General features: G+C 41.2%; 60 protein-coding genes and 2 pseudogenes (1 of these 62 only partly in view). 40 read left to right on the top strand and 22 right to left on the bottom strand.

The window, feature by feature from the left end:
• The 12 genes and pseudogenes from HWQ36_RS31055 to HWQ36_RS31000 form a co-directional block, all read left to right on the top strand.
• On the top strand, positions 1-156 hold the end of the coding sequence (locus HWQ36_RS31055; protein ID WP_292709992.1) for a DUF4365 domain-containing protein. The gene continues 795 nt to the left of window position 1, outside the view; 156 of the gene's 951 nt are visible here — the last part of the coding sequence; its start codon lies beyond the left edge, outside the window; its stop codon occupies positions 154-156.
• A gap of 138 nt (positions 157-294) precedes the next feature.
• The gene (locus HWQ36_RS31050) at positions 295-540 is read left to right on the top strand and encodes a type II toxin-antitoxin system HicB family antitoxin (protein ID WP_094352872.1); all 246 of its coding nucleotides are present in this window, start codon (positions 295-297) and stop codon (positions 538-540) included.
• Positions 537-749 (top strand): type II toxin-antitoxin system HicA family toxin, encoded by a 213-nt coding sequence (locus HWQ36_RS31045; protein WP_292709988.1) that lies wholly within the window; start codon positions 537-539, stop codon positions 747-749. The genes HWQ36_RS31050 and HWQ36_RS31045 overlap by 4 nt, the downstream gene beginning before the upstream one ends.
• 97 nt (positions 750-846) lie before the next feature.
• Positions 847-993, top strand: coding sequence for a hypothetical protein (locus tag HWQ36_RS31040; RefSeq protein WP_292709986.1), 147 nt, complete (start codon positions 847-849; stop codon positions 991-993).
• Positions 994-1,079: 86 nt separating this feature from the next.
• A complete protein-coding gene (locus HWQ36_RS31035) occupies positions 1,080-1,493 on the top strand; it encodes an Mpo1-like protein (RefSeq protein WP_292709984.1) in 414 nt (137 codons plus the stop codon).
• A complete protein-coding gene (locus HWQ36_RS31030; RefSeq protein WP_292709982.1) occupies positions 1,477-2,481 on the top strand; it encodes an aromatic ring-hydroxylating dioxygenase subunit alpha in 1,005 nt (334 codons plus the stop codon). The genes HWQ36_RS31035 and HWQ36_RS31030 overlap by 17 nt, the downstream gene beginning before the upstream one ends.
• A gap of 374 nt (positions 2,482-2,855) precedes the next feature.
• On the top strand, positions 2,856-3,596 hold the full coding sequence (locus HWQ36_RS31025; RefSeq protein WP_292709980.1) for a hypothetical protein: 741 nt from the start codon (positions 2,856-2,858) through the stop codon (positions 3,594-3,596).
• Positions 3,597-3,601: 5 nt separating this feature from the next.
• Positions 3,602-4,654: an aromatic ring-hydroxylating dioxygenase subunit alpha gene (locus HWQ36_RS31020; RefSeq protein ID WP_292709978.1), complete on the top strand. Its 1,053-nt coding sequence runs from the start codon at positions 3,602-3,604 to the stop codon at positions 4,652-4,654.
• A gap of 129 nt (positions 4,655-4,783) precedes the next feature.
• On the top strand, positions 4,784-5,689 hold the full coding sequence (locus HWQ36_RS31015; RefSeq protein ID WP_292709976.1) for a ferritin-like domain-containing protein: 906 nt from the start codon (positions 4,784-4,786) through the stop codon (positions 5,687-5,689).
• A 40-nt stretch (positions 5,690-5,729) separates the two neighbouring features.
• Positions 5,730-6,935 carry a P-aminobenzoate N-oxygenase AurF gene (locus HWQ36_RS31010; RefSeq protein ID WP_292709974.1) on the top strand — a complete coding sequence of 402 codons (1,206 nt, stop codon included), beginning with the start codon at positions 5,730-5,732 and terminating at the stop codon, positions 6,933-6,935.
• Positions 6,936-6,953: 18 nt separating this feature from the next.
• Entirely contained in the window at positions 6,954-7,244 is a 291-nt protein-coding gene (locus HWQ36_RS31005; RefSeq protein ID WP_292709972.1) for a 2Fe-2S iron-sulfur cluster-binding protein, read from the top strand.
• 41 nt (positions 7,245-7,285) lie between these two features.
• A pseudogene (locus tag HWQ36_RS31000) lies at positions 7,286-7,408 on the top strand (type II toxin-antitoxin system prevent-host-death family antitoxin); the annotation flags it as partial.
• Positions 7,409-7,463: 55 nt separating this feature from the next.
• On the opposite strand, the gene HWQ36_RS30995 reads toward HWQ36_RS31000, so the two are convergent.
• A complete protein-coding gene (locus HWQ36_RS30995) occupies positions 7,464-7,670 on the bottom strand; it encodes a PIN domain-containing protein (RefSeq protein WP_292709970.1) in 207 nt (68 codons plus the stop codon).
• Entirely contained in the window at positions 7,670-7,888 is a 219-nt protein-coding gene (locus tag HWQ36_RS30990) for a hypothetical protein (RefSeq protein WP_292709969.1), read from the bottom strand. Before HWQ36_RS30990 ends, HWQ36_RS30995 begins: the two co-directional genes overlap by 1 nt.
• A 139-nt stretch (positions 7,889-8,027) precedes the next feature.
• On the opposite strand from HWQ36_RS30990, the gene HWQ36_RS30985 reads away from it, so the two are divergent.
• The 5 genes from HWQ36_RS30985 (at position 8,028) to HWQ36_RS30965 (ending at position 13,361) form a co-directional block, all read left to right on the top strand.
• Positions 8,028-9,050, top strand: coding sequence for an aromatic ring-hydroxylating dioxygenase subunit alpha (locus HWQ36_RS30985; protein WP_292875213.1), 1,023 nt, complete (start codon positions 8,028-8,030; stop codon positions 9,048-9,050).
• Positions 9,051-9,235: 185 nt separating this feature from the next.
• Positions 9,236-9,988: a sterol desaturase family protein gene (locus HWQ36_RS30980; protein WP_292709965.1), complete on the top strand. Its 753-nt coding sequence runs from the start codon at positions 9,236-9,238 to the stop codon at positions 9,986-9,988.
• Positions 9,985-10,593, top strand: coding sequence for a DapH/DapD/GlmU-related protein (locus tag HWQ36_RS30975; protein ID WP_292709963.1), 609 nt, complete (start codon positions 9,985-9,987; stop codon positions 10,591-10,593). Before HWQ36_RS30980 ends, HWQ36_RS30975 begins: the two co-directional genes overlap by 4 nt.
• The gene (locus tag HWQ36_RS30970) at positions 10,593-12,107 is read left to right on the top strand and encodes a GH3 auxin-responsive promoter family protein (protein ID WP_292709962.1); all 1,515 of its coding nucleotides are present in this window, start codon (positions 10,593-10,595) and stop codon (positions 12,105-12,107) included. The genes HWQ36_RS30975 and HWQ36_RS30970 overlap by 1 nt, the downstream gene beginning before the upstream one ends.
• Before the next feature lie 513 nt (positions 12,108-12,620).
• On the top strand, positions 12,621-13,361 hold the full coding sequence (locus HWQ36_RS30965) for a dienelactone hydrolase family protein (protein ID WP_292709961.1): 741 nt from the start codon (positions 12,621-12,623) through the stop codon (positions 13,359-13,361).
• Between the two features lie 6 nt (positions 13,362-13,367).
• On the opposite strand, the gene HWQ36_RS30960 is transcribed toward HWQ36_RS30965, so the two are convergent.
• From HWQ36_RS30960 to HWQ36_RS30950, 3 genes are read right to left on the bottom strand one after another with little or no spacing between them, the layout of a single operon-like run.
• Positions 13,368-14,327, bottom strand: coding sequence for a BadF/BadG/BcrA/BcrD ATPase family protein (locus HWQ36_RS30960; RefSeq protein ID WP_292709960.1), 960 nt, complete (start codon positions 14,325-14,327; stop codon positions 13,368-13,370).
• Positions 14,328-14,338: 11 nt separating this feature from the next.
• Positions 14,339-15,604, bottom strand: a complete 1,266-nt coding sequence (locus tag HWQ36_RS30955; protein ID WP_292709958.1) for an MFS transporter — start codon at positions 15,602-15,604, stop codon at positions 14,339-14,341.
• A gap of 47 nt (positions 15,605-15,651) precedes the next feature.
• Positions 15,652-16,074: a GxxExxY protein gene (locus HWQ36_RS30950; protein ID WP_292709957.1), complete on the bottom strand. Its 423-nt coding sequence runs from the start codon at positions 16,072-16,074 to the stop codon at positions 15,652-15,654.
• Positions 16,075-16,131: 57 nt separating this feature from the next.
• Here HWQ36_RS30950 and HWQ36_RS30945 point away from each other — a divergent pair, with 57 nt between their 5' ends.
• Positions 16,132-19,113, top strand: a complete 2,982-nt coding sequence (locus HWQ36_RS30945) for a valine--tRNA ligase (protein WP_292709956.1) — start codon at positions 16,132-16,134, stop codon at positions 19,111-19,113.
• A 206-nt stretch (positions 19,114-19,319) separates the two neighbouring features.
• Positions 19,320-19,754, top strand: coding sequence for a hypothetical protein (locus HWQ36_RS30940; protein WP_292710160.1), 435 nt, complete (start codon positions 19,320-19,322; stop codon positions 19,752-19,754).
• Positions 19,755-19,862: 108 nt separating this feature from the next.
• On the opposite strand, the gene HWQ36_RS30935 is transcribed toward HWQ36_RS30940, so the two are convergent.
• On the bottom strand, positions 19,863-24,296 hold the full coding sequence (locus HWQ36_RS30935) for a cadherin-like domain-containing protein (RefSeq protein WP_292709955.1): 4,434 nt from the start codon (positions 24,294-24,296) through the stop codon (positions 19,863-19,865).
• Between the two features lie 632 nt (positions 24,297-24,928).
• Between HWQ36_RS30935 and cysC the strand changes: the two genes are divergently transcribed.
• Positions 24,929-25,513, top strand: a complete 585-nt coding sequence (gene cysC / locus HWQ36_RS30930) for an adenylyl-sulfate kinase (RefSeq protein WP_292709953.1) — start codon at positions 24,929-24,931, stop codon at positions 25,511-25,513.
• A 31-nt stretch (positions 25,514-25,544) separates the two neighbouring features.
• On the opposite strand, the gene HWQ36_RS30925 is transcribed toward cysC, so the two are convergent.
• Positions 25,545-27,536: an AarF/ABC1/UbiB kinase family protein gene (locus HWQ36_RS30925; protein ID WP_292709951.1), complete on the bottom strand. Its 1,992-nt coding sequence runs from the start codon at positions 27,534-27,536 to the stop codon at positions 25,545-25,547.
• Between the two features lie 335 nt (positions 27,537-27,871).
• Between HWQ36_RS30925 and recN the strand changes: the two genes are divergently transcribed.
• Positions 27,872-29,620 carry a DNA repair protein RecN gene (recN, locus tag HWQ36_RS30920; protein WP_292710158.1) on the top strand — a complete coding sequence of 583 codons (1,749 nt, stop codon included), beginning with the start codon at positions 27,872-27,874 and terminating at the stop codon, positions 29,618-29,620.
• An 857-nt stretch (positions 29,621-30,477) separates the two neighbouring features.
• The gene (locus HWQ36_RS30915; protein ID WP_292709949.1) at positions 30,478-31,014 is read left to right on the top strand and encodes a hypothetical protein; all 537 of its coding nucleotides are present in this window, start codon (positions 30,478-30,480) and stop codon (positions 31,012-31,014) included.
• Positions 31,015-31,328: 314 nt separating this feature from the next.
• Here HWQ36_RS30915 and HWQ36_RS30910 read toward each other — a convergent pair whose 3' ends face one another.
• Genes HWQ36_RS30910 through HWQ36_RS30895 form a run of 4 tightly spaced genes read right to left on the bottom strand, consistent with a single transcriptional unit; the run spans position 31,329 to position 34,718 of the window.
• A complete protein-coding gene (locus HWQ36_RS30910) occupies positions 31,329-32,597 on the bottom strand; it encodes an MFS transporter (RefSeq protein ID WP_292709947.1) in 1,269 nt (422 codons plus the stop codon).
• Positions 32,563-33,036: a MarR family transcriptional regulator gene (locus HWQ36_RS30905; protein WP_292709945.1), complete on the bottom strand. Its 474-nt coding sequence runs from the start codon at positions 33,034-33,036 to the stop codon at positions 32,563-32,565. The genes HWQ36_RS30910 and HWQ36_RS30905 overlap by 35 nt, the downstream gene beginning before the upstream one ends.
• Before the next feature lie 19 nt (positions 33,037-33,055).
• The gene (locus HWQ36_RS30900; RefSeq protein ID WP_292709943.1) at positions 33,056-33,910 is read right to left on the bottom strand and encodes an ABC transporter permease; all 855 of its coding nucleotides are present in this window, start codon (positions 33,908-33,910) and stop codon (positions 33,056-33,058) included.
• A complete protein-coding gene (locus HWQ36_RS30895; RefSeq protein ID WP_292709941.1) occupies positions 33,867-34,718 on the bottom strand; it encodes an ATP-binding cassette domain-containing protein in 852 nt (283 codons plus the stop codon). Before HWQ36_RS30895 ends, HWQ36_RS30900 begins: the two co-directional genes overlap by 44 nt.
• Positions 34,719-34,927: 209 nt before the next feature.
• On the opposite strand from HWQ36_RS30895, the gene HWQ36_RS30890 reads away from it, so the two are divergent.
• Together HWQ36_RS30890 and HWQ36_RS30885 are read left to right on the top strand one after the other, a co-directional pair.
• Entirely contained in the window at positions 34,928-35,116 is a 189-nt protein-coding gene (locus HWQ36_RS30890; RefSeq protein WP_292709939.1) for a hypothetical protein, read from the top strand.
• Positions 35,103-35,357 (top strand): hypothetical protein, encoded by a 255-nt coding sequence (locus HWQ36_RS30885; protein ID WP_292709937.1) that lies wholly within the window; start codon positions 35,103-35,105, stop codon positions 35,355-35,357. Before HWQ36_RS30890 ends, HWQ36_RS30885 begins: the two co-directional genes overlap by 14 nt.
• Positions 35,358-35,396: 39 nt before the next feature.
• Here HWQ36_RS30885 and HWQ36_RS30880 read toward each other — a convergent pair whose 3' ends face one another.
• Both HWQ36_RS30880 and HWQ36_RS30875 read right to left on the bottom strand, forming a co-directional pair.
• On the bottom strand, positions 35,397-35,885 hold the full coding sequence (locus HWQ36_RS30880; RefSeq protein WP_292709935.1) for a DUF3368 domain-containing protein: 489 nt from the start codon (positions 35,883-35,885) through the stop codon (positions 35,397-35,399).
• Positions 35,882-36,127, bottom strand: a complete 246-nt coding sequence (locus HWQ36_RS30875) for a UPF0175 family protein (protein WP_094348425.1) — start codon at positions 36,125-36,127, stop codon at positions 35,882-35,884. The genes HWQ36_RS30880 and HWQ36_RS30875 overlap by 4 nt, the downstream gene beginning before the upstream one ends.
• A gap of 174 nt (positions 36,128-36,301) precedes the next feature.
• Here HWQ36_RS30875 and HWQ36_RS30870 point away from each other — a divergent pair, with 174 nt between their 5' ends.
• The 3 genes from HWQ36_RS30870 to HWQ36_RS30860 are packed head-to-tail and all read left to right on the top strand — an operon-like array spanning position 36,302 to position 37,273.
• Positions 36,302-36,778, top strand: a complete 477-nt coding sequence (locus HWQ36_RS30870) for a hypothetical protein (protein ID WP_292709931.1) — start codon at positions 36,302-36,304, stop codon at positions 36,776-36,778.
• Positions 36,775-36,984, top strand: a complete 210-nt coding sequence (locus tag HWQ36_RS30865) for a DUF6883 domain-containing protein (RefSeq protein ID WP_292709929.1) — start codon at positions 36,775-36,777, stop codon at positions 36,982-36,984. Before HWQ36_RS30870 ends, HWQ36_RS30865 begins: the two co-directional genes overlap by 4 nt.
• Positions 36,985-37,003: 19 nt before the next feature.
• Entirely contained in the window at positions 37,004-37,273 is a 270-nt protein-coding gene (locus HWQ36_RS30860; RefSeq protein WP_292709927.1) for a DUF4926 domain-containing protein, read from the top strand.
• A gap of 453 nt (positions 37,274-37,726) precedes the next feature.
• Here HWQ36_RS30860 and HWQ36_RS30855 read toward each other — a convergent pair whose 3' ends face one another.
• The 4 genes from HWQ36_RS30855 to HWQ36_RS30840 form a co-directional block, all read right to left on the bottom strand.
• A complete protein-coding gene (locus HWQ36_RS30855; protein WP_292709925.1) occupies positions 37,727-37,933 on the bottom strand; it encodes a hypothetical protein in 207 nt (68 codons plus the stop codon).
• 336 nt (positions 37,934-38,269) lie between these two features.
• Positions 38,270-38,419, bottom strand: a complete 150-nt coding sequence (locus HWQ36_RS30850) for a hypothetical protein (protein WP_292709923.1) — start codon at positions 38,417-38,419, stop codon at positions 38,270-38,272.
• Between the two features lie 118 nt (positions 38,420-38,537).
• Entirely contained in the window at positions 38,538-39,227 is a 690-nt protein-coding gene (locus HWQ36_RS30845; RefSeq protein WP_292709921.1) for an SAM-dependent methyltransferase, read from the bottom strand.
• Positions 39,228-39,273: 46 nt separating this feature from the next.
• Positions 39,274-39,819, bottom strand: a complete 546-nt coding sequence (locus HWQ36_RS30840) for a dual specificity protein phosphatase family protein (RefSeq protein ID WP_292710156.1) — start codon at positions 39,817-39,819, stop codon at positions 39,274-39,276.
• 378 nt (positions 39,820-40,197) lie between these two features.
• Between HWQ36_RS30840 and HWQ36_RS30835 the strand changes: the two genes are divergently transcribed.
• Both HWQ36_RS30835 and HWQ36_RS30830 read left to right on the top strand, forming a co-directional pair.
• Positions 40,198-40,920 (top strand): class I SAM-dependent methyltransferase, encoded by a 723-nt coding sequence (locus tag HWQ36_RS30835; protein ID WP_292709919.1) that lies wholly within the window; start codon positions 40,198-40,200, stop codon positions 40,918-40,920.
• A 386-nt stretch (positions 40,921-41,306) separates the two neighbouring features.
• Positions 41,307-41,666, top strand: coding sequence for a VOC family protein (locus HWQ36_RS30830; protein WP_292709917.1), 360 nt, complete (start codon positions 41,307-41,309; stop codon positions 41,664-41,666).
• Between the two features lie 160 nt (positions 41,667-41,826).
• Here the strand turns inward: HWQ36_RS30830 and HWQ36_RS30825 are convergent.
• Positions 41,827-42,018: pseudogene (locus tag HWQ36_RS30825) on the bottom strand (hypothetical protein); the annotation flags it as partial.
• A gap of 107 nt (positions 42,019-42,125) precedes the next feature.
• On the opposite strand from HWQ36_RS30825, the gene HWQ36_RS30820 reads away from it, so the two are divergent.
• From HWQ36_RS30820 to HWQ36_RS30785, 8 genes are all read left to right on the top strand, one after another.
• The gene (locus HWQ36_RS30820; protein ID WP_292709916.1) at positions 42,126-42,257 is read left to right on the top strand and encodes a hypothetical protein; all 132 of its coding nucleotides are present in this window, start codon (positions 42,126-42,128) and stop codon (positions 42,255-42,257) included.
• 97 nt (positions 42,258-42,354) lie between these two features.
• Positions 42,355-42,588, top strand: a complete 234-nt coding sequence (locus tag HWQ36_RS30815) for a hypothetical protein (protein ID WP_292709914.1) — start codon at positions 42,355-42,357, stop codon at positions 42,586-42,588.
• Between the two features lie 6 nt (positions 42,589-42,594).
• Positions 42,595-42,993, top strand: coding sequence for a PIN domain-containing protein (locus HWQ36_RS30810; protein WP_292709912.1), 399 nt, complete (start codon positions 42,595-42,597; stop codon positions 42,991-42,993).
• Positions 42,994-43,188: 195 nt separating this feature from the next.
• A complete protein-coding gene (locus tag HWQ36_RS30805) occupies positions 43,189-44,043 on the top strand; it encodes a hypothetical protein (RefSeq protein ID WP_292709910.1) in 855 nt (284 codons plus the stop codon).
• The gene (locus HWQ36_RS30800) at positions 44,027-45,793 is read left to right on the top strand and encodes a DnaJ domain-containing protein (RefSeq protein ID WP_292709908.1); all 1,767 of its coding nucleotides are present in this window, start codon (positions 44,027-44,029) and stop codon (positions 45,791-45,793) included. Before HWQ36_RS30805 ends, HWQ36_RS30800 begins: the two co-directional genes overlap by 17 nt.
• A gap of 628 nt (positions 45,794-46,421) precedes the next feature.
• Entirely contained in the window at positions 46,422-47,876 is a 1,455-nt protein-coding gene (locus HWQ36_RS30795; RefSeq protein ID WP_292710154.1) for a glycoside hydrolase 100 family protein, read from the top strand.
• An 81-nt stretch (positions 47,877-47,957) separates the two neighbouring features.
• Entirely contained in the window at positions 47,958-49,394 is a 1,437-nt protein-coding gene (locus HWQ36_RS30790; protein WP_292709906.1) for a 16S rRNA (cytosine(967)-C(5))-methyltransferase, read from the top strand.
• A gap of 57 nt (positions 49,395-49,451) precedes the next feature.
• On the top strand, positions 49,452-49,874 hold the full coding sequence (locus HWQ36_RS30785; protein WP_292709905.1) for a TerB family tellurite resistance protein: 423 nt from the start codon (positions 49,452-49,454) through the stop codon (positions 49,872-49,874).
• A 47-nt stretch (positions 49,875-49,921) separates the two neighbouring features.
• Here the strand turns inward: HWQ36_RS30785 and HWQ36_RS30780 are convergent, their stop codons facing one another.
• The 3 genes from HWQ36_RS30780 to HWQ36_RS30770 form a co-directional block, all read right to left on the bottom strand.
• A complete protein-coding gene (locus HWQ36_RS30780; RefSeq protein ID WP_292709903.1) occupies positions 49,922-50,149 on the bottom strand; it encodes a hypothetical protein in 228 nt (75 codons plus the stop codon).
• A gap of 258 nt (positions 50,150-50,407) precedes the next feature.
• Positions 50,408-52,639, bottom strand: coding sequence for a transglycosylase domain-containing protein (locus HWQ36_RS30775; protein ID WP_292709901.1), 2,232 nt, complete (start codon positions 52,637-52,639; stop codon positions 50,408-50,410).
• Positions 52,640-52,656: 17 nt separating this feature from the next.
• A complete protein-coding gene (locus HWQ36_RS30770; RefSeq protein WP_292709899.1) occupies positions 52,657-52,845 on the bottom strand; it encodes a hypothetical protein in 189 nt (62 codons plus the stop codon).
• A 208-nt stretch (positions 52,846-53,053) separates the two neighbouring features.
• On the opposite strand from HWQ36_RS30770, the gene folK reads away from it, so the two are divergent.
• From folK to HWQ36_RS30755, 3 genes are all read left to right on the top strand, one after another.
• Positions 53,054-53,569 (top strand): 2-amino-4-hydroxy-6-hydroxymethyldihydropteridine diphosphokinase, encoded by a 516-nt coding sequence (folK, locus tag HWQ36_RS30765; protein ID WP_292710152.1) that lies wholly within the window; start codon positions 53,054-53,056, stop codon positions 53,567-53,569.
• 68 nt (positions 53,570-53,637) lie between these two features.
• Entirely contained in the window at positions 53,638-54,186 is a 549-nt protein-coding gene (locus tag HWQ36_RS30760; RefSeq protein WP_292709897.1) for an NUDIX hydrolase, read from the top strand.
• A 793-nt stretch (positions 54,187-54,979) separates the two neighbouring features.
• Positions 54,980-55,783, top strand: coding sequence for a prohibitin family protein (locus tag HWQ36_RS30755; protein ID WP_292709895.1), 804 nt, complete (start codon positions 54,980-54,982; stop codon positions 55,781-55,783).
• 107 nt (positions 55,784-55,890) lie between these two features.
• Here HWQ36_RS30755 and HWQ36_RS30750 read toward each other — a convergent pair whose 3' ends face one another.
• Positions 55,891-56,352 carry a hypothetical protein gene (locus HWQ36_RS30750; protein ID WP_174713337.1) on the bottom strand — a complete coding sequence of 154 codons (462 nt, stop codon included), beginning with the start codon at positions 56,350-56,352 and terminating at the stop codon, positions 55,891-55,893.
• Between the last annotated feature and the right edge of the window lie 492 nt (positions 56,353-56,844).

The following is a 56,844-nucleotide window of genomic DNA, read 5'->3' as shown; positions in this document are numbered from 1 at the left end:
CTTAGTATTAATCCATCCGAGTTAGAACTAGTCCGCAAACAGACACACTTTCACACCTATTATGACCACAAGAGGAAGTTAAAGGTCAGCATATCCTGCCAGTATGAGGGCGCACCTCTGTCAGTAGGATTCAGTAGTAAGTATTATGGAATGTAAGGTGTGGAATATGGTAAAGTGCGATCGCTGAGTTTCAAACAGGGCATGGCCGCAAAATCTGATGCATTAAGCAATCCGACGATTTTAGCAATGCTATGATGCTGTTAACCTGAAGTCAGTAAATAAACAAATCTAGTTATGCTCTACAAAATTCCACTACTACTTACACCTCAGCCAGAGGGTGGGTTTACGGTAACTTCTCCACTCTTACCAGAACTGATAACCGAGGGGAACTCTGTAGATGAAGTTTTAGTGAATGCTAGAGATGCATTTGAAGCGGTTCTTGAAGTGTATGAAGATTTAGGTAAAGAGCTTCCTCACAACCTACAATCTGTAGACCAAAACTCACCAGCCTTGATAGAAACAATTATCTCTACCAAATGAACTATAGAGAAGTTGCTAAGAAATTATCTAAGCTTGGATGTGAAGAAATCCCCAGACGTGGTGGAGGCTCACACAGGAAGTGGTTTAATCCAATTACGCAGAAAGCAACTATACTTCCTGACTGGAGTGGCCGCGATCTAAAACTAGGAACATTACGAGCAGCCATAAAACAACTAGGAATTGAGTGGTCTGACTTTGAAGAGACATAACACAAATTATTGTACCTGCTGTGAACTGGGGATTGTATAATTGTCCTCATTACAAAAAATCGGTAGCATGAGGGTATAACTCAAGTTATACCAAACTATGAAAACAGCGATTTCAATTCCTGATCCTCTCTTTGAGACTGCTGAGGAATTTGCAAAACTTATGGGGTTATCCCGTAGTCAGCTTTATGCTGTGGCACTTCAAGAATACTTGCAATCACATAAACAGGAGCAAATTACTAAATAGTTAGATGTTGTATATGCCGATGAAGACAGCAGTCTTGATCTATTGTTTTTAAGGCTACAAGCCCATACGATATCTAAGGCTTTGACATGAATTATAATCCTCAACAAAATTATAGAAATCGGATTAATAATCAAATTCTGGCTCATCCTTTTACAGACTATTGGGATATTTTTATTCTTAAACATCAGCACCCAATTAATATTACTCTACACATTTTGGGAATATTCTTTTTTTACGGTTTACTCTTTTATACTTGGAAATTGCAAAACTTTTGGTTACTCTTGGGCTTACCATTAACTCAATTGTTCGGATTAACCGGACATTTTTTATTTGAGCGTAGCCATATTGATTTACAAGATGCTGTTTTTTCTTGGCGAGCTTCTTATTGTTTGGGTAAAATGTTATTTAGGATTTTGATGGGTAAATATCAAGATGATATTCGCCAACGACAAGAAATATTAAATAATTATCTATCAAACAGCTATGCAAATATTCAATAACTGGAATGTAATTGCTAAGGGTTGGTATATTGCCTGTCCCAGTCATGAAATACCTAAAAAAACAGCAAAATCTGTAGAAGTGTGCGGTCAAAAAATTGCCATTTTTCGAGGTGAAGATGGGCAAGTACGGGCTTTGGATGCTTACTGCCCTCATTTGGGGACAGATTTAGGAATTGGGAAAGTTGATGGTAATTGGATTCGTTGTGCATTTCATCATTGGGCATTTGATGAAACAGGAATTTGTCAAAATATTCCCTGTCAATCAAAAATTCCTACCCAAGCTAAATTACAAGCTTATGCAACAGAAGAAAAATATGGATTTATCTGGATTTATCCAGATGCTAAAGCACCAGAGGGAGTGGCTGATTTTGATGAATTGAAGGGTAAAGAAATTGTTACACAAGCTGATATTGTATTTGAAAGAAGTTGCCATCACCATATCTGTATGATGAACGGGATTGATGCTCAACATTTAAAAACAATTCATCATTTAGACATCAAAATGGATCTGTCGCTACATCGCAGCGAATTAGGCACGCAAATTGACTTTACAATGCGGGGACAATTCCCCAAAACTACCTTTAGAGAACAGTTAGGTAAAAGATTTCTTGGTTCTACATATCAGTATTCAATGCGTTATGCTCATGGGTGCATTGGTTTGTTAACAATAATGAAAGATGTCCGGCTTTTTCCGCCACTGTATATGATATATGCTTATACTCCAATTGCCCCTGGAAGAACGAGAATTCAACCGATTTATGTAACTGAAAAACGTCAAGGTATTGTAGGATATTTGCTGAGTCAGTTTTTGCTCTTCTGTACTCGCTTGGCTTACTATATGCTCAGAGATGAAGATGGCAAAATTTACGACAATATTCGTTTTAATCCGAAGTTGCTCCTTAGTATTGATCGGCCATTAGCTGAATATATGGAGTATGTAAACCAGCTAGAACCGTCTCAATGGTCAAAAAATAGGGGTGTAGAATAGTAGATTGGGTTAGCGCCAGCGTAACCCAACAAAAGGTTTGGTAATGTTGCGCTTTGTTTCTCAATATAACTCAATACAGTTCAGATAAGTCCAAAACCCTCATGTAGAAACGCGATTTATCGCGTCTTGAAAGACCAATTATCTACACCAATAACCCTTAACTAAACCGTATTGCAATATAACTACATTTTAATTATTTTGTAAAACGGGCGATTTCCGTCAACCCTTATTGAAAAGGCGCAAGATGTGAATACAGAATTGTAGCATAGATAACCATTCTGGAATCTGTCACATTAAACCGTAAATTTACCCTAATGGTCGATAAAGTTTTAATTAAAACATCATACAAATCGAGTCTAGGTAATTTACGAATAATGAAGAGTTTGCTGATTCCTGTTGAAAAGTTGCAACCAAGCGATCGCACTGCCATGTATGCGCTGCTGCAAAATCACTTTCAAGGTATAACCTGGGATAGTTTTCAAATTGATCTAGAGCGCAAAAACTGGGTTTTGTTGTTGAGAGATGAGACATCCAACGCACTCAAAGGATTTTCAACTCTGATGTTATCCCAAACGACTTTTTTGGGAGAGCAAATTAGTGTGGTGTATTCCGGCGACACTATTGTTGATCCTAGTGCTTGGTCGAGTACAACACTACCACGTAGTTGGATTGCCGCTATCAATTTTCTGCGTCAACACTATGCAGAAAATAAACTTTACTGGCTGCTAATTTGCTCTGGTTTTCGCACTTATCGTTTTCTCCCTACTTTTTGGCAAGATTTCTATCCGCGTTATGATGTTACAACACCTGCTGATGTTAAGAATCTAATGGTGAATTTAGCACACGAATACTATGGTAGTTTATACCAAGAAGCAACTGGTATCGTCCATTTCCAACATCCCCAAATTCTCCGTGAGGGGTTGATTGAAATCCCCACAGGAAGACAGACTAACCCCCATATCCAGTTTTTTGAAGAAAAAAACCCCGGCTATCGATTAGGGGATGAATTGGTTTGTTTAACTGAAATTAACTACGACAATCTCACTCGTGCTGGACAACGGATGTGGGAGTCAGAATCATCGTTAAATTTTGTGCAAGATTGTGTCCTCATTTAACTTTTATGGTCTCTAAAAACCCACAATCAAACTTTAACAATCCGACACAATTTCTAGAGGGATGGTACTGGATATTACCATCCAAAAAATTAAAAATTGGCAAGATAAAAGCTATAACGTTGCTGGGTAGAAATATGGCAATTTATCGGGGAGTCAGTGGGGAAGTAGTAGCTATAGATGCTTATTGTCCACACATGGGCGCTCATTTAGCAGAAGGTAAGGTAGAAGGTGATGGAATTCGCTGCTTTTTTCATAATTGGAAGTATGATAATCGCGGAATTTGTGTAGATGTTCCTTCTGTCGGAAAACCGCTACCTGTGTGTATTAAAACTTGGCATACGGCAGAAAAATACGGGATGATTTGGGTTTGGGTGGGAGAAGAAAAGCCAGGTTTGTCGCCCTTTGTACCAGAATTAGAACAAGCAGATTGTGATTATGTGTTAGGGACTTGCTTTGTCAAAAACTGCCATCCCAATGTCTTACTAATTAATGCGATTGATGCTCACCACTTCAATACAGTACACAATCTGCCCTTAGAGATTGTATTTGATTCTCAAAACCTCAATCCCAACGCTATTACCTTCAGCAACACTACACGGGGAGGGGATGATTCTTGGTTAATTCGCCTGATTCGTCCTCTATACCGCAACGAAGTTACTTATAGTATGTGTTACTGGTATGGCAGCACTGGCACTGTGACGCTAGGGCCAGATTTCCTGCATTTCTACATTATATTTACATTGCGAATGATCGAAGGTGGTAAAACTGAAGGGCAAACAATTCTTGTCACTCCCAAGCGTCCGGGATTTTGGGGATGGGTTTTAAATCGTGGTTTGTTATGGTTAACCCAGCAGGTTGGTAATTACTTTGCAAAAGGGGATACACAGGTATTTCAAACAATTCAGTTTGATTTAAAGACTCCCACTAAAGCAGATCAATCTATTCTGGAATTTATTCAGCACGTTAATCACCAGAAAGCTTTAACTTGGGGAACTTGGGAGACTGTTAATTATCCAAATATTCAAACTTTATCAACACCTAATAGTAATTCGCTATGAAGATGCAGTTAATTATTAAACGAACCGCCAAGTACGCCAAGTACGCCAAGAGAGACAAGGAGTAATTATTAAGTGTAAACTTACGGAGAATTAGTATAATCCTGAATTCACTTTAATTGAACATAAAAAATGGATTTAAAATATAATATTGTTGGTTTTGAACTACCGCATAGAGATTCTGATGACCGTTTGCGACGGATATTGACAGCAGCATTACCCAATCAGAATAATTTTGCTAATTACCCACAATTAAATTATTGGGATGCGGAATTTTTCAACTTGCATCAAGTCAAAATTTTTCAACAATCTAATATTAATGAACAATCTGCTATTCTGGAACTTGCCAACCGCAGTTTGTTAGAAGAATCATATTTCATTGAGAAAGCAGGGGTTGGCTACATGGCAAAAATGGTACTGTTAGCAGAAACAGTTGAAGAACGCATGCTTTATGGATTGTTTACGGCTGATGAAGCTACCCACCTTCACCAAATTAGCCATTTTTTACCAGAAATGGAAGTAACTAGTACGGACGATCCGTTTTTGCGCTTACTATCAGAAGTGGTTGAAAGTGCAGATAAAACAGTTTTATTGTTTATGCTGCAAGTCGTTTTAGAAGGATGGGGTTTAAGCCATTATCGGCGTTTAGCGAAGGAATGCCGCTATCCAGTTTTAGCAGAACTTTTTTCCAGTTTTTTACACTCTGAATCCCGCCATCACGCCACGGGAACCACCTTGTTTAATCAAATTACTGTTTCAGCATTCAGTGAAACAACAATTCTTGATATATTGGCACAGTTTTTGTTTATGGTACAGGTGGGGCCCCAAAGCCTACTAACAGCAGTTGAACAAGTAAAAGGACATCTGACGCGATCGCAAAAAATCCAAATTTTAGAAGAACTAGATACAGAGACTCATAGCGGAACCCGATTACAAATATTGCGATCGCTCATGGGCGGAAAATCAGCCCAGTCTATCCTGCAAACCTTAGAAGAACGCGGAGCCTTTCAACCCCTCCCCGCTCATCAATGTGTGTAATAAATATCAATCTTCATCTCTGCGTTAAATCAAAACGGATATGGAAAAAACTATTCATCGCAAATTACAAATTAACCACACCCGCAACAAACAGCAAGATCATACTGCTTTAATGGATGAAGCAGTTAGCAATTTTCGCTATGAAGATTGTCAAAACGAGTATTGGAACCCAGAGGAATTTTCCCTGCTATATGCTACACCTTTATGGGAACAGTCTAGCCAACATCAGCGGATAATTTTGAACCAACTTTACTGGGTAGCTTACTACTCACAAATTGTTTCTGCTGAAATTGCCACTATCTTTTTCAATCAAACCAGTGCAACCGGACTTTACGCTCAAGAAGATTTTCGCTTAATCTGCGATACATTAGACTTGGAATCCTCCCAAGAGCGATCGCACATTAACGCCTTCCGCACAATTGCCAAACAGGTTGAACAAGCGTTGTTTGGGGAACTTATCTTTACCTACCCCATGCGCGGCCCCTTTACAGAAACGATGGTTTATGCTGACACCAATGCCCTAAAAACTTGGTGGAAAAAAATTCAACTTCAATATTTTGGTCTAATTTCTGCGAATAATACTTTTTTGGCTTGTCAGTATTTCACTGTACGGGGAGTGCGGACACTAAATGGCAAGTTAGTACAGCACAAACTCAGCAATTATTATCAAAAACATCCCCATCCTGAAGCTGCTCCCATTCCGGCTAAAGTCTCTTATTATCACTTTATGGATGAAAGTTTTCACTTCAATAGTTCGACAATTATATCTCATGATGTTATCACCTGCCTTGCACCACCAACTGCTTTTGAGCGACTGGTAGCTAATTTAGGATTGCTGGGATGTCAGCGCGATCATTTTCATTTTTCTGCTGCGATAAATGGGATATTCTGGTATGAGCCGGCGCTGTATAGCAAAATTTATCGTGTGTTGCGATCACCAATTTTTGAGATGACTGACAAAGATGCTAAAGAAATGATGCGGCGTTGTTTTACCGAGGAGTCGGAAGGATTGCAGCGCAGTTTTTCAACTCATCAGGAGGCGATGAAATCTTATCAGGTGTATGTTGAAAAACTCGATTATATTTGGCAACGTAATCGGGATATGTCACTGATGGCTACTAATTCAATTTCTCGATATTTGGCGACTCAAAAAAGGGCTTTTCAAGGTTTTGAACACCAAGAGAATTTGTTTTTATCTCACGCAGAGACGCAGAGGTGCAGAGAGGAATGGAAGAGTGTTTTTTAGGTAAAATTATTGCGTATTATGGCTGATTTATGTAAGATATCGTTTCCAGGAAGTGATTTTGTTACTATCACTCTGGAATGTCATCAAAATTTGTCTGAACATCTCACGATTCAGAATTCACCTGTTTTGTTTGGTTGTCGGACTGGTATTTGTGGCACTTGTTTAGTTGAGGTTATTGGTGATATTCCTCCTCCCCAACCTGATGAACAGGAAATGCTGGAGATGTTAGCAGCTAATCATCCTCATACGCGGTTAGCTTGTCAGGTTAATGTTACAGGTAATGTTCAAATTTTTAAGCTGGAAGCGTGAATTTGGTTAAACTTAGTTTAGAGACTTAGTTAAATAAAATCATGGAAACTGTAAATATCCATCAAGCTGAAACGAATCTCTCACAGCTTTTGTTGAGGGTAGAGCATGGAGAAGAAATCATTATTTCTGACAGAGGCATTCCTGTTGCCAAGTTGGTTCCGTTTCGTCTGTAAATTATCTTTTGCTTCAATTGATCGACTGCACAAATATGTAAGTCTGTCAGAATTTGTGCAATTGCATCTTGAGCAGCAATCGCACCCCCTGCTTTGCGGACAATGTAATAGAATTAGTAATTGTTGTTGCTGCAATAAACCCCTCGATTTCACCAGCATCAATTTTTGCAAACACTTTTGCCGCATCCTCTACAAAAGGTTCTCGCGCTTGCAAAAAATCAAGCACAACATTTGTATCAATTAAAATTCGCATTATTGATATTTTTCAGTCAGATAGTTAATATAATCTACTTCAACATCTTCACTTGATATTTCTGTACCTTTTGCAATTCCTCGTAGTCTGGATAAGTTACCCTTTTTCAATTCAGAACTAGTTTCTTGCTGTAACGACTCCAAAAGAATCTGCACTAATGTCCAGCGATCGCTAATTGGTAACTCTAATACCTGCTTTTGCAATTGTTGTAATGTCATGATCCTTTTCCCATCTCAGGCTATCTCATTTTTAATTGTAAATTAACTCTTTTGGAATTCGATAGATACAGCAATGCAGTTCTACTCAAGACATTGCCATAATTTAAATACGATCGCTCTCTCCCCTCTCCCACCCACCATGCAATTTGCAGATTTCTGGTATATTGTCGCACTCAGCGAACAGTTACAACCTAACAAGGTATTACCACGCACCGTTTTAGGAGAATGGTTAGCGATATTTCGTGGAGAAGATGGACAACCCGTAGCTTTGCGCGATCGCTGTTTACACCGCAATAGCCGTCTATCCGCAGGTAAAATATGTAATGGTGCTTTACAGTGTCCCTATCATGGTTGGGTATATGACGGGGTTGGTAATGTCATTGCTGTTCCAGCCGAAGGAGATGATTTCAAACCTTCCCCGCAGCGTCAAGCCAAGTGTTACGCTACCAAAGAACAGGATGGCTATGTTTATGTGCGGTTAGCCGATACCCTAAGTGTTGATTTTGAACCCTTTTCTATGCCTCACTACGGACAAGCAGGGTGGGAAACGGTGCGGGTAATTAACCGTTTTGCTAATAATGTTACTAATTGTGCTGAGAACTTTATTGATATTCCCCATACGGCTTTTGTTCATCCTGGTGTTTTCCGTACTTCTCGCCAACAAAAGTTAGAGATGACTGTAAAACGCTGCAATGGTTCGGTTTTGGTGGATTATCGCAACGAAAATAGTAATCTGGGATGGTACAGCCGTTTTCTGAATTTGCAGGGTGCAGAGATTAAACATAGCGATCGCTTTTATATGCCAAACATTACTTATGTAGAGTATAAAATGGCACACAATCGCCATTTATTCATTACCAGTCAATCTATTCCAGAAACCGATAATTCAACCCTGGTTTACACAGATGTCACCTACAACTATGGTATTTGGAATAAGTTAGCACGTCCCTTTGTGCGGTGGACTGCTCAACACATTATCCGCCAAGACGTGGAAATTTTGGGTATTCAGGGAGAAGCGATCGCTAAATACGGGACACAATTTTATAATACGCCTGCGGACACAATTCATATATTTGTAGAGTCAATTATGGCAGCTATATCTCGTGGAGAAGATCCGCGTTTATTGCCAAATCAATCAGTAAAAGTTACATTTTGGGTTTAAAAAATAATTCGTAATTCGTAATACTTCGGCTTACCTCGACTTCGCTCGGCACAAGTCGCTCAGTACAAGTTCGTAATACTTCGGCTTACCTCGACTTCGCCCTTCGGCTACGCTCAGGACAGGCTCGGCACAAGTCGCTCAGTACAAGTTCGTAATTCGTAATTAATCAGTGTGAGCAATTAAAAGTGGGAATACATAACTTTACACAATTGCTAATTTTTGGCTCTTTTCTCGGATTAGTTGGTTGGACTATTAGCAATCAGGTTGGACGAACTCAACTCAAAGTTAAAAGTCGTGAGGATTGGTTGCTAGATGGTATAGGATTAACGATTCAAGGAATCCTGATTCCCTTACTACAAGCTACTTTAGTTTATTCGCTATATCAACATTTATTACCTGTTCAACAAGGAAGTTTAAAAGTATCATTAATTCCAGCTTTTATTATCAATTTTGTTTTTGTTGATTATTTATATTATTGGAATCATCGTTTATTACATACTCAATGGTTGTGGAAAGTTCATCAAGTCCATCATACTGTTACTCAGATGGATGTATTAGGAACTTCTCGCAACACACTTTGGACAAGTTTGTTAATTGTTTATTTATGGATACACACTTTATTTTTATATCTGTTAGCCGATCCAACAGGTTATGTACTTGGAGTTAGTCTAACTTCTGCGTTAGATTTATGGAGACATAGCCGCTTGATAATTCCTCTAAATACCAGGCTTTATCAATTTTTATCTTCTTGGTTAATCTTACCACAGGATCATGCTTGGCATCATTGCCGCGAAGTCCACAATTATAACTATGGCGCTAATCTTAAAATTTGGGATAAGTTACATAAAACATATTATGAAAGCGAAAATTTGCCATTTACAATCGGAATTCCTAGCTCATCAAACTTGTTTCAAAAACTTTTATTTCCATTTTCATGACAGTTCTAAGTAAAATTATATTGTTTTTTCCCACCTTTATATTATTGCTAACCGGGGCAGCAATAGTCTACCTTGCTTATTCACCCAACATTTTCAGCATTCTGGCAGTCTTCCTTTCTATTTATGGACTACCAGTGCTAGTTTATCGCTTGCATGAATGGGTTTATCCTGTGCGTGAGGGTGTTAGTTATCTACAAAGTGAAGAATATAGTCCCTGGTGGGGTAGTCATCAAATCCAGGTAATTTATATTGCAATTCCGGTGTTGGAAGCAGTGCTGCGACTGATTCCGGGGGTATTTTCCTGTTGGTTACGCTTGTGGGGTGCTAAAGTGGGGCGAGATGTATACTGGACAACAAGATTGGAGATTGCCGATCGCAGTTTGTTAGAAATTGGCGATCGCGTTGTTATCGGGCATGGTATCGGTATATACTCCCATATTATTAAACCCCGCAAGCAAAATTTAATGTTGTATGTCAAAAAAGTCAAGATTGGCAGCAATGTTTTTGTGGGAGCCGGATCTAATCTTGCTCCCGGTGTAGTCATTGGCGATGGTTCTTATGTACCAGCAGCCAGCAATCTTTATCCTAATCAAAAGGTGCAATAATGCGTCCGATTATTCAGCTTTTTGGGCAAATTCTTGCACCAACTACGAAGCGATTTTATCAAGCTTTGGATAACCCAGAGTTAATGCAGACATCTGTACAGAAGGAAATTTGCGATCGCCTAATCAAGAGTGAGTATGGTAAAACTTTAGGTATCCATTCTGTAGATGATTGGCAGCGTGTACCAATCGTAGATTATGATGCACTCGAACCCTGGTTAAATCAAAAACAGCAGCAAATTTCCCTCACACCAGAACCCATTTTGTTCTATGAAAAAACCTCTGGTAGTAGTGGAGCAGTGAAATGGATTCCTTATACTCAATCTTTGCGGCGATCGTTTAATCAAATATTTTGTGTATGGGCGCATGATTTAATTGTACATGGCCCAAAATTTTCCACAGGCAAGATTTATGCTTGTATCTCGCCGCAATTAAATGTAGCTGATAGCCAAACTTTACAGAACGATTTAGATTACTTAGATGGCTGGTTGCGTTGGTTTTTGCGTCCTTGGTTGGTAATGCCAAGTAAACTTAATCTGCTGCATGACGCGAACTTATTTAAACATCAACTCGCTTTGGCATTATTAGAGGCTGAAAAATTAGAAATTATTTCTATTTGGAGTCCTAGTTTTCTGCAAGTACATTTAAAATATATTCAAGAAAATCAGGATTTATTGCGAAGAGAATTACACAATCGGATTTCACCTTATCGCCTGCAACACCTGTGCGAAAGTAATATTCCCTGGATGCAACTCTGGCCAAATTTGAAGCTGATTTCATGCTGGGATAGCGCCAATGCAGCAGATCAAGCTCAGGGATTGCGTTTGCAATTTCCAGGTGTATTAATCCAAGGTAAAGGACTCCTAGCAACCGAAGCACCAATAACGATTCCGTTGATTGTAGCTGGGGGATGTGTGCCGGTTCTCAATGAAGTGTATTTCGAGTTCGAGGATGAGACTGGTTCCCTGCATGGTTTACATGAACTCAACATTGGCAAGGAATACGCGATTATTTTATCGCAGAAAGGAGGATTGTATCGTTATCGAATTGGCGATCGCATCCGGGTAACTCATTACTATCGCCACACTCCCTGTTTAGAGTTTCTCGGACGAAATCAAGCCGTTAGCGATTTGGTGGGCGAAAAGTTGCAAGAAACTTTTGTAAATAATGCTCTGACTCTATTGAATTTGCAAGAAATTAATTTTAAAAGTTTGATGCCCATTGCCGATCCTCCCCACTATATTTTATTATTAGATTCGGCAAAAGAAACCCCAGAAATTATTGCTGAAAAACTGGATCTGGCTCTATCAGAATCATATCATTACAAAAGAGCGCGAACCATCGGTCAACTTGCACCACCACAGGTTTTAATATCTAGTCAAATTCCTGAAGTGTTAGTTTCTCATCGTATCCGCACTGGAAGTATTTGGGGAGGTATTAAACATCCAATTCTGGCAACATCACCTATTAGCACTGAACTTTTACAAGAATTGAAGTTGAAAATTTCCCAGAAATAGTTAACCCCTAAATATTGATGAGTTCCTTACTGTGCTTGTTTTTTTAAGCAAGTTGGCGCAATTAAAACTAACTGGCAAAGACTGTCATTTGTCCTTTGTCATTAGTAAGGGTTTTAATCCAATTTACATTTCGTAACATACTTGGGTTTTTTCGCACCAACTTACTTAGTACAACATTTCATTAATGCGTAGCGAATTCTCTGCGCCCCTTTGCCTTTACCTTTGCGAACCTTTGCGTTTAAATTTCAACCCTCAATTCGCCATGATTTTGTGCAAAGCTGTACTTAGCTCCCAACAGTCATCATCTGCGATGTTTTTTTACTATCAATAAATTAATATAATTTCGTTCTGTAGATTTTGAAAAATGTAGAAGAATACTACAACCAGTTCAATATTGAAAACGCGAAATGGCATTGGGCTGTACTTCGTCCCGCAACGCTAACGCATCTCTAAGCGGATTATTGCGATAAAGCGATCGCTAAATGCCATATTGATATACACGGAGATAAAAAAGTGCAAATTACTAAGCGCAATGTTGAGTTAAGAGTAGATGGCAGTTTGATGCGTGTTTATGTTGCGGCTCCCAAAGCAGCAGGAAAATACCCTGGTATTGTCTTCTACAGTGATATTTATCAGTTAGGCGATGCAATGATTCGTCTAGCTAACTATTTAGCAGGATACGGCTATGTAGTAGCAGCTCCAGAAATTTTTCATCGAATAGAGCCAGTTGGTTTAGTAATTGAGCCAGACGATATCGGAAGGATGCGGGGTAATGACGATGCGCGTCGAACCTCCGTAGCTGATTATGATGCCGATTGCCTGGCTGTGATTGAATTTCTGAAAACAGAGAGTGCGGTTTCTCCAAATCAAATAGGCACTCTCGGCTTTTGTATTGGTGGACATTTAGCATTCCGCGCAGCATTTCAAAGCGAAATTCGGGCTTGTGTCTGCTGTTACCCTACTGGCATTCCCAGTGGGAAATTGGGTAAAGAGGTAGCTGATACAATCCAGAGGGTAAATGAAATCCAAGGTGAGATGCTAATGGTGTTTGGTACTCTTGACCCTCATATACCAGATAGCGATCGCCAAACTATAATCAAAACAATCGAGAATGCTAACATACCTCACCAAGTTTTCTTGTATGAAGCAGAACATACATTCATGCGCGACGACGGTTATCGTTATGATTCTAGTGCTAGCACCGCAGCTTGGTCTGAAATAATAACTTTTTTGAAGCGCATATTTGCAAACTGAAAAATGTCAAATTTGAGTTGTTTGCAACGCTAATAACCCAGCACCGTAAGCAGGCTCATACCTGGGAAAAATCACCTGTACTTTAGGGAACTTGTGAACAATTGATTCTGCAAATCTATCATGGATCTTGCATCTACCGCGCCACACACTTCCTGTTGTAACTACTTCTACAATTGAGTCAGAACTAAAAATTGCATCAATTACTGTAGATGTAGCTTTTACTAACTCTTTGACAGCATCATCAATTATGATATTCGCTACTATATCACCTGATGCTGCTGCAAAATCTACAATTGGTGCTAAAGACGCAATCTTTTTAACTCCCCATCCTCGCCGATATATTACTTCTATTAAATCTTCTATATTTTCTAAATCAAGATGGTGTTTGAAATACTCTATTAAACTCGTTGACATTTCCCGTCCATCATAAGATTTTAATGCTGCATTCATCCCTGCGATCGCAATTTTATAGGCACTACCTTCATCTCCTAAAATATAACCCCAGCCGCCGACTCGCTTAATATCTCCCTGATGATTTCGTCCGAGAACTATCGAACCAGTACCTGCTGCAACCACAATTCCTACAGGCTGACCAATTCCACCAACTAAAGCAATGAAAGCATCGTTACAAATTACAATATTTGCTGGTTGCAATGCCCAAACAATAGGTAGAAAATTTTGATTATACAACTCTTTAACTAAACCTTTTACTACTTTGATATCTGCTACCCGTCCAACACCTGCTAAACCCAAACATATCGCGTCAATCTTCAAAGTATTTATAATTTTTACTTCATCAACTGCATTTTTAATTGCTGATTTAATAGATTTTAAAGTTGCTTCAATACCTATACTTTGATAATTAGATGATCCAGATTCACCGCGACCTAGTACTTGATGCGAATCATCAATCAAGACACAAATAGTCTTGCTCCCGCCGCCATCTATTCCCAAGACATAACTCATAGGTAAAAATCTTAATTATTTTGGCGCTTCGGTTCTTCTTTTAAAGGTATAAAAAAGATAGCAATCATTCCAGGAATAGTCAGCAAACAAACCAAGATAAAAAATAATGGATAACCAAGTGCTTTTTGTAGATAACCACTAATTAAACCTGGTATCATCATACCTAAAGCCATAATGCCAGTAGAGATAGCAAAATGAGAAGTTTTATATTCACCTTGGCAAATATACATTAAATAAACACTAAAAGCTGTAAATCCAAAACCATAGCCAAATTGCTCCAAGGAAACCAAAGGATATATTAATGTTAACGAAGGCTTAGTGTAAGCCATATATACATAAAATATATCAGGCAAATTTAACGCCAAAGCCATAGGGAATAGACATTTTTTTAATCCATATTTTGAAATTAGCAAGCCTCCTAAAATTCCTCCAAAAATCAGGGATATTACCCCAAAAGTCCCGTAGACTAACCCGACATCTGACGTTGACAGCCCTAAGCCTCCTACTTCTGGTTTGTCCAATAAAAATAAAGAAGCTATTTTGACAAGCATTGCTTCACCAAGTCTGTAGAGCAAGATAAAGGCTAAAATACTGATAATTTTATCCTGAGCAAAATATGAGCTAATGATTGACCAAAATGGGATATTTTCTCTAGCTTGTATTTGTCGTTGATTATCTGATTCGGGTAAAGGTAAAATTAGGCGATGGGAAATGAACAGGATTGCTAAAATCAAAGCTGAGAATCCAACAGCAATAGTCCAGCTTAAAGGAATATTATTGAGAGATACTTCAAGCTGACCTGCTAAGACTACTAATATTCCAGAACCGAAGATTACAGCAAGTCTATAACAAAGTGAACGAATGCCAACAAAGAAGGCTTGTTGTTCTGGAGATAAAGCGAGGAGATAGAAGCCATCTGTGGCAATGTCATAAGTTGCAGAAATAAATGCTCCTATTGTTAATGTTGCGAGGGAGATGAAAAAGAAATTTGGCAGTTGTAAGGAGAAGGCTATTAAACCCAAGCAGCAGAACATGGCAAATTGGGTATAAAGTATCCATTGACGTTTGGTAGAATAAATATCGACAATTGGGCCCCAAAACATTTTGATGACCCAAGGTAGATAGAGAAAACTTGTCCACAAAGCGATTTGGGTGTTATCTATTCCCAGTTTTTTGTAAAAGATTACGGAAACTGTGTTGATGATGACGTAAGGGATGCCGGAGGTGAAATATAGGGTGGGAATGAATGTCCAAGGGGAGGTTGTTTGGTGTTTCATGGATTTGGGGAACGAACCGCCAAGACGCCAAGTGCGCCAAGAGAAGATTAAGAGAGGATGATGCGTTTGATGCCGTCTTTGAGAAGGGGGACGTTAAAGTTGATGAGAAGGGCTAAGGGGTAATTAGTCATTTTAAGGTATGAGAGGACTTGAGCTTCGTGGATTGGGGCTAAATTTTGGACAGCTTTCAATTCCACAATTAGACAATTGGCTACTAGAAAGTCTAATCTCCCCTTGCCTACTTCATGTCCTTTGTAATTTACTGTTACCGACTTCTCAACCAGATGAGCTATCCCGCACCTGAAAAATTCTATAATTAGCGCCTCCTTATACACCTCCTCCAAAAACCCTGGCCCCAACACCTTATGCACCTCAATCGCCGCCCCAATCACAGCATAAGCTAGTCTATCCACCTCCTCACTTGGCTCCCTTCTCTTGGCGTCCTTGGCGTCTTGGCGGTTCGTTTCCATCAATCCCTCTCCAACCCTGTGGCAAAATTTATTAGAGTCCTTCCTTAGTTTTCCCGCATGACCGCAACCATTCCCAATCTCCCCAGCCTCTACGACCCCTTTTCCACCGAAGCCAAGTGGCAAAAATTCTGGGAAGACAACCAAGTTTACAAAGCTGACCCCAACAAAGGCGGCGAACCCTACTGCATCGTCATTCCCCCCCCCAATGTCACCGGCAGCTTACACATGGGTCACGCCTTTGAAAGTGCGTTGATTGATACCCTCGTGCGCTACCACCGGATGCAGGGACGCAATACCCTATGGCTACCTGGAACTGACCACGCCAGCATTGCTGTGCATAGTATGCTGGAAAAGCAACTCAAAACAGAGGGTAAGACTCGCTACGAATTGGGACGCGAAAAATTCTTAGAACGCGCTTGGCAATGGAAGGCGGAGTCTGAGGGAACGATTCTGAATCAGCTACGACGCTTGGGTGTCTCGGTGGACTGGTCACGGGAAAGGTTTACCCTAGATGAGGGTTTATCTAAAGCTGTTGTCGAGGCATTTACTCGCCTCTACGAAGAAGGCTTAATTTATCGTGGTGAATATTTAGTTAACTGGTGTCCAGCTTCTCAGTCGGCTGTGTCTGATGTGGAAGTAGAAAATCAAGAGGTTAATGGAAATCTCTGGCACTTCCGCTATCCCCTCACCGATGGTTCCGGTTTTGTAGAGGTGGCGACAACTCGACCAGAAACGATGCTGGGTGATACGGCTGTAGCGGTTAATCCCAATGACGATCGCTACAAACATCTCATCGGCAAAACTTTAACTCTACCCATTCTACAACGAGAGATTCCCATCATTGGCGATGAATTTGTTGACCCCACTTTCGGCACAGGCTGCGTGAAAGTGACTCCTGCCCATGACCCGAATGATTTTGACATGGGTAAGCGTCACAATCTGCCGTTAATCAACATTATGAACAAAGACGGCACTCTCAACGCCAATGCTCTTGAGTTTCAAGGACAAGACCGCTTTGTTGCTAGAAAAAATGTGGTTTCTCGCCTAGAAGCAGATGGCTTTTTGGTGAAGATAGAAGATTATAAACATACCGTTCCCTACAGCGATCGCGGTAAAGTACCTATTGAACCCCTCCTCTCAACTCAATGGTTCGTCAAAATTCGCCCCCTAGCTGACAACACTCTCGCATTCCTCGACCAGCAAACTTCCCCAGAGTTTGTCCCCCAACGCTGGACTAAGGTCTATCGTGATTGGCTAGTAAAACTCAAAGATTGGTGTATCTCTCGCCAATTATGGTGGGGACATCAAATTCCGGCTTGGTACGCTATCAGTGAAACCGATGGCCAAATTACCGATAACACCCCCTTTGTGGTGGCGAAATCGGAAACTGAAGCTTGGGAGAAAGCTAAATCACAATTTGGCGAAAATGTCAAGTTAGAACAAGACCCAGATGTACTAGATACTTGGTTTTCTTCTGGACTCTGGCCATTTTCGACTTTGGGCTGGCCGGAACAAACTCAAGATTTAGCAACTTACTACCCAACTACCACTTTGGTAACAGGCTTTGACATCATCTTTTTCTGGGTAGCCAGAATGACCATGATGGCTGGGCATTTTACTGGACAAATGCCTTTCCAAACAGTTTACATCCACGGCTTGGTGCTGGATGAAAAAGGTCAGAAGATGTCAAAGACCAAAGGTAATGGCATTGACCCATTGTTACTAATTGACAAATATGGTACTGATGCCCTGCGGTATACCCTAATTCGGGAAGTGGCTGGCGCGGGTCAAGATATCCGCCTGGAATACGATCGCAAAAAGGATGAATCGGCATCGGTGGAGGCATCGCGCAACTTTGCAAATAAGTTGTGGAATGCTGCCCGGTTTGTGATGATGAATTTGGATGGACAAACACCGCAACAACTGGGGAATCCAGTAGCAACCGAATTGAGCGATCGCTGGATTATCTCGCGCTATCATCAAGTTATCAAACAAACCAGCAATTACATCGATAATTACGGTTTAGGGGAAGCAGCAAAAGGACTCTATGAGTTTATTTGGGGTGATTTCTGCGATCAGTATATTGAACTGGTGAAATCCAGATTGCAAGCAGATGCCGATCCAGTATCGCGGCGGGTAGCACAGCAAACCCTCGGCTACATATTGGAAGGGATTATGAAACTGCTTCATCCCTTTATGCCTCATATTACTGAAGAAATTTGGCAAACTCTCACCCAACAACCAATAGATTCTCTGCAAACTTTACCATTGCAAATGTATCCCCAGGTGGATGCAAATTTAATTGATTCAGCTTTGGAAGAACAGTTTGAATTACTGATTGCTACTATCCGCACAATTCGGAATTTACGCGCAGAAGCGGATATTAAGCCAGGGGTAAAAGTAACAGCGAATTTGCAAACTGAAAGTGAGAAGGAGCGAGAAATTCTCACTGCTGGACAGTCTTATATTAAAGATTTGGCAAAAGTTGAGATTTTAACCATTACTGACAAGGAAAGAAGCCAAACTGTTGCGAAAAAACCTCAGAGGGGTTTGAAGACAATTGGCTTAATTATCGTCGGCATTGTCTTTGGTAGATTGGGTTTAGCTGCGGGAAATGCCATTGATGACATTCCCATCATCGGAACTTTCTTTGAAATGGTGGGTTTTGGTTACACAGCTTGGTTTGTTAGCCAAAATTTACTGACTGCTCAAGCGAGACTTAGGTTATGGGGACGCTTTTTCCCGCAGACAGAATTAGAACAACTACAAAAACCAGAAAATGCGATAGCTGGTGTAATTGGTACAATACAAGTGCTAATTCCTCTTAATGGTGTAGTGGATATTGAAGCTGTCCGTGCCAAACTAGAGAAAAGCCTAAGTAAAGCTGAAGCCGAAGTTCAATCCCTCAGTACCAGATTAAACAACCCTAGTTTTGTGGATAGAGCCAGAGCCGACGTGGTACAGGGAGCGCGGGATGCCTTAGCAGAAGCACAAAAACAAGTGGAAATTTTGCGCGATCGCCTAAAGGCGTTGTCTTAGGTATCGCCTCCATGACTTAGGATAACTGTAATGGGTAATGAGAGTGTCAATAATTCTCGATTACCCATTACCAATTAACAAGATATAAATATCAATTCTGGCACTTATTACTTTATTAATTTTTTTTTGAATTTTGAGAGAAGTCGGAGCATTGGCTTTCGGCGATCTCAACTTAGGTGATTTTGAATTGGAGCGAAGCAACCCTCATGCTATATCTAGCCCAGGTGCGTAAAAACGATTTTTTAGACCAGCACCAGTTACGCTTGTTGGCACGTCAAGAAGCTGATAACTTGTGGGCGATAATTCCAGAAGAGGCTTTCATTCTGCTAGGAAAGGGAAAGATCATGAGTGAGAACTTGCTTGTTTTAGTAGAACTTTCCCAAACAGGCGACATTGAAAGAATAGAAGACGCTACCAACTGGGTACTCCATCTGGTACAAAACTACCTCACCATCGGCATTACCCCAGAATTTTTGCAGCACGAAGCCGAGCGAGCAGAACATTGGCGACAATCCTTGACGTTGCAAAACCAAGACTTAGCGCGGCGTTCTTTAGAATTGGAAGCTCGTCGTGAACAAATTCAAGCTTTAGAAGAAAGCCTCAAACGCGAGAAAAACGGTTATTCCCAAGAGGAAAGTTAAAAGTTTACAGTTTTGTTGCACCCAAATGTGTATTTATAACAGATTACCCAGCAAGAGTTGATGTCTCTTACTGGGTAATTTCTCAATGCTGGCTATAATTAGCTTTCGTTAGGCAATAACAGTAATATTTGCACTACTAAGCATTGCTTGATTCGAGAACTGGGCGATTTGAACTTGTGTAGCTTTACCAATCCCATCTGCGTCAAAGAATAGTTTCCCCGTAGTTTGATCGTAAATAAAGCGATCGCTTCCTGCGATCGAACTGGTATCAAGTCGAAACAAGCCCGAATCGAGCGTAGTATTCTGAGATTGAACCAGTGCGAATTCAGCCTTGGAAACCAAAATAATATCATCTCCAAGAGTAAAATCAGCGATCGTATCATAGCCCCCAGTACGGCTACCAGCTAGGTTGAAGCTGTCTTGTCCAATTCCACCAGTCAGCACATCTTGACCAACTCCACCAACTAGTAAATCATCACCTAGACCACCGAGCATGGTGTCATTGCCTGAGTTTCCAAAGAGGCTATCATTACCATCTCCTCCACTCAAGATGTTAGCAGCATTATTTCCCGTCAGGATGTTATTGAGGCTGTTACCAGTACCATTGATTAGCTTGCTTCCAGTCAAGGTCAACTTCTCCAGGTTATTTCCCAACACCCAAGTTATCGAAGAATTGACTAAATCTGTACCTCCATTTAAGCCTTCAATAATAGAGTCGTTCACGTTGTCTACAGTGTAAATGTCATTGCCAACTCCACCATCAAGACTGTCAACTCCTGCACCTCCATCTAAGGTGTCATCACCTGTACCGCCCAACAAGGTGTCATTGCCAGAATCCCCCAACAAGGTGTCATTGCCAGAATCCCCCAACAAGGTGTTAGCGCCAGTATTTCCCGTCAGCAGGTTATTAATGCTGTTACCAGTACCACTGATTGCCCCACTCCCAGTCAGAGTCAGCTTTTCCAGATTATTTCCCAACACCCAATTTACCGAAGACTTGACTAAATCTGTGCCTGCATCTAAGTCTTCAGTAATAGAATCATTCAGGTTATCTACAGTGTAAATGTCATTGCCAACTCCACCATTGAGACTATCCGCTCCCAAACCTCCATCCAAGGTGTCATCGCCAGAACCCCCCAACAAGGTGTCATTGCCTGTACCACCTATCAGACTATCGTTCCCATCAACTCCATTCAACGTGTTAGCGCCAGTATTCCCAATCAGGATGTTCTTAAGGCTGTTACCAGTACCATCAATTGCTTCGGTTCCAGTCAGGGTCAAGTTCTCCAGGTTATTTCCCAACACCCAACTCACCGAAGACTTAACTAAATCTGTGCCTGCATTTAAGCCTTCGACGATAATATCACCTACGTTGTCTACTGTATAAATATCATTGCCGACTCCACCATTGAGACTATCCGCTCCCAAACCTCCATCTAAGGTGTCATTACCTGCACCGCCCAACAATGTGTCATTACCTGCACCACCCAATAAGGTGTCATTGCCAGCTTCTCCGCTCAAGATGTTAGCACCAGTATTTCCAGTCAAGATATTATTAAGGCTGTTACCAGTACCATTGATTGCGTCGGTTCCAGTCAAAGTCAAGTTTTCCAGGTTATTTCCCAATACCCAACTCACCGAAGACTTGACTAAATCTGTACCTGCACTAGCGGATTCAACAATAGTGTCGCCGATGGTGTCTACAGTATAAGTGTCATTGCCTTTACCACCAATGAGGCGATCGTTACCTGCACCACCATCTAAGAAATCATTTCCATCACCGCCATCAAGTGTGTCGTTATCACCTAGTCCATTGAGCGTGTCATTGCCCAGCAATCCTAAGATGATATCCAGGTTCACCGTACCATTCAGGGTGTCTGCACCTGAAGTGCCATTAGTCTGATTGAATTGATTAATAGTCAAGTTTACGGTGGCAGTACTGCTGCCACCCTGCCCATCACTTATGGTGTAAGTGAAGCTATCGGAGCCATAATAGTTTTGGACAGGGGTATAAGTGTAAGTACTGTTGCCATTGTTAACTAAGTTTCCTTGGCTAGGTTGGGTAAAGCCAGTAATGCTCAATACATTACTGACATCCACATCTGTATCATTGCTCAACAGAGTTGTAGCGTTAATGATAATAGGTGTGTTTTTGTTTGTGGTGATGCTGTCGTTAACAGCAACGGGAGCATCATTCACTGCCGTAATATTAATATTGCGGGTAACGGCGGTACTATTAGCAGTCCCATCATTGACTATAAAGCTGACGGTACGAGGTGTGAGACTGGGGTTATCGCTGCTGTTGGTATAAGTAATGGAACGCAGGGCAGTTTGATAATTAGCAACACTGGAACTGCCAGTTAAAGTTAAAACCCCTGTGCTGCTGTTGTAGCTGCCCGTAATCCCATTTTGGTTAGTGAAGGCGAGAATATCTTGAGCAGAGGCAAAACCACTGCTAATGCTAACAGTGGCACTGGAAAGGTTAGCAGAGTCTAAATCGCTGACAGTGATGCCTGAGTCGATGACTGTAATTGCATTCTCAGTGTATGCTAGGGCAGAGTTGGTGGCAGTAGCAACGGGCGCATCATTCACTACCGTAATATTAATATTGCGGGTAATGGCTGTACTATTAGCAGTCCCATCATTAACTATAAAGCTGACGGTACGAGGTGTGAGACTGGGGTTATTACTGCTGTTGGTATAAGTAATGGAACGCAGTGCAGTTTGATAATTAGCAACACTGGAACTGCCATTTAAAGTTAAAACCCCTGTGCTGCCGTTGTAGCTGCCCGTAATCCCATTTTGGTTGGTAAAGGCGAGTGTATCTTCAGCAGAAATAAAACCATTGGTAATGCTGACAGTGGCACTAGCTAGGTTAGGGGAGTCTACATCGCTGACGGTAATACCTGAGTCGATGGCTGTAGTGGCGTTCTCAGTATAGACCAGAGCAGAGTTTGTGGTGCTGGCAACAGGTGCATCATTCACCGCCGTAATATTAATATCACGTGTAAGGGCGGTACTACTAACATTCTGATCGTTAACTATAAAGCTGACGGTACGGGGTGTGAGACTGGGGTTATCACTGCTGTTGGTATAAGTAATAGAACGCAGGGCAGTTTGATAGTTAGCAACACTGGAACTGCCAGTTAAAGTTAAGATACCTGTGCTGCTGTTGTAGCTGCCCGTAATCCCATTTTGGTTGGTGAAGGCGAGGGTGTCTTGACCAGAGACGAAACCACTGGTAATGCTGACGGTGGCACTAGCCAGGTTGGGGGAGTCTTCATCGCTGACAGCGATCGCTGAGTCGATGGTTGTAGTGGCGTTCTCGGTGTATGCCAAGGCAGAGACAGTAGTAGAGGTGATTACTGGGGGAATCCCACTTTTGTATACTTGGGCATATATCCCCCCATTAAGATTTATTTCCTCACCCTGCGGTACTTGCCTATCTTGACCATAGCTAGTCCAGGAAACAACAAAGTCCCCCCTTCCATTCATCGCTACTGTGGGGGTACTTTGGTCGTTGGCGGTCTGGGTATTGACCTTAAATTCGCCCCCTTGAGCCACCCCAGCACTGTTGTAGCGTTGGGCATATATCCCATAGCCAGAGCCGTCTTGAAGATTGCTTTGCCAGGAAATGACAAAGTTCCCCGTTGTATCCATCGATATTTTGGGGTTAATTTGATCGCTGATGGTAGTGAAATTGACCTTAAATTCTCCACCTAGAACCGCCCCATTACTGTTGTAGCGTTGAGCATATATCCCATAGCCTGACCCATCCTGATTTTCGCTTTGCCAGGCAATGACAAAGTTCCCATTTTGAGCGATCGCTATTGTGGAGTTAGTTTGATTGTTAATGGTCTGGGTATTGACCTTAAATTCGCCCCCTTGAGCCACCCCATTACTGTTGTAGCGTTGGGCATATATCCCATTGTTAGATTCATCTTGAAGATTGCTAGTCCAGGAAATGACAAAGCCCCCTCCTGCATTCATCGCTACCGTGGGGTTATATTGCTCGGCACTGGCCTTGTTAGTGACATTAAATTCGCTCCCTTGAGCCACTCCATTACTGTCGTAGAGTTGAGCATATATCTCATAGCTAGACCCGTCCAGATCAAACTTAGTCCAGGAAATGACAAAGTTTCCATTTCCATTCATCACTACTGCGGGGTTCAATAGAATGCTGTTGGTGTCGGTATTGACCTTAAATTCACTCCCTTGAACCACCCCAGAACTGCTGTAGCGTTTGGCATATACCCCATTGCTAGAACCAAACTCATCAAAACTAGTCCAGGAAATGATAAAGTTCCCAGTTGCATCCATCGCTACTGTAGGGATACTTTGGTCAGTGGTGGTAATGGAATTGACCTGAAATTCACTCCCTTGACGCTGCCCATCAATGTTGTATCGTTGGGCATATATCCCACCAACCCCGTTTTGATCAAAACTAGTCCAGGAAATGACAAAGTTCCCATTTTGATCTATCGCTACTGTGGAGTTAGATTGATTACCGATAGTGGTAGTATTGACCTGCAATTCAGTCATGAAAAAACCTCTCTTAAAAACTAAAAATTTGATTTCAACAATTACGTTCTAATGAGGCAGATTCTTTAGTAATTAGGAATCACTGCACTCGATCGCAGCCAGTAATTCAACTCTGCTAAAGTAAATGCTTGGCGGATTTCTTTTCGTTCCTAATTTAAAAGGATCGGACACTGTACACCAGAAACTGCACATCATAAAGCCTGTCGTCATGAACAGTCAGTGGCTCTAGCCTTTAAAATTGAGCGAGAGATCGCTCACTACTAACCCAGCAAAATTAATGACACAGACCACTATTGGTCTGTCCCATTAATTCTGAAGGGTTATAAAAGTTTGTAGTAAGCACTTCAGTGCTTAAAATTGAGCGATTTATCGCTCACTACAAACCTTGCAAAACTTATGGGACAGACCACTAGTCTTGCCATCATTGTCAATAAATAAACCTGTATCAGGAACACCTAAATAAAGGAATCGCCCACAGATAACAGGTAACGCTGCTATAAAGCTGCACAGGATCTAATCTTTGTAAACATTTTGAACTTAGTTTTCTATAACTTCCTAGTGGTAAGTCTTATTTCGCAGACTATTGTTATAATAAAGACTATTTTTTTAAATTAAATCTGTATATATACTGGATGCCATTTGAAGTGTACTGCGGGGGTAGGATGAGACAACAAGAGTCTGGGGTGACAGTATGGTTCACTGGTCTAAGTGGTGCAGGGAAAACTACTATCTGTCAATTCGTGGAAAAGGAACTGCGGATACAGGGATACAGAGTTGAAGTTCTGGATGGTGATGCGGTACGTCAAAATCTATGCAAAGGGTTGGGTTTCAGTAAAGAGGACCGAGAAGAGAATATTCGCCGTATTGGCTTTGTAGCTCATCTCCTTGCAAAAAATAATGTAATTGTATTGGTTTCGACCATTTCACCTTACCGTGAAATTCGAGAAGAAGTGCGCCAAAATATTCCATGTTTTATTGAAGTTTACGTCAATGCATCATTAGAAGTTTGTGAACAGCGAGACGTAAAAGGGTTATATAAAAAAGCCAGAACGGGGAAAATTCAAAACTTCACTGGTATTGATGATCCTTATGAAATACCACTGCGTCCTGAAGTCGAATGCAAAACTAACCAAGAAAGCGTTGCTGAAAGTGCAACTAAGGTTTTAGAAAAGCTGGAAGAGTTGGGTTATGTAATTGCGAATGTTAATGAGTTATGAGTTAAAGAAATTTTTTAACTCATAACTCTTACTACGATGCCAATAATTGCCGAATCAACCTAGCTATAGCTTTTTGCGTGAAGCGGTTGGCAATTTTTTGACCTAAACGTTGTACATCTGAATTTACCAATAACTCGGCAACTTGAGTCGCAAGTTGCAGTGGGTCAAAGCCTCGTGTTTCTTGGAGAATACCTAATATATGTTTGATATGCTCTAAAGTTTGTTGTTGCTCAACTGTCGCTGCTGGAGTTTCATTAACTGCTGTCAATCCAACACGTTCCCGTAAGAGGGATGTGAAGTTATGCAAAACGTTTTTACTTAAAGCATCGAGTCCATTAACAGATTCATCTACTAGCTTGTCAAGGATGAAAGCACCACGTTCAGATGATAAAAATTCTATCCCCTGATTCAGCACTAAGTTTAAGTCGTAGTCTTGACTGTTACGTGCATTACGTAATAAGTTCTCTAAGCGATTCCAGCGAAATCTGCCATCTTTAAATAGCAAATCTTGCAATGATGCTCTTAATTGCGGTGCTTGGTCTGTTAACAGACGTTTAGAAACGTAGGGATAAGCTTCGCTGAGGACTTTAAAGTTGGGATCTATAAATATTGCAATCCCTTCGAGGGTAACAAGGGAACGAATAATTAAGGCGTAGTAGGGAGGTACGCGGAAAGGATACTCATACATCAAAGCCGATAGTTCATCGGTGATGCTTTTAATGTTAAGGTCGGCAACACTGGCTCCTTGGGCATCAGCAAAGACTCTGGCAAAAGCTGGGATAATTGGTGTTAAATCGGTTTCTGGTGATAAGAAGTCTAATTTAACGTAGTCTTTTGCTAATCCTTCAAAGTCGCGGTTGACGACGTGGACGATCGCTTCAATTAAACCATAACGCTGTGGTGGCTTAATTTCGCTCATCATTCCGAAGTCGAGATAAGCCAATTTACCATCTGGTGTTGCTAATAAATTACCAGGGTGGGGATCGGCGTGGAAAAATCCATGTTCTAGCAATTGGCGCAGGGAACACTGGACACCCACTTCAATTAGATAACGAGCATCTATGCCTTGGGCGCTAATTTCTGCTGTCTGGGTTAATTTGATACCGTTAATCCATTCCATCGTCAAAACGCGACGATTGGTATATTCCCAGTAAATCTTCGGTACGTAGATGTCTTTTATGTGACCGTACAACTCGAAAAATCTTTCGGCATTTTCACCCTCGTGGATGTAGTCCATTTCTTCAAAAATGCGATCGCCTAATTCATCAAGAATCCCAACTAAGTCACTTCTTACCCGTTTGACTTTTTTCTGCACCCAGGCAGCGAGGTTACGCAAGAGATACAAGTCAATAGCGATCCGCTCTCTTAAGTCGGGGCGTTGGACTTTTACGGCGACTTCTTCACCAGTTTTTAGCTTACCTTTATATACTTGTCCCAAGGAAGCCGCAGCAATTGGCTGGGCCGAGAGTTCGGCGTAAACCTCTTCTGGAGGCGCACCTAGTTCTTCTTTGATAAACTGGTAAGCAAGTTCGTTGGGAAAAGGTGGTAATTGGTCTTGTAGTTTGGTTAATTCTTCTAGATATACGGTAGGAACAAGATCCGGTCTAGTGGACAAAGCTTGTCCAATTTTGATGTAAGCAGGCCCCAGTTGAGTCAGCAATACTCTTAACTGAGTGGCTCGGCGGCGGTCATTTTTGACGACAATTCCCCGTTTACTATCCCACCACAACCCAAAAGCAAAGGAAAAAGTCGGCCCCAACACGGCGAAAATCCGCCGTAAAACTTGTAGGGGTTTGTTTTGGTAATGCGCCGCTATGCCCACGGGATCGTAAAGTGTCTCAGGTTCGGCTGTTGTCCTGATCTTTTGGGCTGCTAAGAGTCTTGGTGAACGCACAACTAAGCTTGATGTACCATTTTCTTCTGGCACTATATCTATAACGTCCAGTTCGCCTCGGCTATTTGTGCCGTTGCGACTATCCTCCTGAATCGGTCGGGAACTAGGGGGAAGTGTCTTAACAATCATGAAAAAGGCCACCAGTCAGAACGATCACATTAAGTATTGTAACAATATTATTGGGCATTGGGCATTGGGTATTTCAATTTTGGATTTTAGATTGACGATTTTGGATTAAATTTCAATCTAAAATCCAAAACTTGTACTGAGCGACTTGTGCCGAGCGGAGCCGAGGTAAGTCGAAGTATCTAAAATCTAAAATTCTTACTCCCCAATGGGTCTGCTACACTTAAACAGGCATACTAGTTCAATAGTAGTAGGTATTGCCAGTTGCTGAAAAATTATACTTATTGTCCTGTAAATTAGAAGTATCCGGCATCTGTCCTTATGGAGAATTTGGCTTGATGTTGCTTTGCCTGCGAATTGAAAACTTTGCCTTAATTGACCAACTGGAATTGGAATTTGGCGCGGGACTAAATGTGTTAACAGGTGAAACCGGCGCTGGAAAATCGATTATTTTGGATGCCATTGATGCCGCCTTAGGCGGTAAAGTCTCTAGTCGAGTCATTCGCACGGGGACAAGTCGAGCGATGGTAGAAGCAACTTTCACCTCAAATGCCTCCCTAGCGGCTTGGTTGACTGAACAAGAAATAGATTTGCTTGATGAAAATTGTGTAGTTATTAGCCGAGAAATCACAGCCACTGCAACTAATATCCGCAGTCGATCGCGGGTAAATGGCGTGTTGGTAAATCGGCAGATTATGGGAGGAATGCGCGATCGCTTGGTGGAAATCACAGCCCAAGGTCAAACGGTACAAGTGGGACAATCTGCCCAAGTCCGCGACTGGTTAGATTTATATGGCGGCGATTCTCTAATGCAGCAGCGTCATAAAGTCGCTACGAGTTTTAATACTTACCAACAGGCGCATTTAGCATTAGAAAAACGCCGGACATCAGAACGGGAACGGTTGCAACAACTAGATTTGCTCACTTATCAAGTGCAGGAATTGGGAGCAGCCAATCTGGGCGAACCTAATGAGTTGGAACAGTTGGGACAAGAACGAGAACGCCTAAATCATGTCGTCGATTTGCAACAGATGAGTTACAAGGTCTATCAAGCTTTGTATCAAAACGACAATGAAACCCCAGCCGCAGCAGATTTACTGGGAGACAGTGAGGCTACATTAAATGACATGGTGGAGTACGATACCCAACTACAACACCTATTGGAATTGGTTAGAGACGCGCAAGCTGCGGTGATGGAAGTGGGAAGACAGATTAATGCTTATGGGGATGGTTTGGAAGCCGATCCGCAGCGATTGTCAGAGGTGGAAGAACGGATTCAAGAATTAAAGCAAATTTGCCGCAAGTATGGGCCGACACTTACAGAAGCGATCGCTTATTACCAACGTATCCAAGCGGAATTAGCCCAACTTAACGACAGTGAACAATCTATAGAAAATTTAGAACAGCAAGAAAAGGCGTGTTTTGAAAAACTTACCCAAGCAAGTAATCAGTTAACTCAATTGCGGAGTAAGGCGGCTGCTAATTTAGAATCACGTTTGATAGCTGAACTCAAGCCTTTAGCGATGGAAAAGGTGAAGTTTCTGGTTGAGATAGTGCCTGCTTTCCCCACTGTTATGGGAGCAGATAAAATTACTTTTACATTTAGTTCTAACCCTGGAGAACCACTGCAACCTTTAACGGAAATTGCTTCTGGTGGGGAAATGAGCCGCTTTTTACTGGCGCTGAAAGCTTGTTTTTCTCAGGTTGACGTGGCTGGGACAATGGTTTTTGATGAAATTGATGTCGGGGTTTCGGGAAGGGTCGCCCAAGCGATCGCGGAAAAACTACACCAGCTAAGTCAACGCAACCAAGTATTATGCGTTACCCACCAGCCTTTAGTTGCGGCAATGGCCGATCGCCATTTCCGCGTAGATAAGCAAACTATTAATCAAGGCAAAGGTAAAAAAGCTAATAATGGCAACGCCGAGCAGCGTACCGTTGTCAGAGTTACTACCCTGGATAATTTAACCACTCGCCGGGAAGAATTAGCGCAGTTAGCTGGTGGTAAATCTGCAAGCGATGCGATCGCTTTTGCCGAATCTCTGTTATTGCAAGCTGCTAACCACCGTCAAAAAATTAAAAATTAAAGTTGAAGAATTCAGAATGGGCTAAACCCTAGCTATCCGCTAACAGAATTCAGGAGCGGAGCCGGAGACGTTTCCGTTGCTCCGGTCAAAATCAATACTTCGGCTTACCTCGACTCCGCCCTTCGGCTACGCTCAGGACAGGCTCGGCACGAGTCGCTCAGTAACCATCAGTCGGGGATTCAGACCGGCGCAGGTCTTGTTGACCACCAAATTTTCAATTTGGTGGGTGTGCAAAAACCTGACTTTTCACGGCATCTGGAAAACCTCTCTTCTATTTCTCTCTTCCTTTAAGGAGAGAGACTTTTAATTTCCCCCTTCCCGCCACGGGTTGGGGGTTAGGGGGTTAGGTTTTTGGTGGACTTTTCCACATAACGTGAAAAGTCAGGTGCAAAAACGCCGATTATTCATCCGCCAGTCATACAGAATACCCAACTGTTCGCGGAGCGTGCCGGAGGCATTATTCTGTTAGCGAATAGCTAGGGTTTAGCCCGTCCTGACTCCTTAATTCTGTTCGATAAAGATGTTGTAGGGGCAATTTGTCAAGTCTGATTTATACCAATTTCAATGAGCTTAACCTGCAAATTTCAGTACAAAAAGGATCTAAATATTTGACACAAGCATCTAAAGATTTTTCATTGTAAAAATTAGTTAATTTTTATATATTTTTTCAAGTAGCTAGCGTTAATTACAGGTTTTTTGTCCCGTAAATTTTATGAAAACACTCTGTAATTCAGTCCGAAAATCTCAAGATTAGCAACTAAAAAAACAAAACAAAAGTTACAAAAGAAGCTTAATTGTGCCTTTTTAACATTTCTTAGCTACGCAAACTTTATGTCCTAATAGGAGGATTAACTCTAATGGCAACTGATACAAATTCTTTTCCTAGTAATACTTTTGATAGTCTGTACCCTGGCAACCTCAGCGATCCTTTCGCACCTGGAGGCGCGTTTGGTATCCCATCTGAAGGCAGCTTCGACCCTTCCAAATATGGTATTCCAACAGAAGGCAGCTTCGACCCTTCTAAGTATGGTATCCCAACTGAAGGTAGCTTCGACCCTTCTAAATATGGTATCCCAACTGAAGGTAGCTTCGACCCTTCTAAGTATGGTATCCCAACTGAAGGTAGCTTCGACCCTTCTAAATATGGTATTCCAACTGAAGGTAGCTTCGACCCTTCTAAGTATGGTATTCCAACAGAAGGTAGCTTCGACCCTTCTAAATATGGTATTCCAATTGAAGGTAGCTTTAATTTGGGTAGCTATGGTATTCCAACAGAAGGTAGCTTCGACCCTTCTAAGTATGGTATTCCAACAGAAGGCAGCTTCGACCCTGCTAAGTATGGTATTCCAACTGGAGGTGGTATACCAAATTTTGGTGGTAGCGCAATTCCTTAGTGGCAATTGTATAATTTTAAGGGCAAATTTAAGTTAGACATAATCTCAAAACTCTGGTTTTGTCTATCTTTTAATTAATTAATGTGCAACTTTCAATAAATAAAAATCCCACCCTAGCAAGAGATAACAATTACATTTGTAGCTTTTGCATAGGGTGAGATTTTTGTTATTTATAGCAGACCTAAATAATTCTTTCTTTCTTTTCTTCGTACCTTCGCGGTTCGTTAAAAAAGAATTTTCACAACTCAAATAGGACTGCTATAGAAGACTTAGTAGTGGATATGACTCCATCATCTAATACTGCCATTTTCAATTTATTTATACTCTTGCAAAGCTCCTAACTTACGGATTCCCGGCCAAATCATTGCCGTAGCAATCACCACTACAATTGTGCCAATTCCACCACCCACAACAGAAATAACTGGGCCAAATAAAGCAGCAGTCAAGCCTGACTCAAAGCCCCCTAATTCATTCGAGGCACTAATAAATACGCTATTAATAGCAGCAACCCGACCACGCAAATGATCCGGTGTTCTGATTTGAACTAATGTATGGCGAATCACAACGCTAATACTATCTAGTGCGCCACCAAGAATCAGCATCAATATAGACAGCCAAAAGGAACGAGAAAGTCCAAAGATAATTGTGACAACCCCAAAGCCAACCACTGACCACAATAAGGACGGGCCGGCTTTGCGTAACGGTGGTAAATACGCCAGGATAATCGCCATAGTCAAAGCACCAATTGAATGGGCTGCCTGTAAATATCCCAACTCTACTGGCCCCACGTGTAAAATATCTTTGGCAAAGATGGGTAGCAAGGCGATCGCACCACCTAACAATACAGCAAACATATCTAATGTGATCGCTGCTAAAATCAACTGATTCTGCCAAACAAATTTAGCACCAGCTGATAGCGCTTTGAGTGAAATTGGCTCAGTTAAGCGAATAACTTTTTGCTCTTTAATCGCTAGCGTTAAAATAAAACACAGCAACGCCGCGATCGCTGCTAATACATAAACTCCTGTAGCACTTCCTAATAGCGCAATCCCAAATCCTCCGAAGGCTGGGCCGATGACTGCGGCTAATTGAAAGCTACTACTATTCCAGGTGGCTGCATTGGTAAAAGCACTGACAGGTATCAATTGCCACATTAGGGCATCACTGGCTGGTTTAAGGAATGCCCTAGCGACACCTGTTAATACTAAGCAGGCGTAAATTAGAAAAATTGCACCCTTAGTATAAGAAAGCACTCCTAAAGCTAGCGAGCAGAGAGCTAGCAAGCTCACCGACATTAACATAGTGAGTTTGCGATCGCGGCGATCGGCAACATCGCCGGCAATTAAGGTGAGAATAATCATCGGCAAGACTTGCGCCAGCCCAACACCACCTAAAGCGATCGCAGAATTAGTCCGCTCATATAGTTCCCAGCCGATAGCTACAGTTTGCATTTGCGACCCCACGAACAGCACCAACCGTCCAATGGTAAATAGCCGATAGTCTCGAAACTTAAAGGCTGCAAAGGGATCGTGTTGTGCAACCTCAAAGTTATGGGGCTTTGAGTTCTGTTTTCTCGAAGACATTTTTTAGTAGAGTTAAGCCTTCTTCAATGTTGGAAATTTGGTCTTCTGTAAGACCTTTCAGCAGATCGGTAATATGAGCGCGAGTTTGATCTTGGGATTGCTTGAGATGGTGTTTTCCATCTTCAGTTAAATTGAGCAGCACCCGCCGCCGCTCTTGAGGATGAGCGCAGCGTTTCACAAAGTCGCGTTGTACCAAGCGTTCTATGGTTGCTGATGCCGTGGCAGAGGTGACACCTAAATGCTCTGCCAAGTCAGATAATGAAGCACCGGGATTCCGGTTGATAAATGCTAGCGATCGCAATTGAGGTATAGATAAAAAAGCGGCACTATGGGCACGCATATCCGCTCGGATAAACCGCATCACTAATGGAACTGTTTCCATTACTCTAGCGGCACATTCTTCGGAAGTTGCACCTTGATTAGGTTTATCCAAGGTCATGGGCTTGTTGTTCTCCTAGTTACATGGCTACCCGTGGATAAAGTTTTCCACCAAGGATGGCCAAAATGATTAATGTTAATAAGAGAATTGTACAATCCAGACCAAAGCCATAGATGCTAATGCCATTCAGCAGCATGGTGCTACGTAAGCCGTCAACCAAATAAGTCAACGGATTTAAATGGGAAATCAACTTTAACCAACTGGGCATCAACGAAATCGGATAAATGGCATTGCTAGCAAAAAATAACGGCATGGTTAACAATTGTCCAATACCCGTCATCCTTTCTCGGCTTTTTACCAAACAGCCAATAATTAATGAAAAAATACAAAAGGAACCTGCCCCCAGCATGACCAGCAATAGTACTTGCAGAATAGCTAGGGGATGAAGGTTTAGTTTCACACCTAATAAAAATGACAATCCGTAAATGAATATTACCTGAGATAAGCACCGTACCCCACATGCTAGACCTTTGCCCAACGCCATCGCTACACGGGGTGTAGGACTAGCTAAAAATTTATGGACAATGCCTAAATCTCGCTCCCAGATTAGCGTCATCCCACCACTAAAAATTGCTACAAACAGAATACTCTGAGCCAAAATACCAGCAGAAATGAAGTCCAAATAGGGTAAGTTACCTGTTGGAATCGCGCGAGTGCGGGAGAAAACTTGCCCAAAGATCAGCAGCCATAAAGCTGGTTGCACAGCCCGAACGACTAAATCAGTGGGATCGTGACGGAGTTTACGTATTTCCAATTCCGCGATCGCCAGAGTTTTCGTAACTAGCTCTTTAATTGCAGAGATCAAATTTACTCGGACAGTGGGTGGTGCTTTAACCCAACCGTTGAGCAGTACGTCTGGTTGTTGCTGTGTCACGGTAGTTGACTCCTGATGTTAACTGGTCGCCTGTATAGTGAATAAAGACATCATCCAAAGTTGCGTTTGGTTGATTTAAAGAAGCTTTTAAATCCCTTGGTGTGCCTGTAATTACGACTTCACCTTGCTGCATAATCGCCACTCGGTTACATAAACTATCCGCTTCTTCTAAAAAGTGGGTTGTTAAAAATATAGTTGTGCCGTAATCAGCACAGAGTTGTAGCACAAGTTGCCATACTTGAGTTCGAGCGATGGGATCTAGTCCAACAGTCGGCTCATCAAGAAAGAGAATTTGGGGTTGATGCAGAACTGATATGCCAATTTCCAGCTTGCGGATCATCCCACCAGAGTAGTTTCGTACCAAGCGCTTGGCTGCATCTTGCAAACCCATGTATTCTAAAATTTCATAAATGCGGCGATCGCGTCCTTTGGCTGGTATTCCATACAGCTTGGCGAAAATTAAGAGATTTTCGTAACCCGTGAGACTACCATCAGCAGAGAGCGCCTGGGGTACATAGCCGATCACCCGTCTTACAGGATTGGGTTGACGATTCACATCATAGCCAGCTAAGGTTGCTTTCCCTGCACTGATAGGCAGTAAGGTTGTCAACATTTTAATAACTGTACTTTTCCCTGCTCCATTGGGGCCAAGCAGTCCAAACACTTCGCCCTGTTCCACAGATATACTCAGGTTATTAACTGCGGTTAACTTCCCAAAACGGCGTGTGAGTCCCTGAGTTTCCAGAATTAGCGGTTTTGGTTCGCTTGGAGGTTGCGATCGATTTATTTTTCCCGTCAGTATTGTCACAAGTTTGATGCACTTCTATTAATTAGTTAAACTAACTATTAGTTTCTCAATATATTTATCTGAAGTCAATAGACTTCTGGCAGAAATTTGAATCAGAGTAAAAGGAAACTCAGTAGAGTAGCGGTAAGGTTATTGATGGGCGAAGTATCACTGACAAATTAACCGCAAACACTTGCTAAGGATAGCCAATAGGTTAAGAAATGTTCAGAATGCCTACTGCTGCCCAGCTAGAGAGTCTATACCGCATCGCCTATCAACTGACCTATGTTATGCTTCAGCCGATACATGTTGTTTGCGTTGATAATCGCACTCGCAATGTGTATTTATTAGCTGGTTATAGCGAAGAACTGGAGTTTCAAATTCTACCCAACGGGGAGTTTGCTGATGAGCCGCGTTAACTATGATGCAATGTCTAATGCCGAGTTGAGAGAGTATTTTCTCAAACATCGTAAAGATGAAGCTGCATTTCAGGCGTACTTAAACAGAATTAACCAACGTCCACTCAGAATTATTGCATCTCTCAACGACGCTGATTTTGATGAAAAGGTTCAGGTAGCTATTCGTCAAAAGTTAGAAGCTGCAAGAAATGGTAGTAACCAGCCATCTAACACAGCATTAGAGCCGAAAGACCAAGATTGATCTGTGAAATTGATTTGCGTTATTGTAGAGGATCAAAAATTAATTTTCATCAACAAGCTGCAAAACCCTCTTGTATAAAGGTTCCGCCACCCAGAATCCTGCTTGGTTAATCAGAGCATGTAACAAAGGTTTCACCGCAGAAATCAGCTTTTGACTTTTAGCTTCAACCAAAATACCTAAAATCCCTGTGTAACCAAGATTTAGCCTAGCTGCAACCATGCGACCACGACGTTCATTAATTAAAACTTGATCTGCTTTCGTTTCCAGCGCTAGAGCGATCGCTTCAGCTTCACCAATATCGAGTTCATTGCTGAGTGCTTCAACCAATGTTCGATCTTGAACTGGACTAGTTTGAATCCAGATAAAAGTTTGGACTTCAATTGCACCTGCAACTGGAAAGTTGGGATCAGTCAGTTCTCGGTAGACAGCTTCAGGAATTAGAACTGTTCCGTAAAGCTGTTGTAGTAAATGAAGATGGTTAATGGCGGCGAGGTTATTAATGGGCGAAGTATCACTGACAACGATCACAGTCTACCCATCGCCCGCAAGTTTTCTATATCTTGTTCAAAATCCTCGACCCCATAATGCACTGAAATTTGACGACTTGCGAGTAGATGCTGAAATGCTATACGGTTTATCCCTGCAAATCGGCTGGCTTGAGCAAGGGTTAACTTTTCTTTTTGAAAGAGCATTACCGCAATTTCCTGTTTCATTTCGCCTTCAGTCATCCGAGTTGCAGTTAATATTTCATTAGGAATGACGACGCTCATAATTATAATCCTCTCTATCACTACTATTCTAAGCAGCTTGGGCATCGCCAAGTGATAATCAGGTAAATAAACCGAACCGTATCCTTTTTATAAATCTTGTTCATGTAATAATTTAACGCTTTGTTCTGGTTTGGGAACCCTAAGAATAATACTTGAGTACTGAATACGGTCTATATGGCAATAAAGGATGTTCTTGCAGATTTCGAGGGAGATGATTTCGTCACTCCCAGAATTATTCGTGCTGTTCGCAGTTTTAATGGTCAAGGTACTTCACTTTATTACTATATTGATGGTAAAGATTCTGATGGGCTTGTTGCTGGTCTAAAAATAGACTTCTTTAAAGAAGTTCGCTTTACTAACTTTAAGAAACGTCATCCAACAGAGAAATATAAACCTTATTTTGATAAATTCATTTCTGGATGGTCTTGTAGCCACAATGATGTGTTGCAGTGTTTTGCATCATCCAATTCAGTAACCAAAGTGCAATTAGACAAGATGGCTAGACATTGGGAAATTCCTGTAGAGCGATTTATCAATACCTTGTTACTTGCATATATGTTGTTGTGCGATGCTGAGGATGATGGCTGGCTTGATGGCTCTGATTGGGATGGCGGAGATTTCGGGGGTTCCTTGCCTTCACCAAAGCGATGAAGCGTCTTGCTGAAGTATTTTGCCATATTCTTTTAGAAATAGTCAAAACGCATACAGTTCGCTTGAGACTAGCTGATGAATTTGGACAACGCTATACTCTAGATTTCACGTTGGAATGGCAAGATAGAAGTGCGACCATTCGCAGTGGTTGGATTATAGAAGAAGGTTCTGATATCCCAAGATTAACAACCTGCTATCCTCTGTAATATTTGGAAGTGATACAAGATGACTAAAAGTACAATCAAGTTGCTGGATGTAGTAGCACTGACAGTTGATTTGCCTGAATACAACCTGTACCGTGGTCAAGTTGGCACAGTCGTAGAATTATTAGCTGGTGGCGCTGCATTTGAGGTTGAATTTAGCGATGCCTGCGGCGGGCTACGCCTACGCAACGGCCGCACTTATGAATCTGTCGGTTTACGCCCAGAGCAAATTATGGTGTTACATTTTGAACCAGCATCCCCTGATTCAGTCCCGGAAATGGTGTCAGCGTAATCGGTATAAAAACGCAGATGCTAATGATATTTATGATGGGCTACCTTACGCACATAAATATAGAGAATCTGGCGATCGCTTATTGTATATTGTAATTTTGAGAGCGATCGCATTGCTAAAATTTTCTTAAATTATTTTATTTAGATTTTTAAATACCCTACTATTACCAAACAGCGTTGAGTTGTATATCTACTTTTAGTCCAGATTTAACTCATGTCTATCTGTAATAAATTGCTCGTTTCCCTTGATTCAATCTCATTGCCTGGTCAACAAAAAATGGATGCTAATAATAGCATCCATTTTTTGCTTTCATTTCATCGATTTTATGATTTTGGAAAACATTAAAGACTACTAAAATTCTCTCAAAAACTAATTTATCTTGAGTGAATTATATCAGTCTTATTCCCGTATGAATTCCAAAGCTTTGCCTATGGTATTTCTAGTCATGGCTTACTATCGGTCAAGCCTAAAACCTAAAACTAGGATTGGAATCTGATCCCCTTCAGAAGTGGTCAGATTCCCGGTGATTCTAATATCAGGATTACCTCGCCTATCACGACTCATTCGCCTTCTTGGAAATAATTGTCCTCCAGACAGGTGTTGCTGTTGCTCTGAAGATATTTCCACAAGTAACTCTTGTTGTTTGACTTTAACTGACATAATTACCTCACTTACGTACATAGGTATCCAATACCTATATGCTTCTTTATAAGAATATTTCTTTGAAATTAAATTATCCAAAAGTAATAACTTTGAAACCTATTTTTACATTTATTTTTTCATCTAAAAGCATTAGGTCGCATCTAGCGGTTAGGGGATGACAAAGTAGAATCTGGAAATAAGTTATCAAAGCGCCTATTCACCCAAGCGAGTCATCAATGTAACAAATGATTAAAACCGGATTCACTCTACTGCATTCCAACACCTTTAAATCTTTGCGCTCATCAACCATTTACAAGCACTTTCAACCATGCCACTTCCCAATAGCAAATCTACTCAGTAGAAGATCAACTGGTGCAGGTATTTGTTGTAGCGTTCACGAAGTGACTCTGCAAGAGTATCGCTCATCGCAGCAAAGCATACTAACCATGAATGCAAGTTGGTAACAGCAGCAACACCGATGTCCAGTCCTGGTAGAAATGCCACATCGCTGATTGTAGTGATCGGTGCGATCGCATTAAAAATTATTGAATAATTGAGCGCTTATTGACAAAATCCTTCTTAGTAATCACAATGTAATTACCAATAATTACAAATTATGAACTTAATAAACATCTCTGGTTATCTTCAACATTTTATTTCCCCCAGGCTGTAGCTCATATTCAACATTTTCAATCTCTATCTTGTAACCCATTGAAGTGTAATGTTTTACTATCTCATCTAAATGCTGAGAATGTTTCCACATTAAAGTTATGAGGGGAAATATTCTGATTTCTTTAGCAATACGTAGCATCTCGCCTATAGAATTTAGATGAAAGTTGTAATCGAGATGGTCTGAATATAAAAACAATAAATGCGAACAAAGGGCTATGTCAAACTCTTGATTTTTAAATTCTAATTTTGGCAACTCATGGACTCTGTATCTGTTGCTTTTTTTGCCATTTTCATAATCAGACAGAAATTCTCTAATAACTTTGACTCGATTGTGTCGCAAATCATCTGGAGATTTGTGATAGCTCCATACCCACTCATTCGATGTAGCCTTGACTTGGTTAATGATGTTATCTACCACTTCATTAAATCTTTGCAATATCTCATCACCAGAAAATTGGTATAGTGGATCAATAGAAATTACACTTTTACCCTGACGTGTCATTTCTGCGTTAAAGCTTGCCGGGCCATCCCCAATCCCAATGATTTTTTTATTTAAATCTGCGTCTGTCAAATTGAATATTTTTATATATTCATCCATTGATCTCCCAAAAGGAACTACTTGATCTAGAACCATTGCCATAGAATTTACCTCGTCAAGAGACTGACTAAACAGGATGATAGCAAAATCAAAAGACTTTATGCATTGCTAGACGGCAATCATTCAGAAGCAAGTCAAGTTCTTTTACAACTTTAAAAGGATTTCTACCTTTAAACGCAGCAGCTAATGCAGCTTCATAAGGATTTCTACCTGTTTTCTTGACAGCAGCGATCGCAGCTTGATTTGATAATCCTCGGACACTTACTAGCCATGCCGCTAATACATGTCCAGTACGTCCAATTCCACCAGAGCAGTGTACAACGACTTTTTCATTTTGTTTATCTGCTTCTATTAAAAAAGGAAGTATTTTTTGCGTGAGGGTTTCTAAATCACATAAATGGAAATCTGCAATTGGTGCCCAACAAACTAGTTGATTACCAAATTCCTGTTTGTAGGTATCTAGAAGATTAGAGTAATAAACTAGCTGTTGATCGTGAAGAAGGCAGCAAACTCGCTTGATATCTTGACACTTCATGAATTCTATCCAATTTTGAACCTGATTGTTAGTGTATCCAGGTCGTGCAGCACCAAAGACTATTTGCTCATTCTCCCAAGCTGGGGAAAACTTATACATCTTTAAGTGTCTAACTTTTGACTCTTGGAAGTTGCTCATTGCTGCCATTGGCAAATCTCCAAAAAGTATATTGACTTATCGTATTATTATGAAATGATAAAAATATCACATAGTTAAAGCTGAAATGCAAGGTTATTCGCTGAAGAAAAAATTATTCCTGAAAGTCATAGCAATGTCAAATCTAAATTCAATCGGAGCATCCCAATTTTGCTAAAAGGCACAGGGCTGGCACAAAAACCCTGTACAAACATCTTTCCTTTGCGTTCTTGGGGTCCTTGGCGGTTCGTTATTTCATTCCTAGTCTAAGTCCAAATACCCTATAAAAATAAACTTGCACATTTGGGATGTTCCCAATTCAATCGGATCAGAAAGGACGCGATGACAGATAATATTCTTCAACAACAGATTGAGTACTATCGCGCTAGAGCCAATGAATATGATGAGTGGTTCTATAGGAAAGGACGCTACGATCGCAGTCCCGAAATCAACCAGCGCTGGTTTAATGAAGTTGCCACGATCAAAAATACATTGCACCAAATTAGCGTGGTGGATGATATTTTAGAGTTAGCATCTGGAACAGGTATCTGGACGCAGGAGCTTTTAAGGATCGGTAAAAAGATTACTGCGATCGATGCCTCTGAAGAAATGATTGCAATTAATCGCTCGAAATTAAATTCACTGAGTGTTGAATATCACCTAATTGATTTATTTACTTGGCAGCCTGACACTGAATATGATTTGGTATTCTTCGCCTTTTGGCTATCTCATGTGCCGCCAAACTTACTCGATTCATTTTTGACGAAAGTCTACCAATCTGTTCGCCTTGGTGGAGAAGTATTTATCATTGACTCTTCCTTTGAATCGACATCCACAGCTAACAATCATATCCTTGAAGACGACGGAAACATATATAAAACTCGTAAATTAAATAATGGTCAAGAATTTCAGATTGTCAAAATTTTTTATCAGCCGGATGGACTTAAGGATAAGCTAAAAAAAGCAGGCTTTCAGGCTGAGGTAAAAGTGACAGACAATTATTTTATCTACGCACAGGGGAAAAAAATTGAAACAATTCGTAATTCGGAATCCATAATTATTTAAACTACACATTATGCCTTATTAATTTAGTATTACCTATATACTATGAGAATATCAGACCTATCTTTTCTTATAAAGACATTAATTCCAGATGGCATCAGAAAGCATCTTCCTGCTATTTTCTATGACATACTCCTCAAGCTAAGTACTGATGCAAAATTTATGTATATATATTGGTTATAGCTATACAGATGACTTATGTGGGGCTAAAGGAGTAGAAATGAAATGTATTTTGATTGACTGCGAACAACATTATCAAGAGCTAGGTGAACAGAGAATTGAAGACCTTTTTTAAGTTGAAGATAGACTATTTCTCGATCAATCTTAGTTAACTATGATTGCCGAGTAAGCAAAATAAAATCCATTAGCTGCCTAATAGACAGTTTGCAATGCAAATTCTTAAAGTATTAACCAGAGTCTATCTTAGTCCGGTAGACTTGGATGAGGCGATCGCTTTCTATGAAAACCTCTTTACAGAAAAATGTTGGTTGTGGTTTCAATATTCCGAGGCTGAGTTGGAACTCGCAAGTGTGGGTTCTATTCTTTTAATTGCTGGTTCGGCAGAAGCACTCTCTCCATTCAAGAGTACACACGCCACATTTCTGGTGGACTCACTCAATGATTTTAAAGAAGCACTTATTCAGCAGGGTGCAGTGATTCTGGCGGAACCAAACAAAGTTACCACTGGAGTGAATATGCGAGCGATGCATCCTGATGGAACCATTATTGAGTATCTTGAGTTTGGATAGCGAAATTAACGCTTTCTAATTGAAGTGATATGAAGTAAGTGATTGATGCTCATTGATTCCACAAAATTCTCGTGTTATGGAAAGTGGGTAGTTTACCGCCGTAGGCATCGCACCAAAATATTATTGATATTTCTGTGGAAGAATTTGCTTGGTAAGCTTTTTTTGATCGCGTGTGGGTTTCTTCTTCAAGTTCGCCTATTTGGTTATTCATAAAAGCGCAGGCTTACTTGACATAGTGAATATAGTATGTATTGCATAGTTCACATTTGCTACAGAGTTCTTTCGCACGGCGGCGGCTGCTAGGTTTTAAGGCTCTGGCTTTTTTATGCCTGCTAGAATCAATTGAGGTCATATAAATTTTTTGTTTTATCCAGGAATGGCTTTTATTACAATCACTGGCTTACCTATGAACTTCACGATAGAGATTGAACAAGAAGAGGATGGACACAATAAGCAGAAGTGATTGGTTTTCTTGGTGTACTGGCTTACGGTCAGACACGAGAAGAAGCAGTTGCTAGAGTTCAAGCATTAGCTCTGCATATTTTAGCAGATAAGCTCGAACATGGGGAAGCAACGCACAGCAGCAGCTAGCGCCAGCGCAGCCCAAAAATTTGATGTTTTTAAGCAAATCGGCATTTTTTTAGTATTAACTTTATAATTTATATGAGTACGTATTTGGGAAATACTAATGTTGCAATCCATTGAAGGAGTGTATAAGAACGGTAAGATACAACTTTCAGAATTCCCATCTGATGTATCAGAAAGCCGTGTTATTGTAACTTTTTTAGAACAAAAAAAACCTCAGATTAAAAAGCAGATAATGCGGCTTGGTATGTTTTCTGGGAATAAACAATCAACAGAAAAAGATTTTCAAATTACTGAATTTCATGGAGATACCGAAGACAGCTTAGACTGGTCATAGGTAATTATGAAGTACGTGATTGATACTCATGCTCTCATTTGGTTTCTCGAAGGAAATCCTCGGTTAGGTGCGAATGCGAATGCTATTCTTTCTAATCCTGATTCCCAGTTAATTATACCAGCTACAACATTAGCCGAAGCTGTTTGGATTGTTGAGAGAGGAAGAACATCTATTCCTTCTGCTAATAATTTACTTTCAGCAGTTGAATCTGATCCCCGTGTGATAATTTATCCACTTGACAAAGATGTAATTGAAAAAACTATGAGCTTATCTGCTATTAATGAAATGCACGATAGGCAAATTACTGCAACTGCACTAGTTTTAGCAAGTAAAGGTGATGAAGTTCAACTATTAACCTGTGATTCAAATATAACTGCATCAGGATTAGTTTCGATTATTTGGTAATGAGTGCGTTAAATCGTAATGTTTTTAAACGCAGAGTTTTGCCTAATTTATTTCGCTACGAATCAATGAAATACTGTACTGAGACTTTTCTGACGTAGCATTAAAAGCAAAAATTAAGGCTTAAGTAATTTTTACGAAGACGCAACAGTATTAATTAGTCTACGCTCTGGGTAATAAGCCTACTCAGATAAGTTTATGGGACTTCACGACCAAAATCAATCATCACAAGATGCGCTACGAAAGTTACGCGAAGGAGCAAGCCACTCCAGAGTAGCCCAAGAAATTGCTCAACGAGACTATGCGAAAGCTCAAGCCGAAGCTGATAAATGGGAACAAGAATATCAACTTGCTTTGAAAGGAAGTAATCAGGATTTAATTCGTAAAGCAAAATTCCAAAAGGAACGATACCAAGTAATTGCTAGTAGACTCAAAACCCTGGTAGAGGAGCAACAACTACAAGTAGATGCAATTCAAAGTAGCTTGGCATCTTGGGAGAAAAAGGTTTCAGAAGCAGAGAAAGAAGTATTATGCAGCAAGCCTCAAATAAATGGTACTATTAGCGATTTTGAGTCTATAAAAAATAAATTTTTAGAGATAGAACCTTATGCACAAGAGGTTTCACACATATTCATTAATTCTGAAGATGTTGATGAGGAATTACAGCGACTTAAGAAAGAAATGTTACTGCCACGTAAACCTCAAAATATTGCTATAGATAAAAAAGACAGTAAAGTAATTTTATTAGAAGCTATTGGTGAAACAAAAGAAGCGATACAAAGTGCTATCTTGAATCAAGAATGCATTCAAGAGATTTATGAAAAAGCTCAAGAAGAAGCTAAATATTGGAAGGATAAAGCTTATATAGCTCTTAAAAATCATGATGATAATCTAGCCCTTGAAGCCATACTCAGTAAAATAGTCCACAGTAAAATTGTGCTTACTCTTCAAACTCAGCTTCAGCAGCACGAAGCAACAGTAATTCTACTTGGAAAAAACCTGATTGCCCTAGAAAATTTCAAGAAAACATTAGGTAATGACACGAAGCTCTAAAACAGGCGCAGCATTTATTGCAGGCGGAAGCATTGCAGGTGTTGGTGTTTCCGCAACTGTAGGCGGGATGGGATTAGCAGGCGGATTTGGTGCAGTCGGCATTGGTGCAACTCCTGTAGTGTCTGCTGGCGCTGTAGCTGGTGCTGCTGCTTATGGCGCTTTTAAAGCGATCGCACAAGGAGATGTTGCTGCTTTCGGTACAATGGGAATTGGTGCAGTCGGCGGTGCTGGTGTTTATAGCGTCGTTGGTGGTATGGGTTTAGTTGCACCTAAAGTAGGGTTGGCATTTGGGATTGGTGCAGTCCCGATGGCGGGAATTGGTGCAGTGGTAGGACTCGCCGCTTATGGTATTGCCAAACTATTAGACGAATCTGAAATTATTGAAACTCCAGCACAGCTTTTTGAGCGGATGGAAGAAAAAGTTTTGCTGATGGATGCCTATTCCGAAGCAGTGATAGAATTAGAAGCATTTTTATCTGGTGAGGATTTCAACCAAAAATTTGCTGTTTTGGAAGTCGAAGATGAGTTACAAGCACTTAAAGCTGAATTAAAGAAAAAATCAGAATTTGTTACCCCTAAAGCTTCTACTCCTAATATTGAACCAGAAATAATATCTCCGACAACCCAACTACCTGAAAATTGGAGATGTGTACGCACACTCAAGGGTCACTTAGCGGCAGTTAATGCGATCGCTATCAGTTCTGATGGTACTACCTTAGTTAGTGGCAGTGATGACAGACAAGTTTATCTGTGGAACTTGAAAACCGGAAAATGGCTTTACACGTTTTCTGGACAAGCAGAGGCGGTTTTATCTGTTGCTATCAGCCCCGATGGACAGCAGATTGTAAGTGGTAGTGTAGATTGCAAAATCAGCAGTTGGCAGATCGACACAAGAAAATTTCTCCATACATTCTTTTATTTAAATTCCCCCTATAGTCATAATGGCTTTGTTAACTCGGTAGCCTACAGTCCTGATGGAATAATTCTTGCTAGTGGTAGTGCTGATAAAACAATTAGAATTTGGGGACGCTACACGGGAACAGTAAAACGCACCTTGAATGGACACTCAGATGCAGTTTTGTCTGTCACTATCAGTCTCAATGGTAAAATCCTTGCAAGTGGTAGCGCTGATAAGACTATTAGAATTTGGGATTTACAAACTTGGGAACAGCGCTATATTTTCACTGAACATTTGGGAGCTGTGAATACAGTTGTTATTAGTCTTAACAGTCAAACTCTTATTAGTGGTAGCACAGACACCACAATAAAGCTGTGGAATCTCCAAACTGGAGAATTACTCAGTACCCTGGTTGGACACTCAAGGGCGATTTTATGTGTTGCTATCAGCCCCGATGGAAAAACCCTCGCCAGTGCCAGCAGAGACGGTATTATCAAACTTTGGAACCTCCATACTGGGGAACTACTACAAAGTCTTTCTGGGTGTAGTCCTGTTGCTTTCAGTCCTGATGGCAAGACGCTGATAAGTGGTGGTAATGGCGGAAGCATCAAGATTTGGAGTCAAATGCAAAGCTTTGATCAATTTACTCTCGATTCTGTACTCTCTGGCGAATGGTGGGAAATATTAGACGTAAATCAGAGTGATAATGCCAACGTTGTTAAACTTGCGTATCTTCGCTTAGCAAGACAATATCATCCTGATGTCAACAGTTCTGCAATCGCAAAAGCTTTGATGCAAGCAATTAATAAAGCTTTTGACACTTTCAGGTCTAAAGACACTGAGATTCTTTAATCAACTAGCCAAGCTACTCCGTGTCTATGCACCTCTCTGTGAGACTTAATTACTATTCTTACACTCACTCTTATAAACGCCCCATGTCATCTGTCAGTTGGGTAAAATATTTAACCCTTCAGAAGTATTGACATCTGAAATTTTGCAACAATTCATCTTGCATATTCTGAAAAAAAGTTATAAATTATTAGTTTATAGGGGAATAATCTGACCTCTTAGTGTCAAAAACTAATCCTGCTCAAGTAAATATACTGCAACCAGTTTTAACTTCACACAAACCCTAAACAGCGCTGAAGATATGTTTTTGTTTGGTAAAGCAAAGATTCTGGACATGAAACAGAACAAAAAATAATCTAAAAATATATCTTGAGTGACTGTTTTAAGAATCATATTACTACCTTTGGCGAATAACAACTATAATTCCCCAAACTAGTAATCGATTATAGACCAATTAACTAATAATAAAGCTGCAAAAATGTCAGCAGATTTATTCATTGTTAGTTGATTAATTATCTCTAAATTATATTTGCTATTCAAGGAATCGTTTTTGTTATGCTGAGAATAGCAAAAATAAGAAATGAAGACGCATCTACCACAAATTCACAACCCGAATGGAGTTATTCTGGCGATGCACCTAAACGAATTAGAAACTACTGAAAATTTAAAAGAAGTCGAAGAAGCATGGCGAACGCTAGAAAAGTCAGTTCTCTACTATCAAGGCCGCCCCGTTGGTACGGTAGCCGCTTATGATGGATCTGTAGAGGCACTGAATTATGACCAGTGCTTTGTTCGGGATTTTGTCTCTTCAGCTCTAATTTTTCTGATCAAAGGTAGAACAGATATTGTTCGCAATTTCTTAGAAGAAACTTTAAAGTTACAGCCGAAGGAAAAGGCATTAGATGCCTATAAGCCGGGACGAGGATTAATACCAGCTAGCTTTAAAGTGGTGTCAGACAATGGGCAAGAATATCTAGAAGCAGATTTTGGCGAACATGCGATCGCTAGAGTTACACCCGTTGATTCTTGCCTATGGTGGATTATTATGTTGCGTGCTTATGTAGTCGCCACTGAAGATTTTTCTCTGGCTTATCAACCTGAATTCCAAAATGGCATCAGGTTAATCATGGAAATCTGCTTGGCGAATCGTTTTGATATGTACCCAACGCTGTTGGTTCCAGATGGTGCTTGTATGATTGACCGTCGTATGGGCATTTATGGGCATCCTTTAGAACTGCAAGTTCTCTTTTACACGGCATTGCGTGCATCTCGTGAACTGCTAATTTGTCAAGGGAATTCCGATATTGTTGCAGCCATTGATAATAGGTTGCCTCTTTTATGCGCTCATATTCGCCAGCATTATTGGATAGATATTAATCGCCTGAATCAAATTTATCGCTTCAAAAGTGAAGAATATGGCAAAGGTGCTGTGAATTTGTTCAACATATATGTAGATTCTGTTCCCTATTATGAATTAGATAAGTGGCTGCCAAAAAAAGGTGGTTATTTAGCAGGTAATGTCGGGCCGTCGCAGCTAGATACTCGCTTTTTTTCACTCGGAAACTTAATGGCGATTATTTCAGACTTAGCCACCGAAGAACAGTCACAAGCGATTATGACTCTCATTGAGGATCGATGGGATGATTTGGTGGGAGATATGCCGATGAAAATTTGTTTCCCAGCTTTAGAACATGAAGAATACAGAATTGTAACTGGATGTGACCCCAAAAATATCCCTTGGTCATATCATAATGCTGGTAGTTGGCCGGTTTTAATGTGGATGTTGGCAGCTGCGGCTGTGAAAACTAACAAAATAAGTCTTGCACAAAAGGCTATTGAAATTGCCCAAGGACGGCTCAGTACAGATCAATGGCCAGAATATTACGACGGTAAGAAAGGGCGACTGATTGGGAAACAAGCTAGAAAATATCAAACTTGGACAATTACTGGGTTCTTATTGGCAAAAGAACTGATGGCAAACCCTACTTACTTACCATTAATCAGCTTTGGTAAATTACCAGTAGAACAGGTTTCTAGAGCATGTGAGTTTGAAATTGCCACTGTAGACCCGTATATGCCTAGATAGGGAAGTTGGGAGAGACGCGATTAATCGCGTCTGTACAAGAGTTGGGAGTTAGAATACAAAAGCCTCCTGATTCATGTTTCCATGACAAACCCCCGTCAAGTAGCTTTTATCGCCCTGCGAGATGTTCATAAGGGGGCTTATGCTGATGTTGCCCTAGATAAAGTACTGCAAAAAGTTAATTTGCCCGATCGCGATCGCGGCTTGGTGACAGAATTGGTTTATGGGAGCGTCAGAAGGCAGCGCACTCTTGATACTCTCATAGATCAATTTGCGAAAAAGAAATCTCACCAACAACCACAAGACCTCCGCACCATCTTACATTTGGGTTTCTACCAGCTGCGCTATCAGGAGCGTATTCCCGCCTCAGCTGCTGTTAATACCACTGTCCAACTCGCTAAAGAAAACGGTTTTTCTGGACTCACGGGTTTTGTTAACGGTCTATTACGCCAGTATCTTAGAAAAGCAGGGGGAGCAGGGGGAGCAGGGGGAGCAGGGGGAGCAGGGGGAGCAGGGGGAGAAAACACTCCGTTATCCCCCTCATCCCACTCATCTCTCCACACCGATCCGTTACAACTTCCAGAAAACCCAGTGGAACGCTTGGGTATTTTACACAGCTTTCCTGACTGGATTATTCAAGTCTGGTTAGAACAATTGGGTTTGACTGAGACAGAACAACTGTGTGAATGGATGAACCAATCACCAACAATTGACTTGCGTATCAACCCACTTTGCACTTCCATCGAAGAAGTTGAGGCGGCTTTGCAATCTGTTGGTCTTCTGGTGAGACGGATTCCTAATTTACCCCAAGCTTTAAGATTCATTGGTAATACTGGGTCAATTCAAAAACTACCTGGTTTTAGAGAAGGTTGGTGGACTGTACAAGATGCTAGCGCCCAATTGGTAAGTCATTTGCTCGACCCCCAACCAGGTGAGGTGGTAATTGATGTCTGTGCTGCACCAGGGGGTAAAACAACCCACATTGCTGAGTTAATGGCAGATAACGGGAAAATTTGGGCTTGCGATCGCACTGCTTCTCGTCTTCGCAAACTCCAAGAAAATTCTCAACGCCTAAATTTACAATCTATCCAAATTTACACTGGCGATAGCCGCCATTGCAACCAATTTCAAAACACCGCAGACCGCGTATTACTTGATGCTCCATGTTCTGGGTTAGGAACCATGCACCGCCATGCTGATGCTCGTTGGCGACAGACACCAGAATCTGTCCGGGAACTTTCGGTGCTGCAAAAAGAATTATTAACACATACATCAACTTTTGTCAAAGCTGGTGGTGTACTAGTTTATGCCACCTGTACATTGCATCCAGCAGAAAACGAAGAAGTGATTTCGGCATTTTTAGCTGATTCACCTCATTGGCAAATTGAGCCTCCAAGCGGCGTTGAGTTGCCTGCTTCTGCATATAGCACCCCTCAAGGTTGGTTTAAAGTCTGGCCCCACCGGCAGGACATGGATGGCTTTTTTATGGTTCGCTTAAGAAAAACCAATAATTCCGAGTGAATACTGTTTGAGATTGTACGATTTGGTGGTGGCCTGAATCTACCAGAGGAGGCAGCAATGGTTACCCCTTCCAATGTCAAAAACTTAGTTAAAATCCTGATTGGAGCAGCCTGGATTGATGGCAGAATCCAGCCAGAAGAACGGCAATATCTCCGCGAAATAGCCCAAGCCAAAGGTTTGGCTAACGATCCAGAAATTAAGCCTTGGCTATACGAATTAGTTCCTGTACAGCCAAAAGAATGCTATGACTGGGTGCGGGAGTATTTAGGCGATCGCCCCAGCCTTGAAGATTGTGAAAATCTGATTGAAGCCATCAGTGGCTTAATTTATAGCGACGGTGAAGTTGCCGTCGAAGAAGCTAGACTCTTGACGGAATTGCAGGATATAGCGAAGCCAAATGATTCAACTCAACCGACTCCGACTAAACTTCTCAAACAAATTCAAAAACTTTACCGTCGTTGGGTTGACGTACAAAACTAATCATAGTCAAAAGTCTAATGACTAATGACTAATGACTAATGACTAATTTATGACTTCGGTTTACCCACACCCGGAGTTTCTTCTTTGTCAACTTTAGGCACAAAATCAGGACGCTCTTTGCTTTCCCAACCTGCGGGGCGTTTCGAGTTGTACCAAGCTATTGAACCAATGCTTACAGCAGCAATAAAACCAACGACATACACCAAGGTGAAAGCAAAAGGAAACTGACCACCACCTGTTGCGACTGAATCTGCTGCCTGCATCAATATATGCATGAGTATATTCTCCAATGTTAAGTAACACTACTTGACACACTATAGAATGAGCGTATCACTTTACATCCATCTGGAGTTTAGTTTCAGCAACTTCATATTGCAGAGAAAAGGGGAGGGGGAGCAGGGGGGATGAGGGAGAGGCAGAGGGGCAGGGGGAAGGGTGCAGAGGAGAAAGATATAATTTTCGTATTCTCTCCCTTGCCCCCAGCTAAGAGCTCCCCTGCTTCTTCTCCATGCCCAATGCCCAATTCCCACTCCTCAATTAGAAGGTCTAAGTCTCTCGCGCCAGGATGGTTGTGGCGATGAAGAACCGGAAGAACCGGAATTATTGTCGGGAGAGGAAGATCGGCGAGTTCTTCGAGGCGGGGGAGAATCAGATTCTACTCTTTTAGAACGCCGCCGGGGAGTAGATGATTCTGAAGAAGAGTTACTGGAACTTGATTCTTCGGTGCGATCGCGCCTTCTCCGTCTTGGGGTATAGTTGTTTGACTGCTGTTCGTCTTGAGAATAGCTCCTCCTCCTACGTCTCCTAGATGAACCACTCTCTTCAGAATTTTTAGCACTTTCTCCTTCTGAGTCATCATTATCAGAGTTAAGAGAACGATTCAGCACTTGTTTAGGCTTGATGGTCTGGGCTTTGATAGTACCTTTGCGACCTTCTAACTTTGGTCGTTTAGGAAACTTTTCCACAGGCATCCCCTCTACCGCTTTTTCCATAAATTCGTGCCAGGTATAAGCGGCACTTCCACTGCTGCCGTCTGTGGGGTGGTTATCATCGTTACCTAGCCAGACCCCTGTCACCATTTGGGGAATGTAGCCAATAAACCACAAATCGCGGGCTTCATCGGAAGTACCGGTCTTGCCAGCAACTGGTCTATCACCTAATTGGGCAGCAGCACCAGTCCCCTCTTCTACGACGTTGCGTAGCATCCAAGTCATGATGGCGGAACTGTCAGCATCAAGGGCGCGTTGAGATTTGAAATTAGCTGACCAGATTACTTTACCTTGGCGGTTGAGGATGCGGGTAATACCATGAGGTTCTGTGTGCAATCCCTGAGTTGCAAAACTGCCATAAGCGCTGGTCAATTCCAGCAGATTGACTTCATTTGAGCCGAGAGCCAAGGAGTAGGTGGGCTTGAGTTCAGATTTTATCCCCATATCATGGGCAAGTTTAATCGTCGGCGTAAATCCGACATCAATCAACACCTTCACCGCAATAATATTTACAGAGCGGGTGAGGGCATCTCTCATGTTCATTGAACCCCGAAATCTTTCACTGTAGTTTTTCGGTTCGTACCCGTCTACGACAAAGGGTGCATCCTCGTAGCTATCGTAAGGGCTTTTACCGCTAGCGATCGCAGTGGCATATACAAACCCTTTAAATGTCGATCCTGGCTGCCGTTGGGCCTGGGTAACTCGATTAAACTGATTTTTACCAAAGTCTTTTCCCCCAACCATTGCCTTAATTTCACCGCTTTGGGGGTCAATGGCAACCATTGCTGCTTGTTTAAAGTTCTCCCAGCGTCCTTGATTTCGTAGTGTTTTGGCAACCGCCTCTTCTGCCACTTTTTGCCAAGTCGGATTCAGCGTAGTTTCCACTACTAATCCCTCACTTGCCAGAACTTTAGAAGAAACGTACTTCGGCAATTCTTTTTGGATGTAGCTGGTAAAGTATGGTGATTCTACTTGTACTCGCTTGGGTAAACTGCTTTTAAGGGTTAGTGGCTCTTGGAGTGCTGCTTGCTTCTGCTCTGGTGTAATAACTCCATCCTCTTGCATCCGTTGCAATACCAGATTTCTTCGCCGTTTTGCCGCTTCGGGATTTTTGTCTGGGGCGTATAAGCTAGGAGCAGGGGCTAATCCAGCTATCGTTGCCATTTCCGCAAGAGTCAACTGGTCTGGCGATTTACTAAAGTATACCCAGGCGGCATCTGCCACACCATAAGCTCCACCCCCCAAATAAACCAGATTCAGGTAACGCTCTAGAATCTGATCTTTGGTTAATTCATGCTCCATTTTTTGTGCTAGGCGGACTTCCTTGAGTTTGCGCCAGATTGTCTGTTCTTGTTTCAAAAAGAGAATCCGCGTTAACTGTTGGGTGATGGTGCTACCACCTTCTACCACACCTTGCGATCGCAAATTATTCAAACTCGCTCTCACAATCCCTTGTGGATCAACTCCGTTGTGTTGCCTAAATCTTCTATCTTCTGAGGCGATGAAAGCTTTTTTTAAATTATCTGGTATTTGTTCTAGCTTTAACTGTTCTCTGGTCGCTTCACCTTGTTGTTGTAATACAGTTCCATCAGCAGCTTTGATGGTCAGTGTTTGCTCTCTCAGCACAGCGTTTAGCTCGGCCTGATCTGGCAAAGTGCGGTCTATTAGACTGATGCCGTAGATTAAGGCAAGTATCCCACCACCTACACCCAAGCCTGCCCAAAACCATAAGCGACGATAGAGTGGTTTACCGCCAGTAGCCTGATTGGTCTTCATCCTAGATGGTAAAATTTTCATTTGCTCAGTAACTGCCTCGCCTGCGCCGTATTTGCTCGTGGTAAGCTCTCATTTGTTCCTCCTTGTCCAGAGTTGCTCAAATTAGTTGGTCTTCGCTTGAACCAGGAGGTAAGTTTCCCCACGTAAGTTTCTCGCTCAAAGTAGTAACTATAATAACCACCATCAATCAGCTTTGGGGTTAGCACACCACCATTGTGTTAGTATAATATCCTATAAATAATTAACTAAATTCACCATAAAATAATGTTTTTTAGATTTGGTTAATTTAGTTTTGTAAAATTCCTGTAATTTTGATAAATATTGGGAATGTAAAAATCATTGGTATTTTTGGGAACAGGTGCAGCGAAGTATCCATATAGACAGCCCGAAAAAGCTTTACTTAACGAGAGTGCAATGCTTGCGGCTGGCTACGCAACAGTAAAGCCTAGACGGAGCGCCGTTGCCCTTGGTAGTAATGTCGGCGATTCCCAGACAATTTTAGAAGCAGCTATCAAAACTTTAGCCCAAACGCCAGGTATTCTATTAGAAGCTAAATCCAGGTGGTATCAAACCAAAGCTGTAGGGCCACCACAGCCAGACTATCTAAATGGCTGTGTCACATTGCAGGTAGAGATTTCACCCCAGCAGTTATTAGAAATTTTGTTAGGAATTGAACAACAATTTGGGCGCGTGCGTCAAGAACACTGGGGACCACGAACTCTAGATTTAGATTTGTTATTATTTGATGACTTTATTGTCGATACACCAAATCTCCAGATTCCCCATCCACGAATGCGGGATCGGGCCTTTGTGTTAGTACCACTGACAGAAATTGCCCCCGATTGGATAGAACCAGTATCCGGGTGTGTTATTAAAGAACTGCTGAAAGAGGTAGACTGTTCTGATGTACATTTATTGATGGGCAATTAAAATTACCATCTTTAAACACAGAAAAGGCTGATATCACCTCTGTACTTAACAGATAATCAGATTTTACTATGCCATTAGGTAGAGAATTACCACAACTGCTAAAACAACGCTTGTTTTATAAAGGACGTAAGTTTGATTTTGAAGTCAATCGCTTGCGTTTGCCTAATAAAGCGGAGGGAGAATGGGAATGTATTCGTCACCCTGGTGGTGCTTTAGCAGTGCCGGTGACACCAGAGGGCAAACTTGTACTGGTGCGCCAGTATCGTTTTGCGATTCAGGGACGGATATTAGAATTTCCGGCAGGAACTGTGGAAGCAAATGAAGAACCTTTAGAGACAATACAGCGCGAAATCGAAGAAGAAACAGGCTATAGTGCCCAAAAATGGGACAAATTAGGCGAATTTTTTCTAGCGCCTGGTTATTCTGATGAGATTATCTATGCTTTTCTGGCGCGAGATTTGGAAAAGCTAGAGACACCACCAGCACAAGATGGAGACGAGGATATTGAAACCGTGTTTTTGACTCCCGAAGAATTCGAGAAAGCTATTCTGGAAGGAGAGGCGGTAGATGCTAAATCAATTTCTAGCTTTTTTCTGGCGCGTCCATTTTTAGTTTAATCCCCTGATGCTGCTAAAATTAGCGATGCCTACGGTGGTCACTGAGCGCAGCCGAAGTGCGGGCTACGCCTACGCAGAATGACAGGACGAGCGAACTTTTACAAGATTGTATCGCTTTTACAAGGGATGTGGATACAGTAGCTGCAATGTCTACGACGGTCACTGAGCGAAGTCGAAGTGCGGGCTACGCCTACGCTCTGGCTACTGGTTCTTGTAGCGAAGAAATTCACAAGACATTCCCCATCATCTTGCTAGGCCAGTAGGTTGGGTTGAGGAACGAAACCCAACAAACCAGAGAAATGTTGGGTTTCGTTCCTCAACCCAACCTACACAGTTTAAGGTTTTTGGCGCTAACTGAACTGTATTGGCGTATAACCTTCAAAAATTGTCATTGCTGCTTGCGTTGCTTCCTGTCAAATTTTCTCAATGATTATATTCTGCATTTTTGGGGAAGCATCTGGGCAAGTTTCCTAATTTTTAAGATTGTGAGGCAAACTTACCTTTTCAAATACTACGGTTTTTCGATATCATTACAGTGATTTAGGTAAAAATAAAGCTACAGTGGCCTTCACTATCTCCAAATTTGGGTAGTAAAGTACACATTGGCTGCTTACCTATATGCCTGTATGTTGAAAACATTAACCTATGATTGAGGAATTTACTACTTATTTGTCACCTTGTCTAGAGTGATATGAAAATTGACTTAGAGCCAAAGTTATAAGAGCATAACGGCAAGAAGCTTACAACTCCTAAATATGTGTCTCTATGCCAGACGCATAAATGTTTCACACAGATGATAAAAAATAAAACTTTTAACAGTGCCGGTAAACTGACTGCTCTTTTGTTCCTGATAACTCTCTTTCTCACACCTTGTGTGATTGTAAATGCAGGAGAACGTGGTGTATTGATGAAATTTGGCGAAGTACAAAACCAGATATTAGGAGAAGGACTTCACTTAATTATTCCTGTAGTCAATACTGTGAAAAAGTTAAGTATTCGAGTCCAAAAACAGGAAATTTCGGCTGAGGCTTCTTCCAAAGATTTACAAAATGTTTTCGCAGATGTAGCTCTCAATTGGCATATTATCCCCCAGGAAACAAATGTCATTTTTCAAGAGATTGGAGATGAACAAGCTGTAGTCATACGGATTATTAACCCAGCCGTTGAAGAAGTATTAAAAGCAGTAATGGCAAAGTATACTGCTGAAGAAATTATTACTAAACGAGGAGAAGTCAAAGGTGCAGTAGATGATGCATTGTCTACGCGACTGTCTAACTATCACGTTGCAGTTGATGATATTTCTCTAGTTCATGTCCATTTTTCAGAACGATTTGGTGAAGCGGTGGAGGCAAAGCAGATTGCTGAACAAGAAGCAAAACGAGCAGAGTTTATCGCACTCAAAGCAACAAAAGAGGCTGAGGCAAAAGTTAATTTAGCCAAAGGAGAGGCTGAGGCACATAGATTATTACGTGATGGCTTAACTCCAGAAATCCTGCAAAGGCAAGCAATAGAAAAATGGAATGGTAAGCTGCCATTAATTGTAAGTAAGGAGGCTCCAAAACTATTGAATTTAAGTGAATTTTTAAAATTTGATTAAAATTGATCTTATTTTGTAATTATTTGCTCTCTACTGAGAGGATCAGATCCCCGACTTCTTGAAGAAGTCGGGGATCTTTTTGTTCTATAGAAACGCGATCAACTAAATTAACCGTTGGAGAATAAAATGGGAGAATCGAGAATCTTCAACTGGATTAATAGTATAATCAAGAGGGTATAAGCTGTTGAAGAAATTAGACCCGTGAATAATTCTTTTTTGAGGTTATGCTCTTGAGGTTCTTTTTGAAAAATGTCCTTAGAACCGAATTGCATCAAAAGAATTCCCACAATATTAGAGAGCCAGTATCCTATAATTGAACAAGGTAGAAGTAATTTTGGGGAAAGTAAACTACATATATACCCAAAACCATAAGCTATCGGCAGATTAAATAGTAGGTCATTCCACCAACATAGTGGTGACAATAAATATCCTAGTACCAGAAAAAATCCACCTCTGAGTTTTTTGAAAATGTCTTTTTTGAACTCTTCTGGAGTCGATTGTTGCAAATCCTCTAGGGCTTTGTCTCCTGTTACGTTTAACTCTTGACTGACGTTTTGGACGCTTTCCATAAAAACCCACTATTCCTATCGGCTTAGTGTATTCTAATATAGAAACTAAACCAAAGTCTAGTACAGGAGTGAGAACAATTTAGCTTTTTGATGCTGAAAATCTTACCAATACATAGTTTCAGCAAAATAGTAAAAACTAAAATTGCCGTTTAACTCAGATGTAAATTAATTTTTTATTTTTGCACATATAGCAATCCTAAATCATGCGTGAGAATTTGAGATAGTTGTAAGCCCATTGTCGTCTCCCCAATACTTTGGGGGACGACGTTAACCGGAGGGTAGATTTTCTGATAAATCATTTAGGATTGTTATAGCCCAATACGGTTGGGTTAAGGCTAAAAACTAAAACTGGCGTAGGTTGGGTTGAGGAACGAAACCCAACATTATCAAGGCTTTGTTGGGTTTCGCTGTCGCTCCACCCAACCTACTATTCTTCTTATAGCGGTTATCAGTCCAGTGCAGTACACTAGGAGAGAGCAATTGTACTGATAA

This window comes from Nostoc sp. NMS2 (assembly GCF_017115105.1).
Classification (GTDB): Bacteria; Cyanobacteriota; Cyanobacteriia; order Cyanobacteriales; family Nostocaceae; genus Nostoc.
Note: the sequence above shows the minus strand (reverse complement) of the source record. Positions and strands in the feature narration are given on the sequence as shown.

What these genes read in the sequence shown, in the direction of transcription:
- HWQ36_RS31050 (WP_094352872.1), top strand. Translation starts at nt 295, where the DNA reads ATGCTCTACAAAATTCCACTACTACTTACACCTCAGCCAGAGGGTGGG.
- HWQ36_RS31045 (WP_292709988.1), top strand. Translation starts at nt 537, where the DNA reads ATGAACTATAGAGAAGTTGCTAAGAAATTATCTAAGCTTGGATGTGAA.
- HWQ36_RS31040 (WP_292709986.1), top strand. Translation starts at nt 847, where the DNA reads ATGAAAACAGCGATTTCAATTCCTGATCCTCTCTTTGAGACTGCTGAG.
- HWQ36_RS31035 (WP_292709984.1), top strand. Translation starts at nt 1,080, where the DNA reads ATGAATTATAATCCTCAACAAAATTATAGAAATCGGATTAATAATCAA.
- HWQ36_RS31030 (WP_292709982.1), top strand. Translation starts at nt 1,477, where the DNA reads ATGCAAATATTCAATAACTGGAATGTAATTGCTAAGGGTTGGTATATT.
- HWQ36_RS31025 (WP_292709980.1), top strand. Translation starts at nt 2,856, where the DNA reads ATGAAGAGTTTGCTGATTCCTGTTGAAAAGTTGCAACCAAGCGATCGC.
- HWQ36_RS31020 (WP_292709978.1), top strand. Translation starts at nt 3,602, where the DNA reads ATGGTCTCTAAAAACCCACAATCAAACTTTAACAATCCGACACAATTT.
- HWQ36_RS31015 (WP_292709976.1), top strand. Translation starts at nt 4,784, where the DNA reads ATGGATTTAAAATATAATATTGTTGGTTTTGAACTACCGCATAGAGAT.
- HWQ36_RS31010 (WP_292709974.1), top strand. Translation starts at nt 5,730, where the DNA reads ATGGAAAAAACTATTCATCGCAAATTACAAATTAACCACACCCGCAAC.
- HWQ36_RS31005 (WP_292709972.1), top strand. Translation starts at nt 6,954, where the DNA reads ATGGCTGATTTATGTAAGATATCGTTTCCAGGAAGTGATTTTGTTACT.
- HWQ36_RS30995 (WP_292709970.1), bottom strand. Translation starts at nt 7,670, where the DNA reads ATGCGAATTTTAATTGATACAAATGTTGTGCTTGATTTTTTGCAAGCG.
- HWQ36_RS30990 (WP_292709969.1), bottom strand. Translation starts at nt 7,888, where the DNA reads ATGACATTACAACAATTGCAAAAGCAGGTATTAGAGTTACCAATTAGC.
- HWQ36_RS30985 (WP_292875213.1), top strand. Translation starts at nt 8,028, where the DNA reads ATGCAATTTGCAGATTTCTGGTATATTGTCGCACTCAGCGAACAGTTA.
- HWQ36_RS30975 (WP_292709963.1), top strand. Translation starts at nt 9,985, where the DNA reads ATGACAGTTCTAAGTAAAATTATATTGTTTTTTCCCACCTTTATATTA.
- HWQ36_RS30970 (WP_292709962.1), top strand. Translation starts at nt 10,593, where the DNA reads ATGCGTCCGATTATTCAGCTTTTTGGGCAAATTCTTGCACCAACTACG.
- HWQ36_RS30960 (WP_292709960.1), bottom strand. Translation starts at nt 14,327, where the DNA reads ATGAGTTATGTCTTGGGAATAGATGGCGGCGGGAGCAAGACTATTTGT.
- HWQ36_RS30955 (WP_292709958.1), bottom strand. Translation starts at nt 15,604, where the DNA reads ATGAAACACCAAACAACCTCCCCTTGGACATTCATTCCCACCCTATAT.
- HWQ36_RS30950 (WP_292709957.1), bottom strand. Translation starts at nt 16,074, where the DNA reads ATGGAAACGAACCGCCAAGACGCCAAGGACGCCAAGAGAAGGGAGCCA.
- HWQ36_RS30945 (WP_292709956.1), top strand. Translation starts at nt 16,132, where the DNA reads ATGACCGCAACCATTCCCAATCTCCCCAGCCTCTACGACCCCTTTTCC.
- HWQ36_RS30940 (WP_292710160.1), top strand. Translation starts at nt 19,320, where the DNA reads ATGCTATATCTAGCCCAGGTGCGTAAAAACGATTTTTTAGACCAGCAC.
- HWQ36_RS30935 (WP_292709955.1), bottom strand. Translation starts at nt 24,296, where the DNA reads ATGACTGAATTGCAGGTCAATACTACCACTATCGGTAATCAATCTAAC.
- cysC (WP_292709953.1), top strand. Translation starts at nt 24,929, where the DNA reads ATGCCATTTGAAGTGTACTGCGGGGGTAGGATGAGACAACAAGAGTCT.
- HWQ36_RS30925 (WP_292709951.1), bottom strand. Translation starts at nt 27,536, where the DNA reads ATGATTGTTAAGACACTTCCCCCTAGTTCCCGACCGATTCAGGAGGAT.
- recN (WP_292710158.1), top strand. Translation starts at nt 27,872, where the DNA reads ATGTTGCTTTGCCTGCGAATTGAAAACTTTGCCTTAATTGACCAACTG.
- HWQ36_RS30915 (WP_292709949.1), top strand. Translation starts at nt 30,478, where the DNA reads ATGGCAACTGATACAAATTCTTTTCCTAGTAATACTTTTGATAGTCTG.
- HWQ36_RS30910 (WP_292709947.1), bottom strand. Translation starts at nt 32,597, where the DNA reads ATGTCTTCGAGAAAACAGAACTCAAAGCCCCATAACTTTGAGGTTGCA.
- HWQ36_RS30905 (WP_292709945.1), bottom strand. Translation starts at nt 33,036, where the DNA reads ATGACCTTGGATAAACCTAATCAAGGTGCAACTTCCGAAGAATGTGCC.
- HWQ36_RS30890 (WP_292709939.1), top strand. Translation starts at nt 34,928, where the DNA reads ATGCCTACTGCTGCCCAGCTAGAGAGTCTATACCGCATCGCCTATCAA.
- HWQ36_RS30885 (WP_292709937.1), top strand. Translation starts at nt 35,103, where the DNA reads ATGAGCCGCGTTAACTATGATGCAATGTCTAATGCCGAGTTGAGAGAG.
- HWQ36_RS30875 (WP_094348425.1), bottom strand. Translation starts at nt 36,127, where the DNA reads ATGAGCGTCGTCATTCCTAATGAAATATTAACTGCAACTCGGATGACT.
- HWQ36_RS30870 (WP_292709931.1), top strand. Translation starts at nt 36,302, where the DNA reads ATGGCAATAAAGGATGTTCTTGCAGATTTCGAGGGAGATGATTTCGTC.
- HWQ36_RS30865 (WP_292709929.1), top strand. Translation starts at nt 36,775, where the DNA reads ATGAAGCGTCTTGCTGAAGTATTTTGCCATATTCTTTTAGAAATAGTC.
- HWQ36_RS30860 (WP_292709927.1), top strand. Translation starts at nt 37,004, where the DNA reads ATGACTAAAAGTACAATCAAGTTGCTGGATGTAGTAGCACTGACAGTT.
- HWQ36_RS30855 (WP_292709925.1), bottom strand. Translation starts at nt 37,933, where the DNA reads ATGTCAGTTAAAGTCAAACAACAAGAGTTACTTGTGGAAATATCTTCA.
- HWQ36_RS30845 (WP_292709921.1), bottom strand. Translation starts at nt 39,227, where the DNA reads ATGGCAATGGTTCTAGATCAAGTAGTTCCTTTTGGGAGATCAATGGAT.
- HWQ36_RS30840 (WP_292710156.1), bottom strand. Translation starts at nt 39,819, where the DNA reads ATGTATAAGTTTTCCCCAGCTTGGGAGAATGAGCAAATAGTCTTTGGT.
- HWQ36_RS30835 (WP_292709919.1), top strand. Translation starts at nt 40,198, where the DNA reads ATGACAGATAATATTCTTCAACAACAGATTGAGTACTATCGCGCTAGA.
- HWQ36_RS30830 (WP_292709917.1), top strand. Translation starts at nt 41,307, where the DNA reads ATGCAAATTCTTAAAGTATTAACCAGAGTCTATCTTAGTCCGGTAGAC.
- HWQ36_RS30815 (WP_292709914.1), top strand. Translation starts at nt 42,355, where the DNA reads ATGTTGCAATCCATTGAAGGAGTGTATAAGAACGGTAAGATACAACTT.
- HWQ36_RS30810 (WP_292709912.1), top strand. Translation starts at nt 42,595, where the DNA reads ATGAAGTACGTGATTGATACTCATGCTCTCATTTGGTTTCTCGAAGGA.
- HWQ36_RS30805 (WP_292709910.1), top strand. Translation starts at nt 43,189, where the DNA reads ATGGGACTTCACGACCAAAATCAATCATCACAAGATGCGCTACGAAAG.
- HWQ36_RS30800 (WP_292709908.1), top strand. Translation starts at nt 44,027, where the DNA reads ATGACACGAAGCTCTAAAACAGGCGCAGCATTTATTGCAGGCGGAAGC.
- HWQ36_RS30795 (WP_292710154.1), top strand. Translation starts at nt 46,422, where the DNA reads ATGCACCTAAACGAATTAGAAACTACTGAAAATTTAAAAGAAGTCGAA.
- HWQ36_RS30790 (WP_292709906.1), top strand. Translation starts at nt 47,958, where the DNA reads ATGACAAACCCCCGTCAAGTAGCTTTTATCGCCCTGCGAGATGTTCAT.
- HWQ36_RS30785 (WP_292709905.1), top strand. Translation starts at nt 49,452, where the DNA reads ATGGTTACCCCTTCCAATGTCAAAAACTTAGTTAAAATCCTGATTGGA.
- HWQ36_RS30780 (WP_292709903.1), bottom strand. Translation starts at nt 50,149, where the DNA reads ATGCATATATTGATGCAGGCAGCAGATTCAGTCGCAACAGGTGGTGGT.
- HWQ36_RS30775 (WP_292709901.1), bottom strand. Translation starts at nt 52,639, where the DNA reads ATGAAGACCAATCAGGCTACTGGCGGTAAACCACTCTATCGTCGCTTA.
- folK (WP_292710152.1), top strand. Translation starts at nt 53,054, where the DNA reads ATGCTTGCGGCTGGCTACGCAACAGTAAAGCCTAGACGGAGCGCCGTT.
- HWQ36_RS30760 (WP_292709897.1), top strand. Translation starts at nt 53,638, where the DNA reads ATGCCATTAGGTAGAGAATTACCACAACTGCTAAAACAACGCTTGTTT.
- HWQ36_RS30755 (WP_292709895.1), top strand. Translation starts at nt 54,980, where the DNA reads ATGATAAAAAATAAAACTTTTAACAGTGCCGGTAAACTGACTGCTCTT.
- HWQ36_RS30750 (WP_174713337.1), bottom strand. Translation starts at nt 56,352, where the DNA reads ATGGAAAGCGTCCAAAACGTCAGTCAAGAGTTAAACGTAACAGGAGAC.